Source organism: Jatrophihabitans sp. (genome assembly GCF_046262535.1).
GTDB lineage: Bacteria > Actinomycetota > Actinomycetes > Mycobacteriales > Jatrophihabitantaceae > Jatrophihabitans.
In genome coordinates this window covers 1-40,866 of record NZ_JBHEMO010000075.1, presented here as the reverse complement: position 1 = coordinate 40,866, position 40,866 = coordinate 1, and the positions used below count along the sequence as shown (strand labels likewise).

Genomic DNA, 40,866 nt, shown 5'->3' with positions numbered 1-40,866 from the left:
TGGGCGAGGACGGCGGCCGGGATCACGCGTTCGGTCAGGTCGTAGAACCGCTCGAAATTGACCCGCTTCGCCGTGGTCACGCGTCCCTCGTAGAACAGGTACTCCAGCGCGATCTTGCCGTCGTGCCAGTTCCACATGTGGCCGGGTCGCGGCGCCGGCCGTGGGATCCCCGTCTCGCCGGCGGTGATCGGGCCGTTTTCGGTGATCAGTGACAGCACGTCCTCGAGCAGCGCCGGGTTGTCCTTCGCGATCCGCCGGATGGCCGGCCAGGGCTCGAGGTGGGCGCGCTGCATGCGCCAGCGGAGCAGCGGTTGCATCTCGACCGGGATCAGCGAAGCGGCGTGGGCCCAGTACTCGAACATCTCCGGCCGCTTCGGGTGCGGCGTGTAGGCGGTGATCCGGTCGAGGATCTCGTGCCGGTAGGGGCCGAGCCGGGCGAAGACCGGCAGGTAGTGCGCCCGCGAGACGACGTTGACCGAGTCGATCTGCAGGATCGCGATCCGGTCGAGAACCCGGCGGATGTGGCGGGCGTCGACGCGACCAGCGGGTCGGGGCTCGGCGAAACCCTGGGCCGCGAGCGCGATTCGGCGGGCCTGGGCCAGGGTCAGCCGGGGCAGCTCGGTCATCGGTGCACCACTGGCCAACCGTATGGTGCGACACCGACACCGATACCGGTCGGCGTGACACCATGTGGCGATGTTCGAGCACGTGATGAGGTCGATCGGCGAGACGGTCGGCCTGTGGCTGTACCTCGTCGCCGGAGGGCTTGCCTTCGCCGAGGCGGCGTTCCTCGTCGGAATGGTGCTGCCGGGCGAGACCGCGCTGCTGGTCGCCGGCGTGTTCTGCAACTCGAAGTACGGCAACCTGAATCTCGGGATCATGATCGCCATCGCCGTCGTCTGCGCGATCGGTGGTGACTCGGTCGGTTACGAGTTCGGCAGGAAGTTCGGCCCGTCGCTGCGCCGGTCCCGCCTCGGCCGCTGGATCGGCGAGCACCGCTGGGCCGCGGTGGACGGATTCATCCACCGCCATGGCGGGAAGGCCGTGCTGCTCGGCCGGCTCACCGCTCTGATGCGCGCGCTGATGCCGTCCATGGCCGGCATGAGTGGCATGCGGTACCGGACCTTCCTGCTCTGGAACGCCGTGGGTGGCATCGTCTGGGCGCCGGGTTGCGTGCTGCTGGGCTATGCCTTCGCCTCCGCGTTGGGCGTCGTGGGCGAGACGTTGACGTGGGCCCCGCTGGCCATCCTCGCGCTCTTGATCGCGGTGTACGTGCTGCTCCATTTCCGCAAGCGCAGCCGGGAACGCGCCGAAGCCGAGGCGTTCGCCGAGGCCAGCGCCGGACCGGACATGCCTGGCGCGTGATCCACAGCCTGCGCGCGATCGGCATGTGGCCGCGTTAGGTTCGGCCTCATGACTGAACCGCCGCAGCCGCCAGACGCCGGAAACGGGCCCGGCGAGCCGCAGTACCCCCCGCCGGGCGAGTGGCAGGCGCCGAGCCCCCCGTCATCGGGATCGCCGCACGCGCGGCCGACCCCGGGCGGCGGAGGACCACCGCAGGATGTCCCGCCGCAGTATCAGCCGCCGCAGTATCAGCCGCCGCAGTACGCGCCGCAGCCGCAGTACCAACCCGGTGGCTACCCCCAGAGCGGCTACCTGGCAACCGGCGACCCCGCGCCCGCCGGCACCTCCGTCGCCGATCGGCTCGGCGCGCGGCTCGAACGCCGCCCCGAACCGCGCTTCGGCATCTCGCTGGCCGGAGCGGGGGCGGCGCTCGTCCTGATCGGCCTGCTGATCTGGACGGTCGGTTACCTCGCCGACGGCTTCGACATCAACTTCTCCGACAACGGCGATGTGTCCTCGAACGGCAGCAGCCGACGCTTCCTCGGAGCGGTGTTGTTCCTCGTCCTGGCCGCCGTCGGGTACACGTTGGTCGTCATCCGGCGGCGTGGTCCCCTTGCCACCGCGGGCATCGTCAGCGGGGCCGTGGCCGTTCCTCTCGTGCTCATGTTCCTGACCTTCGACCTCGGCAACACCGTGACCGGCGGCCTGCCGTTCAACCTCGATGCCGTGTACATCGTCTCGATCATCGTGTGGCTGGGCAGCTACCTGTTCGTCCCCGGTGCGCGCGGGCGGTCGTTCCTGCTCGGCGCCGCTGCTGTCGCCCTGCCCGCCTACATCGGCATCAAGGTGGCCAGTCACTCACTGGGCCGCACGGCATTCTCGGCGACCTCCGGCCACGGCTTCAACACGAGCGGCACCGACTCGTTGGCCGCGATCGGCTTGACCTTCGGCTTGGCGTACTACGCCATCGCCGCCTTCCTGGACAAGGAGGGCCGCAGCGGGGCCGGAGTGGCGATGGCCTATGCCGCCTTCGGGACGACCGCGGGCGGGGTGGTCGCGGCCGCACCCAGCTTCAAGCAGGTGGGTACCGGGATCATGCTGATCGTCCTGGGCCTTTCGCTGAGCTGGTACGGCGGTCGCTACGGGCGCCGCTTCACGTCCTGGGCGTGGGCGGTCGGCCTGGTGATCGGCATCGGATTGCTCGTGGAGAAGGCCGCGCCGAACAGCTACACCGGCGCCGGCGTCATGTTCATCGTCATCGGCGCAGTCGTCGCGGTCGTGGCTCACGTCGTCTCGGCAGCGACCAACGAGGAACCGGACATCGTCGACGCCCGGGCCGGTACACCCCTGACCTGACGCGTCGTTAGGGTCGGGGCATGGCCGATGTCAGTGTTCGACCTGCCCGTCCGGACGATGCGGCCGAGATCGGCCGGATCCAGGTCGAGACCTGGCGGAGCGCGTACGCGGAGATCCTCCCGTCGGCGGTCCTGGACGGCGTCACCGTGGACGACGCGGCGGCCACGTGGGGCGCAGCCATCTCCGAACCGCCGGACCGGCGCCACCACGTGCTCGTCGCGCAGGAGCAGGACTGGCGGGTCGGTTTCGCCGCGTTGGGGCCAGCCGACGATCTCGAAACCGACGACCCGGAGCCGGCCACGACAGTCGCGCTGGCCGTGATCCTGGTCGAGCCGAGGTGGGGCCGGCGCGGGCACGGCTCGCGGCTGTTGGCCGCGGTCGTCGACCACGCGCGCGGCGACGGCATGACGCGAGCAGTCGCCTGGATACCCGAGGGCGACGCGGTGTCGCGCGAGTTCCTGATCTCGGCCGGCTGGGCGCCAGACGGGCTCGTCCGCGCGTTGGACACCGGAGCCAGCGAACTGCGCGAGATCCGTCTGCACACGTCCCTTCAGGGCCTGGGATGAGTTTTCAGGGGATCCCGATCGCCGCCCTCGACTTCTACGAGGACCTCGACGCCGACAACACCAAGTCGTTCTGGACGGCGCACAAACACATCTACGACGAGTCGGTCCGCGCGCCGATCGAAGCGTTGGCCGCTGAGCTGGAGAAGCAGTTCGGACCGGCCAAACTCTTCCGCCCGTACCGCGACGTCCGCTTCGCCAAGGACAAGACGCCGTACAAGACCCACCAGGGGGCGTGGTTCAGCGAGTCGTCGCTGTACTTGCAGGTCTCGGCCGCGGGCTTGCGACTGGCCGGCGGCTACTGGGAGACGTCCACGACCCAGGTCGAGCGGCTGCGCCGGGCGGTCGCGGACGACGTCGCCGGACCCCAGCTCGAGCGCACGCTGGCAACGGCACGCCGGAAGAAGCTGACGATCGGCGGCGAGCAGCTGACCCGGGTGCCGTCGGGGTATCCGAAGAACCATCCGCGTGCGGAACTGCTGCGCTACAAGACCTTGACGGCGGCGGCCGACCTGGGTTGTCCCGACTGGCTGGGCACGCCGAAGGCCAAGGCGGAGATCGTGAAGGGCTGGCGCGGCATCGTCCCGCTCATCGCCTGGCTCGACACGCACGTCGGCAACGACTGAGCGACCGCGCTCAGAGCGAGTCGAGGAAGTCGACCAGATCGCGCCACAGCGCGATCCGCAGCGGCAGCGGCATGCCGTTGTTCGCGCCCGACGGGCCGGGCAGGACGAAGGCCGGGCAGTCGACAACCGACCAGGACAGTTCGCCGTACCCACGCGGTGCTCGCTCGCCCGCGGCCCGGGCGTAGGACGACGCGGCCGTCTTGCTGACGAACGCGAGCGCTTCGGGAGCGGCAGCAGCGATCTTGGCGTGAAAGCCGGCGACATCGAAGCGAGGCGGCTCGCCCCGCGGGGACGGTTCGGTGCGGATCAGGTCGGTGAGGCCGACCCGGTAGCTCGGCAGCAGCTGGTCCTCGTCCGGTGCGAGCAGCCGCGACGTCAACCCACTCTCGTGCAGCAGCAGCCAGAACGAATTGCCGGCGCCGGCGTAATAGTGCTCGAGCGCGTCGCGGTCCCACGCGGCGATGGTTCCGGCGATGACCACGCGAAGGCCAGGACCCAGGATGTCGGGCAAACTCATGCTGACTAGCTCACAGGTCGAGCAGCGCTTCCAGACCGACGGTGAGGCCCGGACGGGACGCGACGGAGCGGATGGCGAGCAACACACCGGGCATGAACGAAACCCGATCCAGGGAGTCGTGGCGGATGCTCAGCGTTTCGCCCTCGGCCCCGAAGAGGACCTCCTGGTGCGCGACCATGCCGGCTATGCGCAGCGAATGCACGTGCACGCCCTCGACGTCGGCACCCCGCGCGCCCTCGCGCGATTGGGTGGTGGCGTCGGGCGGCGGCGCCATGCCGGCCTCGTGCCGCGCGGCCGAGATCAGTTCCGCCGTCCGCAGGGCGGTGCCGCTGGGCGCGTCGGCCTTGTTCGGGTGGTGCAGTTCGATGACCTCGACCGACTCGTAGTAACGAGCGGCCAGCTGGGCGAACTTCATCGACAGGACGGCCCCGATGCCGAAGTTCGGTGCGACGAGGACGCCGGTCGCGGGCGAGTCGGCGAGCCAGGTGCGAATGGTGTCGAGGCGTTCGTCGGTGAAGCCCGTCGTGCCGACCACGGCATGGATGCCCTGGTCGATGGCGAACCGGATGTTGTCCATGACGACGTCGGGATGGGTGAAGTCGACGAGCACCTGGGAGTCGGCGTCGGCCACGCTGAAGAGCCAGTCCCCCGCGTCCACCATGGCGACGACCTCGAGGTCGGGGGCCGCGTCGACCGCCCGGCACACCTGCTGGCCCATCCGGCCGCGCGCACCGAGCACGCCGACTCTGATCGCCTCACTCATGTCCCACTCCCGGTTTCAGACTGCGCCGTCGAAGTCGTGGTCCCCGAAGGGTCCGACGATGGTGAGGCAGCGGGGCCGGCTGAGCAACTCGGCCGCGGCCGCGGCGACATCGCCGACCGTGACCGCATCGACGCGCCGCAGCACCTCGTCCAGCCCGATGATGTCGCCGTAGGCGACCTCGCTCTTGCCGATGCGGGTCATCCGGGAGCCGGCGTCCTCGAGGCCGAGCACCGTCGCACCGCGCATCTGTCCCTTCCCACGCTCGATCTCGGCCGCGCTCAGCTCACCGCGGGCGGCGGCGTCGAGCTCGGTCACGATGAGCGAGAGAACCTCATCGGTCTTGCCCGGCTGGCATCCGGCGTAGACGCCGAACATGCCGGCATCGGCGTACCCGCTCGAGAAGGAATACACCGAGTAGGCCAGCCCGCGTTCCTCACGCACCCGTTGGAACAACCGCGAGCTCATGCCGCCGCCGAGCGCCGATGACAGGACACCCACCGCGTACCGGCGCGGATCGTGGCGCGAGAGGCCGCGGCACCCCAGGACGAGGTTGGCCTGCTCGGTCTCGTCGGGGCGAACGACAACCCGCTGCGCCGGCCGGCCGGACTCCGAAGCGCCGTCGACCGACGGACGCGGCGGGCGCGGCCCCAGCGTCTCGTCGAGTCTGTCGGCAAAGGCGCGGCGCACCAAGCGGACGACGTCGGCGTGGTCGAGATTGCCGGCCACCGAGATCACCATTGAGTCAGCGGTGTACCGCCGCCGGTAGTAGCCGTTGATCTGGCGCCGGCTCAGCGTCCGGATCGAGTCCTCCGTGCCGAGGATCGGCCGGCCGAGCGGCACGTCGCCGAACAGGGCGGTGGCGAACTCGTCGTGCACCAGGTCGGACGGATCGTCGTCTCGCATGGAGATTTCCTCGAGGACGACACCGCGCTCGACGTCGACGTCCTGCGCTGTGATCGTCGCGTTGAGGACGACGTCGCCGATGATGTCGATCGCGAGCGGAAGGTCGCGGTCCAGAACCGTGGCGTAGAAGCAGGTGTGCTCCTTTTCGGTGAAGGCGTTGAACTCGCCGCCCACCGCGTCCATCTCGCTGGCGATGTCGAGCGCCGACCGAGTGGTCGTGCCCTTGAAGAGCAGATGCTCGAGGAAGTGACTGGACCCGGCGAGCGCCGGCGTCTCGTCGCGCGAACCGACGGGAACCCAGACTCCGACGCTCGCGCTGCGCACGCCCGGCATCGCCTCGGTGACCACCCGCAGCCCGCCGGGCAGGACAGTGCGGGTGATCCGACCGCCGCCCGTCGCCGCGTCGAGCCGTCGCGTGGTGGCTCGGGCGACGGCACGGGACGAGGTCATCCCGCGATCCTACGGATGGGCCGGGCGGGAGGCTCAGGCGCGCACGCCGCAGAACGCCCGCTCGCGCGCGGCGCGGACTACCGGGAAGTAGTGCGGGCGCAGGGCCAGCAGGTACCCGCCCACGGCCACGGCAATACCGCGCAGCAACGGAACGCGGAGCACCCAGCCGGTGATCCCGAATACCGGGGCCAGGAGCCACGCCAACACGCCCGCCATGACGAACGCGGCGGCGAAGTGGCCCGCGCCGTGGGTGCCCACCATCAGCCAGCCCGTCCCCGCGGCCACCGCCCCGGTGACCAACAGCCACGCCGTCCACAGTGCGGTACTCCCCTGCAGCATCTCGAACGGCAGCAGACCGAGGCCGAGAAGCGCCGCTATGCCCACCACGGCGGCGACCACCGGTCCGACCCGACGCGGCCGCGGGCGCTCGTAACAGTCGAGTTCGGTCAACGGGTGTTCGGCGAGCATCGCCCCGGCGTCGGCATACAGGCGCGCGGACGGGTAGCGGGTGGAGACGCGCGCGCGCAGCCAGGACGGCGCCGCAGGGCTCATCCAGAGCGCGTCGACGCGGGCGTGGGCGGCCCGCACCCCCTTCGTCCCGGCCACGACGTCGCCCCAGCACGAGACGACGGCCTGGACGTAGCGAGTCTGCCGGTTCTGCACGGCGGCGTCCACGCTGCCATAGGCGTAGAAGCCGCACTCGCAGTCGTCGGCCGGTACCCGGTGCGGGCCCCGGTGATGCGAACCGGTGGGCGGCGAGCAGACCGCGGTGTTGACCCCGTCGTACCAGGCACCGTCGGAGTACAGCGGCAGCAACGTCCCCGAGTCGTCGATGCGGAACGTCCGCAGGCCGAGGATCTCGCCGACCAGCGGCTCGGTGCCGCAGAACTCCCCCACCGGTGGCGCCTAGCGCCGACGCCGCTCGGAGCCGCGCTCGACCGACGGCACCGGCGCGGGGCCCGGCCCTGGTTGCGGCGGCGGGCCGGGCACCGGGCCCGGGCCGGGCACCGGTTCGGGGACCGGCTCTGGATGGGGCACGGGCATCGGTTCGGGTGACGGGACGGTCATCCGCTGCGGGACGGTCCACAGGTCGGCGTCGTCGAGTCCGTAGCCGGGCACCGGCAGGACCTCATAGCGCTGCCGGCGCGGACCGATATCGCCCATCTCTGACCTCGATCCCGATCAGCCGGTTCGTCCGTTTCAACCGGTGGCATTACCGTACGCCGAGGATCGCCCGGCCGGCATCCTCAGCGCGACAACCAGGCGTCCGGGGCGTCGTTGAGCCGCCGGACGTGCGCCGGCAGACTGCCGGTGAGCACCTGGGCCAGGGTCGTCTCGTCCAGCACCCGCCGCAGGCTCGCGCGCACCGCGACCCACACCTCGGGCAGATGTTCCGCGACTCCGGCGTATGTGGTCTCGTGCGGTCGGAGGCCGCGGACCTCGGCCAACGGCCCGTCGACCGCGCGCAGCACCGAACCGAGGGTTATCTCGCGGGCCGGGCGGGCCAGGGCGTAGCCGCCGTCGGCTCCGCGCTGGCTGCGGACGATCCCCGCCCGCCGCAGCTCGCCCAGAATTGCCTCGACGAACTTGCGCGGCATCCCCTGCTCGGTGATCACGACGTCGATTTTCACGAGTTCGGGCTCCCGGGCGGCGAGGCTCAGCAACGCCCGCACCGCATAGTCCGTCTTCGCCGAGATCTGCATCGTCGCATCCTCGCAGAGCGGTCCGGGCCCGACGCCTGCGCCGCGCCTAGGGCGAGAGGTTCGTGCTGTTGGGGACCGGCAGCAGCCACACCCTGGAACCATCGACGAGGTCGAGCGCCTCGCTCTGGCCGCGGGTCAGCTGCACCATCGTCGGCGTGGGAGCCGCGGTGGCCATCTCGGCCCGAACCTCGAAGCCCACGCGCTGGAGCCGGGTGACCTCGGCCGGGACGGCGTCGGCCACCGGTGAGGTGAAGACCTCGATGTCGTGCGGGCGGACCAGCCGGTCCGAGAGCGACGTGACCGGACCGAGGAAGGACATGACGAACTGGTTCACCGGCTTGTCGTAGAGCTCGTCCGGCGTTCCGATCTGCTCGACCCGTCCGTCGTTGATCACCACGATCTCGTCAGAGACCTCGAGGGCCTCTTCCTGGTCGTGGGTGACGAACAGCGTCGTTACATGCACCTCGTCATGCAGTCGACGCAGCCAGTCCCGCAGTTCCTTGCGCACCTTGGCGTCCAGCGCGCCGAACGGCTCGTCCAACAACAGGACCTTCGGTTCGACGGCGAGGGCCCGCGCGAGTGCCATGCGCTGTCGCTGGCCACCTGACAGCTGGGACGGCAGCCGGTCGGCGAACTGCTCGAGGTGGACGAGGTCGAGCAGCTCGTGCACCCGCCGGCGGATCTCGTCCTTCGGCCGCTTGCGGATCTCGAGGCCGAAGGCGACGTTGCGGTAGACCGACAGGTGGCTGAAGGCGGCGTAGTGCTGGAAGACGAAGCCGACGTCGCGGTGCCGGGGGGCGAGCCGGGTGGCGTCGGCGCCGTCGATCTCGACCGTGCCGGTGTCGGGCTTCTCGAGCCCGGCGATGATCCGCAACAGCGTCGACTTGCCCCCGCCGCTGGGCCCGAGCAGCGCGGTCAGCGCTCCGGAGCGGACGGTGAGGTCGACGTCCTGGAGCGCGACGAAGTCGCCGAAGCGCTTGCCGATGCCCTGTACTTCGATCCCCATCAGATTCCCTTCCGGCGGCGGATCCATGCCGACACGAGGATGGCGGCGAACGCGATCAGCATCAGCACCAGCGTGATGGCGTAAGCGGAGTTGTAGTCCTGCTCGCTCTCGATCAGATTGTTGATCCGCTGCGGCGCGGTCTCCGTGTCACCTTCGATGTTGTTGCTGACGACGAGCACCGCGCCGTACTCGCCGATGCACCGAGCGATGGTGAGCACGACGCCGTAGGTCAGGGCGACCCGGATCGCCGGGATCGTGATGCGACGGAACCGGGTGAACGCAGCGGCGCCGAGGGAGGCGGCTGCCTGTTCCTGGTCGAGGCCGGTCTGTTCCAGCACCGGCACGACCGCGCGAACGACCAGTGGCAGCGACACGAACGCCGTGGCCAGCACCATGCCGGGTTTGGCGGCGATCACTTGGACCCGGTTGCGCTCGAGAAACGGCCCGAACCAGCCCGTGGGGCCGAAGACGAGCACCAGAGCCAGCCCGACGACGATCGGCGACACCGCGACCGGGAGATCGACGAACGCGCTCAGCAGCCGCCGGCCGGGGAAGCGGTAGCGGGCCAGCAGCAGGGCGACGGCGACCCCGAAGACGGTGTTGATGATGACTGCGCTGCCGGCCACGATCGCCGTGACCTGGAAGGCGTGCTGGGCATCTGGTTCGCGCAGCGCGTCCACCACCTCGGCCAACCCGGGCTGGAACGACCGGTAGAAGATGACGATCACCGGCAGCAGCACGAGGATGCCGACGTAGAGCAACGCGACGGTGCGCAGTCCGAGCGATGCTGCGGTCGGCCGCGCGCGTGAGACCGCCTTGCGCGTCGTCGTGGCCGGTTCCGGCGCGAGCAGGACGTCAGCCACGGCGCGCCGCCCGGCGATGAATCAGGTCGAGGGCGACAAGAACGACCGCGCTGACGATGAGCAAGACGGTGGCGATGGCGGCCGCCTGCTGGGTGGCGCGCGCGGGGTGGTCGTTGTCCTGCAACTTGCCGTAGATGACCGCCGCGGCGATGTCGGTCTTGAACGGGAGGTTGCTGGAGATGAGGACGAGCGAGCCGTACTCGCCCAGCACCCGGGCGAAGGACAACATGCCACCGGACAGGATGGCCGGGAGCAGCTGGGGCAGCACGATGCGCCGGAAGACGACCCGCGAGCTCGCGCCCAGCGTCGTCGCGGCCTGCTCGGCGTCGCGATCGAGGTCGAGCAGGACCGGTTGGACGGTCCGCACCGTGAACGGCAGCGTTACGAAGAGCAGCGCGACGAACAGGCCGGTGCGGGTGCCCACGAGACTGGGCCCGATCGGATCCGGCCCGCCGTACATGGCCAGCATGACCAGGCCGGCGACAATGGTGGGCAGCGCGAACGGGATGTCGATCACCATCTCGAACAGGCCGGACCCGCGGAACCGCTCACGGACCAGCACCCAGGCCACCAGCGTCCCCATCACCGAATTGACGACCGCGACGCCGAAGGCCAGCGAGATGGTCAGCTTGAGCGCCGACGCGGTCGCAGGTTCGGTGACGGCGTCGGTGAACGCGCCCCACCCGCCGCCGAACGCCTTGCCGATCACGGCGGCCAGTGGCAGCAGGACGAGCACGCTCATCCAGATGACGACGACGCCGAGGGTGGTGCCGGACGCCGGGCGCAGGGGCAGGCCCTTGGGCAGGCGCGATCGCCGCCTGGGTACGGTCGCGGCGCCGGCGGCACCCGTAAGGGGTTCCGCCGGCGCCGCGTCCAGCTGCAGGGTCATCGTCAGGCGGACTTCTCGATCTTTGTCACGATGCCGTTATCACCGAAGAACTTGTCGTTCACGAGCTTCCAGCCGCCGAGCTGGGCGATCGTGGTCAGCTGCTTGACCGGCGGGAACGGGTTGCTCGGGTCGTTCGCGCCTGTGACCGTGCCGACCTTCGTGCCCGTCACGACCGGTCGGAAGCCCTTGCTCGCGAAGATCTCCTGACCCTTCGAGCTCTCGACGAACTCGAGGAACTTCTTGGCCACCTTGGCCGCTGTCTTGGTGACGGCGGCCGGGTTCTCGATCAGCACCGACTGCTCAGGAACGATGTAGTCGACCTTCTGGCCCTTGGCGCGGGCGCTGATCGCCTCGTTCTCGTAGGAGATCAGCACGTTGCCGGTGCCCGAAGTGAACTGGGTGGTGGCGACCGCTCCGCTGGATGCGCGGCTGACGACGTGGCCGAAGAAGTTCTTCAGGTAGGTCTCCGCCTGGGCGGGCGTACCGCCCTGGGAGATGACGTGGAGGTACGCGGCCAGGATGTTCCACTTCGCCGAGCCGGACGACGACGGCACCGGCGTCACGATCTTGACACCCGGCTTCACGAGATCGTCCCAGCCCGTGATGTGCAGCGGATTGCCCTTGCGGACCACGATGACCACGACGGAGTCGGAGACCAGGCCCTTCGTCGGACCGGTCTTCCAGTTCGCGTCCACCTTGCCGGGAACCAGCTTGGTCAGGTCGGGCTCGACCGAGAAGGCGACATAGTCGGCCTTCTGGCCGGCGATGACCGCCTTCGACTGGGCGCCGCTCGGGCCGTACGAGCCCTTGACGACGACGCCCTTGCCGGCCGGGGTGTTGGCGAACGCAGTGGCCAGAGCGTCGTATGCGGGCTTGGGCACCGAGTAGGCAACGAGGCGGACCGTGCCGCCACCGCCGGCCGCGCCGGAACAGGCGCTGACCCCGACCGCCGCTGCGATCGTCACGGCGGCCGCCGCGGCGTATCTGCGCGGACGCGAGAGGGACATCGTCATACCGGACCTACTTTCGTCTATGTCGATCGATTCTAGTATTCCGATCGGTTCTATAGAGATTAGCAACTGCGCAATGCTCCATCGGATTCCGATCCGGGCCGAGTCGGATGCATCACGCTCGGAACCCGGACATTCAGCTCAGGTGACGCCCGAGGCGGGGGCAGGCGGCTGAGTGGGCGCCGCGCGGCGGAGCGTCTCGGGGGCCGCCAGTACCGCCACGACCGGAGCCGCACACACGACGGCGCTGACGGCGAAGGTCGCCGCGTACCCCGCCCCGTCGGCGACCCAGCCGGCCACGACCGGACCGAGCACCGCGCCCAGATCCCCCGCCATCTGGAACACCGCGACGACCGTGCCGCCCCGGCCGGCGACGACGTCGCCCATCATCGCGCCCGGGGCCACGGAGTCCGCCGACGCGGCGACACCGAGCAGGACGGCCGCCACGATCAGGCCGATCCCGGCCGACACGCTGGGCAGCACGATGAAACCGGCGGCTCCGACGAGGGAGCCGGTCATGATGCCCGGGCGCCGACCGCCGGTGTCGGCGAACCGCCCAACCGGTAGCAGGAGAGCCCCGCTCACGATGCTGACCACCAAGAAGGCCGCGTAGACCCACCCGTTGCCCAGCCCGAGCCGGTCGGTGATGAACTGGGGCAGGATCGCCGACCGGGCGCCGACCAGGGCGAAGTCACCCGCGAAGGACGCAGCGAGCGCTGCGAGATAGGCGCGGTTGCGCAAGGCCACGGCCAGGCGGAGGGGGGCGGTGCGTTCGGCCTGAGGCGCGGCGAGCTCGCTGTGCCGCAGGGCGCCCAGGCCGATCAGGCCCGCGACGACGAGCGTCCCGGCGTACAGGAAGAACGGGGCGCGCAGCGAGAAATTCGCGATCGTGCCGACGGCCGGCCCGGCGATCATGCCGATCAGGAAGGATCCGGCCCATACGCCCTGCGCCCGGCCGCGCTGGTGCGCTGGTGTGACCCGGATCAGCAGGCTGGCGGCGCTGACGCTGAACATGATCGAGCCGAGGCCGCCGATGCCGCGCAGGACGAGCAGCTGCCAATAGCTCTGGGCCAGCCCGGCGAGGGCGCTGGAGAGCGCAACCACGCCGATGCCGGTTGCCAGCATGAGGCGTTCGCCGAAGGCGTTCACGAGGCGCCCGACGAAGGGCGCCATGACCAGCCGCATGAAGGCGAAGGCGCTGACGACCGCTCCCGCGGCCGCCTTGCCCACGCCGAACTGGCGGGCGAACAACGGCAGCGCGGGCGCGACGAGCCCGAAGCCGAGCGCCACCATGAAGGCGACGCCGACCAGAGCACGTACTTCGACCGGCAGTCCGCGCAGCGGCCGCACGCGGACCTCCTACTTCATTCGCATCGCCGAGAGCACTCTGTCGCCACCCTATGTCGCGCGGCGCCGAGGCGTTCAGCGGTACGGAATTTCAGAGCTGGCTGGGCACGCCGAACTGTTCCGCCAGTTCGGGGCCGAAGGTGGTGATCTCGGCGATGCGGCCGCCGACGATCCGCAGGACGTCGAACTTGAACAGTCGCGCCCGGCTCTCCCCCGGTTCGCACAGGTACGACGCCGCAGCTGGCATCCGGTTGGCCGCCGTGGGCCGAAGGATCCACATCTCCGGGCCGGCGGCACCGGTCCCGGTCCGGATCAGCTCACTGACCGCAGCCACGCCCTCGTACAGATAGGGGTAGGGCGGCATCGTCACGCGAATGTCATCACGCATGAGTGACACCGCCTCGTGCACGTCGCCGCTCTCGTGCGCGGCAATGAACCGCATCAGCAACGCGCGCTCGTCGGTCGACAGGTCGGACCGCCGCGGCGCGTCCCGGTCGGGCAACTGCTCTCGCAGCGTCGCTCGCGCCCGCTGCAGCGCGCTGTTGGCCGCCGCCACGGTGATCTCGAGCGCCGCGGCCGTCTCGCTCGCCGGCCACTGCAGGACGTCGCGCAGTAGCAGGACGGCGCGCTGCCGGGCCGGTAGCAGCTGGATGACGGCGATGTAGGCCAGTTCGACGGTCTCGCGCGCGACGAGCACCGCCTGCGGCTCGTCCTCCGGCGGCGCGACGAGGTCGAGCATCCGGTCCGGGTACGGCGAGAGCCACGGCACCTCGGCAAAGGAGCCGAGTTGGGTCGCGCGCCGCTTGTTCCGACGGATGGCGTCGAGGCAGGTGTTCGTCGCGATGCGGTACAGCCACGCCCGCACGTGAGGTCCGCCGTCGAACTCGGCGTGCGCTCGCCACGCGCGCACGAAGGTTTCCTGCACGGCGTCCTCGGCGTCGTCGAACGATCCGAGCATCCGGTAACAGTGCACGTGCAGTTCCCGGCGATGACGCTCCATCGCGGTGGTCAGCGCCGTCTCGTCACCGGCGCGGAAGGCGACGCCCATTGGGTCCATCGGAATTGTCATACCAGTAGAACGTTGCCGTCAGGCGGAACTCATCGCGGCAGTGGCGGGCGGAGCGGAGGACGGGGTCACCGCGGCGCCGCTCAAGGCCTGCATGACGACCGAGCGGCGGCCCCGGATGCCAATCCCCGCGCCGGTGACGATTTCCGGATTGCCGCCGTGGGGACGATGGTCTGCGTGTCCAAGCTGGCCAACGTCGCCTCGATCCTCGAGGACCAGATGCCCGCGACCTGGTCGAGGTGGTGCACGAGCTGCGCCAAATCGTCAACGTGAAGGGCGATTAACCGAGTTGTCCGCGCTTCCCCGGCCTATTTGCCGAGGAAGCGCGGACAGCTTCGGTGCGGTTGCGGCTAGCTGACGGCCGGAGCGTCCGCGGGCTCGTTGGCCGGAGCCGCCGAGCCGTTGGCCGCCTCGTCGTCGACAAGCACGAGGCTGATCTTGCCCCGCTGGTCGATCTCGGCGATCTCGACCTGGATCTTGTCGCCGACGTTGACGACGTCCTCGACCTTGGCGACCCGCTTGCCGCGGCCCAACTTGCTGATGTGCACGAGGCCGTCCTTACCGGGCAGCAGCGAGACGAACGCGCCGAACGCGGCCGTTTTCACCACGGTGCCGAGGAAGCGCTCCCCCACCTTGGGCATCTGCGGGTTGGCGATCGCGTTGATCTGGTCCACCGCGGCGGCCGCGGACGGGCCGTCGGCGGCACCGACGTAGATCGTGCCATCGTCTTCGATCGTGATCTGCGCGCCGGTCTCGTCCTGGATCGAGTTGATCATCGCGCCCTTGGGGCCGATGACCGCGCCGATCTTGTCGACCGGGATCTTCACCACGGTGACGCGAGGGGCGTACGGGCTCATCTCGTCCGGCTCGTCGATGGCCTCGGCCATGACGTCGAGAATGTGCAGCCGGGCGTCGCGGGCCTGCTTGAGCGCCGCACCAAGAACCTCGGACGGGATGCCGTCGAGCTTGGTGTCGAGCTGCAGGGCGGTCACGAACTCCTTCGTGCCGGCGACCTTGAAGTCCATGTCGCCGAACGCGTCCTCGGCACCCAGGATGTCGGTCAGCCCGACGTACTCGGTCTTGCCGTCGACGGTGTCGGAGATCAGGCCCATCGCGATGCCGGCGACCGGGGCCCGCAGCGGCACACCGGCGTTCAGCAGAGCCAGCGTCGAGGCGCAGACCGAACCCATCGACGTCGAGCCGTTGGAACCGAGCGCCTCGGAGACCTGCCGGATCGCGTACGGGAACTCGTCGCGCGAGGGCAGCACCGGCAACAACGCCCGCTCGGCCAGCGCGCCGTGACCGATCTCGCGGCGCTTCGGCGAACCCACGCGACCGGTCTCGCCGGTCGAGTACGGCGGGAAGTTGTAGTTGTGCATGTAGCGCTTGGTGCGGTTCGGGCTCAGCGTGTCGAGCTTCTGCTCGAGACCGAGCATGTTCAGCGTGGTGACGCCGAGGATCTGCGTCTCACCCCGCTGAAACAACGCCGAGCCGTGCACCCGCGGGATGACCTCGACCTCGGCCGAGAGCGTGCGGATGTCGGCCAGGCCGCGACCGTCGATGCGGACCTTCTCGCGCAGGATGCGCTGGCGGATCAGCTTCTTGGTCAGCGCCTTGTAGGCCCCGCTGATCTCGCTCTCGCGGCCTTCGAAACGCGGCCCGACGGTCTCCTTCGCCTGCGCCTTGATCTCGTCGAGCCGGTTCTCGCGGTCCTGCTTGTCGGCGATGGTGAGTGCCTGGGCGAGGGAATCGGAGACCTCGGCGGTGACGGCCTCGAGCACGTCGTCGTGGTAGTCGAGGAAGACCGGGAAGTCGCGGGTCGGCTTGGCCGCCGACTTGGCCAGCTCGGCCTGAGCCCGGCACAGCTCGGCGATGAACGGCTTGGCGGCCTCGAGCCCCTCGGCCACGACCTCTTCGGTCGGCTTGCTGGCGCCGCCGGCGATGAGCTCGATGGACTGCTCGGTGGCCTCGGCCTCGACCATCATGATGGCGACGTCACCGGAGTCGAGGACGCGTCCCGCGACGACCATGTCGAAGGTGGCCTGCTCGAGTTCGGTGTGCGTCGGGAAGCCGACCCACTGGCCGTCCATGAGCGCGACCCGCGTGCCGCCGACCGGGCCGGAGAACGGCAGGCCGGAGATCTGGGTGGACGCCGACGCGGCGTTGATCGCCAGGACGTCGTAGGCGTGGTCCGGGTTGAGCGCCATCACCGTGATGACGACCTGGACCTCGTTGCGCAGGCCCTTGATGAAGGTCGGGCGCAGCGGCCGGTCGATGAGCCGGCAGGTGAGGATGGCGTCCTCGCTCGGACGTCCTTCGCGGCGGAAGAACGACCCGGGGATGCGACCGGCGGCGTACATGCGCTCTTCGACGTCGACCGTCAGCGGGAAGAAGTCGAAGCCCTCGCGGGGGTGCTTGCCGGCCGTGGTGGCCGACAGGAGCATGGTGTCGTCGTCCAGGTAGGCGACGACCGACCCGGCGGCCTGCTTGGCCAACCGCCCGGTCTCGAAGCGGATGCTCCGGGTGCCGAACTTGCCGTTGTCGATGGTTGCGACGGTCTCGAAGACGCCGTCGTCGTTGGTGGCCTCTGTCATAGAGGTGTCCTCTCGTACGTGCCGGTTGCGCACATGCGACGTACGAGCTAACACCTCTGATGGGTGCCGGTCTTCGATCGAAGCGGACGGAGCGCGTCTTGTACTGGTGCCCCGGCCGCCACTACCGAGGACCGGCGTCCTCGAAGTCGCAATGGACGCGCGTGTGTGCGTCCGGCGGTGGATGTTCTGTTGTCTGGTGGAACGAAGAAGGGGAGCGACAGACGTCGCTCCCCTTGCGAACTATCGGCGCAGGCCGAGACGTTCGATGATCGACCGGTATCGGTTGATGTCGGTCTTGGCGAGGTAGTTGAGCAGCCGGCGGCGCTGGCCGACGAGAAGCAGCAGGCCGCGCCGGCTGTGGTGGTCGTGCTTGTGGTAGCGGAGGTGCTCGGTGAGGTCGCTGATGCGACGGCTCAACATCGCGACCTGGACCTCGGCCGAGCCGGTGTCGGACTCCGAGGAGCCGTACTCGGCGATGATCTGCTTCTTGACATCCTGAGCCAGGGGCACGGACGACTCCTTCGGTACTCGATGCAGGCGCGCTCCACCGGTCTAGGTCACGGTGGATGAGTAACACGCGATGCGGAGGGTTCACGCAGAGCGCGGACCTTCGGCCTCCAGGTTACCAGGGGACGGCCCCGGATCCGAACCGCCGCGGCCGACTCCCTCGCGACGATACCTAGACTCCGGGCGCATGGCCCCCTTCGTCGTCGTCCGCGACACGCCGCTCCCCGTCGAGGCCGCCTGGCGGCGGATCGTCGACTGGGCGGCCCACGGCCGGTACGTGCCACTCACCCGGATCGAGGTGCGCACTCCCCCGCCGAACGGGCTGGCGACGGTGTTCAGCGCGCGCACCGGCGTGGGCCGATTCGGCTTCGACGACCCGATGGAGGTCGTGGAATGGGAACCGCCCCACGACGGGTCGGCCGGACACTGCCGGCTCCTCAAGCGCGGTCGGGTCATGACCGGATGGGCGGAGCTGTCCGTCGAGCCGAACCGAACCGGCTCGCGGGTGATCTGGCGGGAGGTCGCCGTCCCGGCGTGGGCCCCGGCCTTCAGCGCGGGTTTGTTCGCCCTCGCCGGACGGCTGCTGTTCGGCCGGGTCCTGCGCGGTCTGCTGGCGACCTGACGCTCAGCCCATGAGTTCGCGCGTGCGGTCCACGTCGGCGTGCATCTGCTTCACCAAGGCGTCCACACTGTCGAACTTCTCCATGCCGCGCAGCCGTTCGACGAACTCGACGCCGACGGTTGCGCCGTACAGGTCGCCGCTGAAGTCCAGCACGTAGGCCTCGACCCGGCGTTGGCGTACCTCGAAGGTCGGGTTGGTGCCCACCGAGATCGCCGCCGTCCCCAGCGGCGCCACCGTCCGGCCCCACTCGTCGAGCCGCACGACACAGCCGGCGTAGACACCGTCGGCCGGTACCGCGGCCCAGGCGTCGGCCCGCAGGTTCGCGGTGGGGAAACCCAGTTCGCGACCGCGCTGGTCGCCCCGCTCGACGACGCCGTCGACCCGATGCGGACGGCCGAGCACCTGTGCCGCCGTGCGCATGTCCCCGGCGTTGACGCAGGACCGGACGTAAGTGGCGCTGAGCGGGGTGTCGCCCTCGGTCAGCAGCGGGACGCCGTGGGCGGTGAAGCCGAAGGTGCGGCCGAGCCGGCTGAGCAGGGCGACGTCACCGGCGGCCTTGTGACCGAACCGGAAGTTCTCGCCGACCACGACGGCCGACGCGTGGAGGCGGTCGACGAGTGCCTGATGGACGAACTCGTCCGGCGCCATCTTCGAGAACTCGAGGGTGAAGGGTAGGGCGCAGAACACGTCGACGCCCAGCTGCTCGACCAGTTCGGCCCGCCGGACGATGCTCGTCAGCACCGGCGGATGCGACCCGGGCCGGACAACCTCCGACGGATGCGGCACGAACGTGATGAGGACGCTCGGCACGCCGCGCTCGCCGGCCATCCGCACGGCTTCGGCGATGATCGACTGGTGGCCGCGATGGATCCCGTCGAACACCCCGATCGTGACGACGCAGTGCCCCCATCCTGTCGGGATCGAGTCGAAGCCATGCCAGCGTTGCACGCTCAAACCTTACTGAGCGGCGGTGAACGCCCGGGCGTAGGCGAGCGGAACATCACCCCAGCGGGTGTGCAGGGCGCCCGCCAAGCGACCGGCGAGTTCGGCCGCCGCCGGGACCTCACGCGAGCCGGCGACGCTCTCCAGGCGGTGCATGATCATCGCCCGGCGGGTCGGCGTCGGTTTCTCCGGGTTCGCCGGTGCATCGCTGCCGAGCGCGTTGTCGATGAACCAACTCGTGGACAGCAGCGCCCAACCAAGGACAGCGGCGTCGAGGTCGGCCGCGAAACCGGGCTCCGCGACCTGCGGAAAGGCCGCAGCGGCGACGCGCCGGTAGGCGTCCAGCGCCTGGTCGGCCACCGCGGCCGGCAGGCGCCAGGAGCACCAGCAGGTCGGCCAGGGCACCAGCAGGTAGGCGACGTCCCACGCGAGATGGCGCCACTCGGCGCCCTCGAAGTCGAGCAGGGCCAGGCCCGACGGGGCGGCCACGTTGTTGTCCGGGCAGGTGTCGGCCGGGGTGAGGGCGGCGGGACCGGACGCGCCAAGGCGCTTGCCGACACCGCGCAGCTCCTCGAACGCCCCTGCCGGGACCCGCACACCGAGCGCGCCGCACTCCCGGTCGAGGACGCGGATGGCGTCCTCGAGATCGATCGACATCCGCGACTCCGCGACCGGTAGGTCGCCCTGCCGTTCGTCCACTGCATCCCGGAAGGACTGTCGGGAGCCCGCAGTGGCGACGTGGAGTGTCGCGATCGCCCGAGCCCAACCGACCACCGCCGCGGTGGCCAGCGCCGGGTCGGTGCCGAGCAGGGCGTCGGCCACGCTGCCACCGCCGCCCAGATCGTCGGTGATGAGCACGGGTGGCTGGTCGCCGACCGCGACGACTCGAGGGGCGGGCACGGACGCAGGCAGGACCGAGAGGGCGGCCGATTCCCGAACCCATCCCTCCCCCGCCGCGAGGTAGCGCTTGACGACGAGGGTGGACCGGTTTCCGTCCGGATAGGTGGCGTGCACGCGCTGCACAGACGACCGCTCGCCGCCGCGCAGCTCTTCGAGCGGTTCCAGGCGGACGCTCGGCAGCAGCGCACGAGCCACCTCCAGGTCATCGGTCACGGCAGTTGTCCTACCCCGCCGCGGCGAACACCAGTACCGGCCGGGCCCGCCCGTCCTCCTCACGCAGCAGCGCGACAACCATGCCGTCCGGTCCGATGGCGCCGTGGACGCCGCCCTGGCCGATCGTGGCGAGCGAACGGCCGAAGGACAGCTCCCGTGCCTCGTCGGCGTCGACCGCGCGGACCGCCATCGCGGTCCGTACGGCGTCGGCCAGCGGCAGGGTGATCGGGTCGTCGAGCTGGGCCAGGTCCTCGAGGGTGCGCGCGGTGTCGAGGGTGAAGCAGCCGACGCGCGTCCGCCGCAGCGCAGTCAGGTGGCCGCCGACGCCGAGAGCCGCACCGAGGTCGCGGGCGAGCGCCCGCACGTAGGTGCCGGACGAGCAGTCCACCTCGACGTCGACATCGAGCAGGTCGGGGCTCGCCCGGCGGCAGGAGACGACGTCGAACCGAGCGACGGTGACGGGCCGGGCCGCCAGTTCCACCGTCTCGCCGTCGCGGACGCGCTGGTAGGCGCGCCGCCCGTCGACCTTGATCGCCGAGACCGCGCTCGGCACCTGCATGATCGCCCCGGTGAGCGGGCGCATCGCCTCCCGCACGGCCACGTCGTCCAGCGCCGCGGCTGACGCGCCGGAGATCACGTCCCCCTCGGCGTCGTCGGTCGCTGTCGACTGGCCCAGCCGGATCGTCGCGGCGTACGACTTGTCGACCAGCACCAGGTGGTGCAGCAGCTTGGTGCCCGGTCCGACGCCGAGCACGAGCACACCCGTGGCCATCGGATCGAGCGTGCCGGCGTGGCCGACCCGGCGCGTGTGCGCGAGGCGCCGCATCCTGGCGACGACGTCGTGCGAGGTGACGCCCTGCGGCTTGTCGACGACGACCAGGCCGCCCGGCGTCGGAGGCGGAGGGCTCGGCACCGACCCAGCGTAGAAGTCCCCCGTCCCGCAGCCGGGACCCGTCGTCGAACCGTTGCTACGGCAAGGCACGCCCGTCGGCGGCCCATGCGGTCGTGACCGAGATCGAGACGGCCACGACGGCATCGCGCGGCGGCTCCGTTCGGTACTGCGAGTACTTGGCGGCCAGGGCCGCGACGTAGACCGCGCGCCGCGCCTCGTCGGCGACCTCCGCGGCGATCCCGTCGACACGCACCCACCACAGCGCCGCCCAGTCCGCGGCATAGTGGTCGACGAGGATCGACACGGCCGGCTGCACGGCGATGTTGCGCAGCCGTTGCAGCTGCAGCGTGCGTTTGGGCTTGCCGTCGACGGCGAAGACGAGCGTGTGGTCCTCGACGATCGCGAAGACGATCGGGACGACGTGCGGACGGCCGTCCGGGCGCACGGTGGCCAGTCGGGCGACCGGTGCCGACCGTACCGATTCGAGGCCCGGGAATGGTGACATGTCTGCTAGTTTGCCGTCCAACATCGTCTGGGGACAGGAATCACGTGGACATCGGCATCGGAGCACCCAACACCGTTCGTGGCGTCACCGGGCGCGAGCTGCTCGAGTGGGCGCGCAAGGCCGACGCGGCGGGGTTCAGCACCCTCGCCACGATCGGCGCGGTCGACTACCCCAGCTACGAGGAACTGACCGTCTTCGCGGCGGCCGGCGCGGTCACCGAACGCATCCGTTTCCTCAGCAACGTCCTCATCGCGCCGGCGCGCAGCACCGCCGAACTGGCCAAGCAAGCGGCCACCACCGACCAGCTGACCGGAGGCCGGCTCACACTCGGCCTTGGCGTCGGGTGGCGTTCCGGTGACCTCACCCTCACCGGCCGCGACTTCTCACGGCGCGGCGCGATCTTCGATCAGCAGCTGGCCGACCTCGCCGCTGCCTGGGCCGGCCAGTCGGTGCTGCCGAACACCAGGGCAGTGGCCCCGACGCCGGTACAAATGCCGATCCCGCTGATCATCGGCGGCACAACCGACGCCGCCGTCCGCCGCGTGGTCGAGTACGGCGTGGGTTGGACGGCCGGGGGCATGGCGCCCGACGCGGTCGCCGAGTTCGCGGCCAAGGTCCGGGCCGCGTGGCAGCGAGCCGGCCGCGACGGCGCCCCGCGTGTCGTCGCCCTCGCGTACTTCTCGCTCGGGAACGGCACAGAGGAGCAGTCCCGCGCCAACATCCACGACTACTACTCGCCGATGGGCGACGAGGTCGCCACGATGATCGCCGGGAGTGCGCTGCGGTCCCCCGAGGCGATCAAGGGCGCGGTCGAGGCGTACGCCGCGGCGGGAGTGGATGAGTTGATTCTCGATCCCTCCATCGGCGACCCGGCTCAGGTCGATCTCCTCGCCGAGGTCGCCTTCGGGTGAGTCCGGTGCGTTACGCCGTCACCCCGGTGACGGCCCACTTGTCACCGCGCGTGCGGAGCACCATGCCGACGAGGCGCACCACGATGAACGCCGCCAACCCGGCCCACACGCCGCCGATACCCCACTTCCAGTGCAGTGCGGCCAGGTTGAGCGGGGCGAACGCGCCGACCGCGGCGACGATCGTGATCGTGCGGAGGAAGCCGACGTCGCCGGCGCCGATGAGCACCCCGTCGAGGGCGAACACGATGCCCGCGGCGGGCAGCATGGCGACGAACCACGGCCACAGGATGTGGGTCTGGGCCAGGACCTCGGGCGAGGACGTGAAGACGCGCGGAATCAGCACCCGGCCGGCGGCGAAGACGGCGCCGAAGGCAACGCCGGCGTAGAGCCCCCATCGCGACACCTGCCAGGCCATCACCCTGGCAGCGGCGGCGTCGGATGCGCCGAGCGCGGCACCGACCAGCGACTGGGCCGCGATCGCGAACGAGTCGAGCAGCAGTGCGGTGAACTCCCAGAGCTGCAGCCCGATCTGGTGAGCGGCGATCTGGGCCGTCCCCATCCGCGAGGCCACCGCGGCGGCCGTCAGGAAGGCGACCTGGAAGGCGGCCGACCGCAGGATGAGGTCGCGGCCGACCAGCACCTGCGCACGCATCACCGTGCGGTTGGGCCGGACGCCCGTCGCCGCCTTGCCCAGGGCCCGCAGGAACAGGGCGGCGGCGACGGCTTGCGCGCCGACGTTGGCGATCGCCGAACCCTGCAGACCCAGGCCGGCCGGGTAGACGAGCAGCGGCGAGCCGATGGCCGACAGGGCGTTGGCGGTCACCACGATCCAGACCGGCTCGCGGGTTCGCTGGACGCCGCGCATCCACCCGTTGCCGGCCAGCACGAGCAGGACGCCGGGCATCCCCAGTACGGCGATCCGGAACCAGGACTCGGCGGCCTGCTGTGTGGAGTGCGAGCCGGCGAGCAGGCTCGTGAGCGGGCCGGCGAACATCTCGCCCGCCGCCACCACGGCCAGGCCGATAACCGCGGCCAGCCACGAGGCCTGGACACCTTCCCCGATCGCTGCGTCGACCCGGCCGGCGCCGTACCAGCGGGCGGCCCGCGACGTCGTCCCGTACTCGACGAACGTGCCGACGATGGTCAGCAGCGCCATGAGCGCGGCACCGACACCCAGGCCGGCGAGTGCGTGCGGGCCGAGGTGTCCGACGACGGCGGTGTCGACCAGCAGGTACAGCGGCTCGGCCGCGAGGACGACGAACGCTGACGCCGACAGGGCAAGAAGCGCACGGGCCGGCGGGGCTGCCGGCACCGTCATCCGCCGTCGATGTTTCTGACCTGGCTGACCGCCCAACCGCTCTCGGTGCGCGTCACCGTCACCACGTAGCGCAACGACGAGACGCTCGGCGCGGCCGCGCCGTCCACCACCCGGTTCGACTGCGCTGCCACCAGCATCGCGATGGAGTCGCCCGAGGCACGCTCGACGGCGACCGCAGTCACCGAACCGTTGAGGTCGTAGTGCCCCTTGCGCATCGCCGCACCGGTTTGCGCCGCGTTGTTCGCGATCTGCTCCTTGAGCGGGCTGACCGCACCGGCCTCGGCCCGCTGGACGTCGGCGTCGAAGTCGGCGCGACGGTAGCTCAGCAGATTGACGACCTCGGACCGGCCGGCCTCCGCCGCCACTCGAAGCTCCGACCCACCCGGCGGCAGCCCGGCGTTCGCGTTCTCGACGAGAGCACTGATCAGGTAGCGGTTGCCTTGACGCACGACGGTCGCGCAGAGGGTGCTGGGCGTGATCCGCGTGCCGCCCTTCGTACTGTCGTCGGCGACCCGTTCGCGGCCGAAGATCAACAACTTCGCCTGCGTGCCGGCCGCGTTCATCTCGCCGACCCCGAGTTCCAGGGTCTCGAAGGTGTGCACGACGTGATTCCGAAGCGCGGTCGCCGCGAGATCACCGGTCAGGGCGGCCCGGTAGGCCTGCCGGTAGGCACCGACGGTGACCGCCGATCCGGCCTCCAACGCGTCGTCGAGAGTGCGGTAGTCGTAGGTCGTCACCGCCGCGATGTCCGAGGCCGCCCCGGCGATGAACGACGTGGCGACATCGGGTTGGGCGAGGCGGGCGCCAGTGACGGTCGGCGTCGGTGTCGGCTTCGGGCGGTGCGCGGACGGCGTGTTGTCCCCGCGGCGAAGGAGCAGTACGACGACGGTGGCCACTACCGCAATGACGAACAGGAGAGCGAGCGCCTGGCCCGCACGACGGCGCAGCCGACGGCGCCGGACGCGCCGACCCGCCCTCAGCTCGGCGCGGCGGTCTCCGCGAGACGCAATTCGCGAAATGGGTTGCGTCCGCTCCAGAGCCGGTTCCGGGTTTCGCCGAGGGACCGGGACCGGCGGCGCCGACGGGATCGGCGCAACGACCGGCAGCGGGGCATCCACCGGACGGCGTTCGGCCGGCGGCGCGGGCTCGGGCCGCAGATGCGGCGCGGGGCGCGGGCTCGGCCGGCTGCCCGGCGCCGACCGCGGCCGGGTCGGAGGCGGCTGGAACTCGGTCATGACAAGAAGGAGCCTTGCACGCGGATGCGACTTCTCGTCACTCAGCCTCGGCTTGATCGTCCTCGGCGACTCGGGGCTTGCGGTAGGGATCCGGGTCGCCGGCCGGGCGGGCGTCGCGGCGCGCCGCCTCGACCTCGGCATCGGCGGCGGCAGCCACAGCGAGAAGCTCGTCGATGTGCTTGGCGTTCTCCGGCAACGCGTCACGCGTGAACGTCAGCGTCGGTGTGTACCGGACGCCGGTCTGGCGGCCCACCTCGCTGCGCAGGACACCTTTCGCCGACTCGAGCGCGGCCGCCGAAGCGACCTGCTCCTGCTCGTCACCGAAGACCGTGTAGAAGATCGTGGCGTCGTGCAGGTCGCCGGTGACCCGGACGTCGGTGATCGTCACCATGCCGAGCCGTGGATCCTTGACCTGGGTCTCGATCTGCGTCGCGACGATCTGTTTGATGCGTCCGGCCATGCGCCGTGCCCGCCCCGCGTCGGTCATTGTCTGTCTCCTCTAACTCAGATCGTCGTCGTCGAGCACCCGGGTGCGGGTCGACAGCAGGTCGACCTCGGGGCGGCCGGCCAGCAGTCGCTCACAGGCCGCGAGCACCTCCGCCGCGTGCCCGTGGTCGGGCGCCACCAACGCGACCGACAGTTCGGCTCGCCGGTGCAGGTCCTGATCACCGGTCTCGGCCGCCGAGACGTCGAAGCGCCGCCGCAGTTCGGCGAGGATCGGCCGGACCACGCCGCGCTTCTCCTTCAACGAATGCACGTCCCCCAACAGCAGGTCCGCAACCAAGCACCCCACAACCAAAGCCTGCTACCCCTCTGATCGGGACGAGCGAGCGAAGCGGAAGCGAGGGTGGGCCGTCCGGCCGTGTAAAACTCTTCCCTACGGGCGGGCGGCCTACCCTCGCTTCTGCGGAACTACCCTCTCGGCTTCTCGCGCAACTCGAACGTCTCGATCACGTCATCAACCTTGATGTCGTTGAACGACCCGAGCCCGATACCGCACTCGAACCCTTCGCGGACCTCGGTCGCGTCGTCCTTGAACCGACGCAGCGACTCCACCGTGAGGTTGTCGGCCACCACGGTGCCGTCGCGCACGAGCCGCGCCTTGCTGTTACGGCGGATGATCCCGCTGCGCACCAGCGAACCGGCGACGTTGCCGATCCGCGGCACCCGGAACACCTCGCGCACCTCGGCCGTGCCGAGCTGCACCTCTTCGAACTCCGGCTTGAGCATGCCCTTGAGCGCAGCCTCGATCTCGTCGATGGCCTGGTAGATCACCGAGTAGTAGCGGACGTCGACGCCTTCGCGCTCAGCCGCCTCCCGCGCCTTGCCCTCGGGCCGGACGTTGAAGCCGATGACCACCGCGTCCGAAGCAACGGCGAGGTTGACGTCGTTCTCGGTGATGGCGCCGACGCCGCGGCCGATGACCCGCAGCGAGACCTCTTCCTTGTCCTCACCCAGGTCGATGTTGAGCAGCGCGTCTTCCAGCGCTTCCACCGAACCGGACACGTCACCCTTGATGATGAGGTTGAGCTGCTCGACCTCACCGGCCGCAATCGCCTTGTCGAGGTCGTCCAGCGAAACCCGACGACGGGACGACGCCAGCTGGGCGTTGCGTTCCCGGGCCTGGCGCCGGTCGGCGATCTGCCGGGCGGTGCGGTCCTCCTCGACCACGAGGAACGAGTCACCGGCGCTCGGCACCGACGTCAGGCCGAGCACCTGGACGGGCCGCGACGGCCCAGCCTCGTCAACGTTGTCGCCGTTCTCGTCCAGCATCGCCCGCACCCGACCGAAGGCATCGCTGGCCACGACCGAGTCGCCGATCTTGAGCGTGCCGCGCTGCACCAGCAGCGTGGCGACCGGTCCACGGCCGCGGTCGAGCCGGGCCTCGATGACGATGCCCTGCGCGTCCTGGTCCGGGTTGGCCCGCAGGTCGAGCGCGGCATCTGCCGTGAGCAGGATGCCCTCGAGCAGGTCGTCGATGTGCAGGTTCGACCGGGCCGAGACGTCGACGAACAGGGTGTCGCCGCCGTACTCCTCGGCGACCAGCCCGTACTCGGTGAGCTGCTGGCGCACCTTGGCCGGGTTGGCGTCCTCCTTGTCGATCTTGTTCACCGCGACCACGATCGGCGCACCTGCTGCCTGCGCGTGGTTGAGCGCCTCGATCGTCTGCGGCATGACGCCGTCGTCGGCCGCCACGACCAGCACGACGATGTCGGTCGTCGCTGCCCCGCGAGCACGCATGGCGGTGAACGCCTCGTGACCCGGGGTGTCGATGAACGTGATCGCCCGGTCCTCGCCCTCGTGCTGGACGTGGACCTGGTAGGCACCGATGTGCTGGGTGATGCCGCCGGCCTCGTCGCGCATGACGTTGGTCTTGCGGATCGCGTCGAGCAGTCGCGTCTTACCGTGGTCGACGTGACCCATGACGGTCACCACCGGCGGCCGGGCGACGATGTACTCGTCCTCGCCCTCGTCCTCACCGAACGTGAGATCGAAGGACTCGAGCAGCTCGCGGTCCTCGTCCTCCGGGCTGACGACCTGCACCTGGTAGTTCAGTTCGGCGCCGAGCAGCTGCAACGTCTCTTCGTTGACCGACTGGGTCGCCGTCACCATCTCGCCCAGGTGGAACATCACCTGGACCAGCGACGCCGGGTTGGCATCGATCTTGTCGGCGAAGTCGGACAGCGAGGCCCCGCGCGGCAGGCGCAGGATGTCACCGTTGCCCCGCGGTACCTGGACGCCGCCGATCGACGGCGCGGACATGTTGTCGAATTCGGCTCTGCGCTGCTTCTTGCTCTTCTTGCCGCGGGCCGCCGGACCACCGCGACGGCCGAACGCGCCGGCCGTGCTGGCGCCGCGACCGCCGCGACCGCCGCCACCGGGACGACCGCCACCGCGGTACGGGCCGCCGGCGCCAGCGGGACCACCCGGAGCGCCGCCGGGACCGCCGGGGCCGCCGCCCCCGGGACCGCCGCGGAAGCCGCCGCCACCGGGACGCCCACCCGGAGCGCCGGGTCGAGCGCCGGGGCCGCCAGGACCGCCAGGGCCGCCGGGACGCGCACCGGGCCCGCCGGCCGGACCGCCGCGCGTTCCGGGGCGGGTCGGCATCATGCCCGGGTTGGGTCGGGGCGGCATCATGCCCGGGTTCGGCGGACGGGGGCCGCCGGGGCGCGGCGGCATACCGGCCGCGCCGGGAGTACGGGGCGCGGCGGGCGGACGGGGTGCCGCGGCGCCGCCGCCGACCCCGAACGGGTTGTTGCCGACACGCGGGCCCGGGCGTACGCCGGGCGGAGCGGGCGCAGCCGCGGCCGGGGCGACGGGGGCCGGTTCTGCAGGTGCGGCCGGTGCGGGCGCAGCCGCCACCGGAGCGACCGGTTCCGGAGCCTGGACAACCGGGGGCTCGGGCACGGTGGTCGGCTGGCTCGGCGCTTGCGGGGCGGGAGCCGCCGCAGCGGCCGGGGCCACCCTCTTCGCCGGTGCCTTCTTGGCCGGCGCCGGCGCGGCGTCCGGGAATGCCTCGCGCAGTTTGCGGGCCACCGGGGCTTCCACGGTGGACGAGGCAGTCTTGACGTACTCACCCATTTCGGTGAGCTTCTCGATTGCGACCTTGCTGGTCAGCCCGAGCTCTTTGGCTAGGGCCGAAACGCGGATCTTGCCTGGCACGTGTCTCCTTCGGGGGGACCGTGCGGCAACCCGCGCGGTCCGTCTAGACGGTGGTCTTGCTCATCGCTGGTGCTTCATCGAGTACTCATTAGCTATCTCCTGCGGCGTTCCGCTGAGTGGATTCCCTGCTGCTGTCACCGTACTGGTCAACCTGCGCAACGTACTCGCTCACCGAAGCCGGGTCGACGGGACCGGACACGCGCAGTGCCCGGGCGAAGGCCCGGCGCCGCTCTGCGAGTTCGACGCACCTCAGGTCGGGATGCAACCACGCACCCCGGCCGGGGATGCGCCGACGGGTGTCGGGTACGACGGGCAAGGTGACAGGGCCGCCGCCGAGTTTGTCGCTCGGGCTTCGGGCCTCCGGGGGACGGAGTTCTGTCGAGACCTTGCCGATCGCATCCGGCGCCACGACGACGCGGAGCAACTCGGCAGCCGCTGCCCGCTGCCGACATCCGATGCACGTCCGGGTCGGGCGCTGGAAATTCACGCCGGTCCTTCGTGCCTCGGATGCCGTCGACGTTCGGCGGCCGGAGCCGAGTCTACCCCGCGGCCGCCGGATCCCCGGGCGGCGCCGACGTCTCGCCCTCGGAATCGCCTGACGTCGCGTCCTCGGAGTCGCTGTGGATGTCGATGCGGTGGCCGGTGAGCCGGGCGGCGAGGCGGGCGTTCTGCCCCTCGCGGCCGATCGCGAGCGAGAGCTGGAAGTCGGGGACGACGACGCGTACCTGCTGAGTGGCCGGGTCGACCACTTCGCTGGACACGACCTGGGCCGGCGAGAGTGCGTTTCCCACGTAGGTGGCCGGATCCTCGGCCCAGTCGATGATGTCGATCTTCTCTCCGTGCAGTTCGGCCACGACGTTGCGGACGCGCTGCCCCATGGGGCCGATGCACGCCCCCTTGGCGTTGAGGCCTTCGACAGCGGTGCGGACGGAGATCTTGGACCGGTGCCCCGCCTCGCGGGCCACGGCGACGATCTCGACGCTGCCGTCGGCGATCTCGGGGACCTCGAGGGCGAACAACTTCTTGACCAGGTTGGGGTGGGTGCGGCTCACGGTGACCTGGGGCCCGCGGGGGCCGCGGGCCACGCCGACGACGTAGGCCTTGATGCGCGTTCCGTGGCGGTACTCCTCGCCCGGCACCTGCTCGGACTGCGGGAGCAAGGCCTCGACCTTACCGATGTCGATGAGCACCAGACCCCGCTGAGACGCCTGGGCGTCGGCCTGGACGACGCCAGTGACGATGTCGCCCTCGCGGCCGGAGTACTCCCCGAAGGTCTGGTCGTGCTCGGCATCGCGCAGGCGCTGCAGGATGACCTGCCGGGCGGTCATCGCCGCGACGCGGCCGAAGTCGGTCGGCGTGTCGTCGTACTCCTCCTCGATCTCACCGTCCGGCCCGAGTTCCTGCGCCCAGACGATGACCTCGCCGGTCCGGCGGTCGATGGCGACGCGGGCGTGCGGCATCGAGTGCGGCGTGTGCCGGTAGGCGGTCAGCAATGCTGTCTCGAGCGCGCCGATCAGCGTCTCGAAGGAGATCTCCTTCTCCCGCTCGATGCTGCGGAGGGCGGCGAGGTCGACCGACACCATGGCTAGTTCTCCTCACCGTCGTCGGCGGCGCCGGGGCGGCTGAACTCGACCTGGACCTTGCCCCGGCCGAGCGCCGCCCACGGGATCGGCCGTGGTGTGTCGTTGATGTCGAGGGTGACAGCGGTGTCGTCGACCGCGAGGACGCGCCCGGTGATCGTCGACCCGTCCGTCTGGGCTGTCACCAACCGGCCGACGGCGCGGCGCCAGTGGCGCGGCTCGGTGAGCGGCCGGTCGACGCCCGGCGAGCTGACCTCGAGCACGTAGGCGCCGGCGAGCGCACGCGGGCTGTTCGGGTTCTCGGCGTCGGCGTCGAGGGCGTCGGAGACGATGCGGCTGACGACGGCCACGGCGTCCAGGTCGATGCCTCCGTCGGCGTCAACGGTCACCCGGACGAGGCTGCGGCGACCGGCCGAGGTGACCGTCACATCCTCGAGGTCGTACCCGGCGGCGCTGACGAGCGGACCGAGCAGGTCGAGCAGGTGCTCTCGGGCCTGGGCCGCGGACGCACCTGCAGTCGCGGGCGGCATGATCGGCTCCTCGGGGTCGCGCGTGCAGTTGTGACGTGAAAGCGTATCGGGCTCTGCCAAACTTGCTGTGACATGCAAAGTTCCAGCGACGAATCGAGACCGCGGCCGCGGCCCCAGCCGCATCAGCCGTCGACCCCGCCGCCCGCTGAGGCGCGGGCCCCAGTGACCCCACCACTGACCCCACCGCTGACCCCACCCTTGGAACCGCAGCCGGCGCCGCGGAGGTCTCGGCGCTGGTTCCTGGCCGGCAGCGCCGCGGTCGTCGTCGGCGCCGGCGCGGGAGTCGCGGCCGAATTCGCCCGTAACGACCACGCGCCCGCCCTGCCGCCGATCGCTCCTGGCGTCCTGCTCGCCGCAGCCGCGGCCGAACGCGCCCTGATCGCCGATCTCGACGCCACGACCGGCGGTTCGCCCGAGGTGCGGCGGGTGATCACCCAGGTCCGGGTCGACCACGTTGCCCATCTTGCGGCGCTCACCGACCTGCTCGCCCGCTACCGCACACAGCCGGCCCACTCGCCGGCGCCGGCAGCGGGCGCGCCGCGCACCCTCGCGCAGTTGAACGCCGCCGAACGGGCCGCTTCCAGGGCGGCGGCGGCCCATGCTGCGGCGGCCGACGCCGGCCTGGCTGCGATGCTGGCGAGCATCGCCGCCTGCGAGGCCACACACGCCGAGCTGCTGCGATGACCGCTCTGGACACCGCATGGCAGGCGGCGCTGGCGGTTGAGCAGCAAGCGGCGTTCGGTTACGCACTGCTCGGTCCGCACCTGAGCGGCACGGACAAGGATCTGGCGGTGCAGTGCTCCGACGACCACGAGTCGCGCCGCGACGCGACGGCGGCGGCCATCGCCGGCGCCGGTCTGCGGCCGGTCGCGCCGCAAGCCGACTACCCGGCGCTGTACCCGGTGGCCGGCCCGGGCGCGGCCCGGGCGTTGGCCGTCCGGCTCGAGGAGGGCTGTGCCGTGGCCTGGCGCTACCTGTACCTGAACGCGGCGTCGACGGCTGGGCAACGAGCCGACGGGCTGCGGCAGACCGCGCAGGAGGCGCTGACCGCGAGCGCGATCCGGGCCACCCGGTGGCGGGTGCTAACCACGCCGGCCAAGGCGACTACGCCCTTCCCCGGCATCGGCTGACCGGAACGCGCCGCCCCGTCAGACCAGCGTTGCGTCCGGCGCCTGGCTGAACTGGGCCCGATAGAGGCGTTCGTAGGCCCCGTGGCGGTCGAGCAGCTCCGTGTGGTCGCCCTGTTCGACGATCCGGCCGTCCTCCATGACGAGGATCAGATCGGCGTCGCGGATCGTCGACAGCCGGTGGGCGATCACGAAGCTGGTGCGGTTCTGGCGCAACGCCGCCATGGCGTGCTGGACCAGCAGCTCGGTCCGGGTGTCGACCGCGCTGGTCGCCTCGTCCAGGATCAGCAGCGACGGCTGGGCGATGAACGCCCGGGCGATGGTGATGAGTTGCTTCTGGCCGACCGACAGGTTGCTCGATTCCTCGTCCAGCACGGTGTCGTAGCCGTCGGGAAGCGACTGGACGAACCGGTCGACGTAGCTCGCCTGAGCTGCCTCGAGGATCTCGGCGTCGGACGCCCCCGGCCTGCCGTAGGCGATGTTGTCGCGGATGGTTCCGCCGAACAGCCACGTGTCCTGCAGCACCATGCCGATCTCGCCGCGCAACTCGTCGCGCCGCATGGTGGCGATGTCGACGCCGTCGAGCGTGATCCGGCCGCCGTCGAGTTCGTAGAAGCGCATCACGAGATTCACCAGGGTCGTCTTGCCCGCACCGGTCGGTCCGACGATGGCCACCGTGTGCCCCGGCTCGGCGACGAGCGACAGGTCTTCGATGAGCGGGGTGTCGGCCCGGTAGGAGAAGTTGATGTGCTCGAACTGCACCCGTCCGTGCCGCTCGGTCGGTCGGGCCGGTGTTCGGGGATCCGCCGTCTGCTCGGGGGCGTCGAGCAGATCGAAGACCCGCTCGGCCGAGGCCACCCCGGACTGGAGCAGATTGGCCATGGACGCGACCTGGGTCAGGGGCTGGGTGAACTGTCGCGAGTACTGGATGAAGGCCTGCACATCTCCCAGGCTCATCGAGCCCGACGCCACACGCAGGCCGCCGACGACGGCGACGGCGACGTAGTTGAGGTTTCCGATGAACATCATCGACGGCATGATCAGTCCGGACACGAACTGCGCGCCAAAGCTCGCCTCGAACAAGGCGTCGTTGTGTTCGGCGAAGGTCTGCTCGACCTCGCGCTGGCGGCCGAACACCTTGACCAGTTCGTGCCCGGTGAAGGACTCCTCGATGTGTCCGTTGAGCCGCCCGGTGTGCTTCCACTGCGCCACGAACTGCCCCTGCGACCGCTTGGCAATCGACTTCGTGACGAACATCGACACGGGAATGGTCACCAGCGCGATCAACGCCAGCAGCGGCGAGATGACGAACATCATGGTGACCACGCCGACCACCGTCAGCAGCGAGGTCAGCAGCTGGCTCATGGTCTGCTGCAGCGTGGTGGAGATGTTGTCGATGTCGTTGGTGACCCGGCTGAGAGTTTCCCCGCGCGGCTGGTCGTCGAAGTACGGGAGCGGCAGCCGATTGAGCTTGTCCTCCACGTCCGCCCGCAAGCGCAGCACCGTGCGCTGCACCACCCCGTTCAGCACGTAGCCCTGCAGCCAGGACAGCAGCCCGCCGGCCAGGTAGATCAGCGTCACGAGCAGCAGCACGTTGCCCAGCGCGTTCAGGTCGATTCCGCGGCCCGGCACGACGTGCATGCTCTGCAGCAGGGTCGCGAAGTCGCCATCGCCGCGGGCGCGCGCCGCGTTCGTCACCTCGTCCAGCGATTGCCCGGCCGGGAGCCGGTCGCCGAGGAACCCGCGGAAGATGATGTCGGTGGCCGAGCCGAGCAGGCGTGGCCCCAGCACCGCGAGAGTGACACTGGCGACGGCGAGGACGAGGACGCCGATGGACAGAAAGCGTTCGGGGTAGAGCCGGCGCATCAACCGTTTCGCCGACGGCCCGAAGTTCATCGACTTCTCGGCCGGCATCCCCGCGGTCATCCACGGCGGCCCGCCGCCGCGCCGCGCATCCTGGCCCGCGGGGGGAAGGCGCTTCGGCGTGACGCCGCGGCTCGGCGCCGTCACGCCGCGTCCTCGGCGCTCAGCTGGCTCTGGACGATCTCGGCATAGGGCGGGCAGGTCCGCACCAGCTCGTCATGGGTGCCGTCGCCGACGATCTTGCCCCCGTCGAGGACGATGATGCGGTCGGCGTCGAGGATGGTCGATACCCGCTGCGCGACCACGAGCACCGCCGAGTCCGCCGTGATCGTGCGCAACTTCGCCCGCAGCCGGGCGTCGGTGCCGGGGTCGAGGGCGGAGAAGGCGTCGTCGAAGAGGTAGATCTCGGGCCGGCGGACGACGGCCCGCGCGATGGCCAACCGTTGCCGCTGGCCACCGGACAGATTGGTCCCGCCCTGGGCGACCGGCGCGTCCAGCCCGCCGGACAGCTTCTCCACGAACTCACGTGCCTCGGCGACGTCCAGCGCCGCCCACAACTGGTCGTCGTCGGCGTCGGGGTTGCCGTGCCGGAGCGTGCTGGCCACGGTTCCGGAGAACAGGTAGGAGCGCTGGGGGACGTATCCGAGCCGGCTCCAGAGCAGGTCCGGGTCGAGCGAGCGGACGTCCACCCCGTCGACCAGAACCGCACCGGACGTGACGTCGACGAGGCGAGGGACGAGCGAGAGCAGTGTCGTCTTCCCGGCTCCGGTGCTGCCGATGATCGCCGTGGTGCGCCCGCGTTCCGCGGTGAAGGTGATGCCGTCGAGGACGGGCAACGCCGCGCCGGGATAGCGGAAGGAGACGTCGTCGAACACGACCTGGCCGGCCAAGGGCAGCTCGGTGACCGGCGCCTTGGGCGGTACCACCGAGGAGCGGGTGTCGAGGACCTCGACGATGCGCTCGGCGCACACGGCGGCGCGCGGGATCATCATCAACATGAACGTGGCCATCAGGACCGACATCAGGATCTGGGCCAGGTAGCTCAGGTAGGCGGTGAGCGAGCCGACCTGCATCTGCCCGGAGTCGACCCGGCTGGCCCCGAACCAGAGCACGGCCACGCTCGAGGCGTTGAGCACGAGCATGACCGTCGGGAAGATCATCGCCATCAGTCGGCCGGCCCGCAGGGCGGTGGCGGTCAGTTCCTCGTTGGCCGCCCCGAATCGGTCCCGCTCGACGGGCTCCCGGACGAAGGCGCGCACCACGCGCACGCCGGTGATCTGCTCGCGCAAGACGCGGTTGACGTGGTCGATCCGGTCCTGCATCAGCCGGAACTGCGGGACCATGCGGCGGACGATGAGGCCGATCAGCACCGCCAACAGCGGCACGCTGACGCCCAGCAACCAGGACAGGCCGAGGTCCTGCCGCAGCGCCATGATGACGCCGCCCGTGGCCATGATGGGCGCCGCGACCATCATGGTGGAACTCATGACAACCAGCATCTGCACCTGCTGAACGTCGTTCGTGGTCCGGGTGATGAGCGACGGGGCGCCGAACTGCGCGACCTCGCGAGCGGAGAAGCTGTTGACCCGGGCGAACAGCGCCGCTCGAACGTCGCGTCCGAAACTCATCGCCGTGCGGGCGCCGAAGAAGACGGCGACGACCGAGCAGCCGATCTGCGCCAGGCTGACGGCCAGCATCCAGCCGCCGACCCGCATGATGTAGCCGGTATCGCCCTTCGAGACACCGTTGTCGATGATGTCGGCGTTGAGGCTCGGCAAGTAGAGCGCCGCCATCGTTCCCAGCAGTTGCAGCACGACGATCGTCGTCAGCCAGTGACGGTAGGGCCGGAGCCGGTCACGCAGCAGCCGGACGAGCATGCCCCTCCTCGGTTGTTCTCACGATGATCGACGTCGAGTCCATCAGAAGCATGCAAATCGCTACTTGCATACGGCGTACGGGCAGCTGTCAGGCGGCCCGCCACTCGTCCACGATCGCCAGCAGATCGGCGAGCCGGTCGACCACCGCGTCCGGCTTGCCCGCCACCGGACCTTTCTGGGCCTCCGGGATGTCGCTGTGCGGAATGAGCACCGCTCGCAGGCCGGCCGACTGGGCTCCGTGGATGTCGTCGAATGGCCGGTCGCCGACGAAGACCGCCTCCTCGGGACGGTCGACGCCGACGGCGTCCAGGGCGGCCCGGAAGGCCATCGGGTGCGGCTTGGTCCACTCGATCTCGGAGGTGTAGACCGCGCCGTCGATGAGGTCGAGCAACCCGTCGCGGGCGAAGATCCGCTCGTGCTCCTCGCGGCTCCAGATCGTGTTGGACAGCACGCCGATCCGGAGCTCTCTCGCCCTCAGCGCCTCGAACAGTGGCAGCACGTCGGGATCGGTGTACGTGTGCGGGTCCCACCAGGCGCTGATCGCGGCCCGCATGTCGGGCGTCGGCTCGAGCCCGACGGCGGCGAAGACGTCGTCGAGCGTGCCGCTGCGATGGTGGTCACGCGCCCGTCGCCAGATCTCGTCCTCGGCCAGCGCGAGTCGGTGGGCAAGCTCATCGTCGGTCACCACCGCGCGCCACGGGCCGCCGGCATCGATCGAATGCCAGGGCGTGAGCGTCCCGCCCCAATCGAAGATGACCGCAGCAACGCTCATGTGGGCTTCGTCAGAACAGCACGGTCGACAGGACGGCGGCCTCACGCAGGCCGAGCCGGGCGTAGACCCGGCGGGCAGCAGTGTTGAAGTCGTTGACGTACAGGCTCACGGTCGGGGCGAGGGTGAGGCCGTGCCGCAGGACGACGGGCAGGGCCGCCGTGCCGATGCCCCGGCCCCGCAGATCCGGGCGTACCCAGACGCCCTGCACCTGACAGGTGTGCGGGGACACCACGCCCAGGTCCGCTTTGAAGATCACCTCGCCGTTCTCGACGATGCCGAATGCCCGGCGCGCCTTGATCAGGCCGGCGGTGCGGCGGCGGTAGTCCCCCGCCCCCGATGAGAGGTACGGCGACACGCCGAGTTCTTCGGTGAACATGGCCGCCGCCGCGGGGAGGTAGCCTTCCAGCTCGTCGGGCTGGATGGCGCGCACGCGCGGATCGGTTCGCCACCCGGTCGCGACCTGCTCGGACATCAGCAGCGGCTGCTGCGCCCGGACCGCCCGGGCCGGTCCCCATACCGGCGCGAGCACCTGCCACATGACGCCCACCGCCGCCGCCCGTCCGACGATGGAGGTGCAGTCGCGGGGCGTCCGGGCGAGGTGCTCGGCGAGCGCCACCCAATCGTCCGGGCCGCCGCCGATGGGTAGCAGGTTGCCGCCGGAGAACGCCGCGGCCCGCAACCGTCCGTCGCGGTCACGGACGCCGAGAAGAGTGCCGCCGAAGCGGCGGCCGTCGATCGTGGCCAACGCCCGCAGGCGCGCACTGACGACGACGTTGACGAGTGGGTCGGCGTCGACCAAGGCGACGAGCTCGGCCCGGTCGTGCAACACCTCGGCCCTCAGGGCCGGACGGCGCAGCGTCGAACTCACCCGGTCGACGGTAGCCGAGGACCCGGCCGGGGCGCCGCTCCGATCCGTCAGGAAGGGCTGTGCGTCGCAACCGGTCAGACGCCGCGACCGGTGACCTGCTGCAGGCGCTCGATCTCTTCGCTCGCCTGCGCTTTCGTCAGCTCGGACTTCGGGTCCTCGCCGGCCTCGCGGGCAAGTGTCTGCAGGTACGACTGCTGCGGGCCGGTCATCGGCTCGTCACCGGTGACCCACTCGTCGGTCGGGCGTTCGGGCTGAGGCGTGACCTCGTTGGTAGTGGACACAACTGCTCCTGAGGATCGAATGTACGTTCGATCCGTACGTACCCGCCGCGGGGCGATCGGTAACTCAGGTGACCGAGACGGTGGGAGTTCCGGTCTCGCCCATCTGCTCGGCCATTCGCAGCGCCTCTTCGATCAGCGTCTCGACGATCTGCGATTCCGGAACGGTCTTGATGACCTCGCCGCGGACGAAGATCTGGCCCTTGCCGTTGCCGGATGCGACGCCGAGGTCGGCCTCGCGGGCCTCACCCGGACCGTTCACCACACAGCCCATCACCGCCACCCGCAGCGGCACCTCGATGCCCTCCAGCCCGGCAGTGACCTTCTCGGCGAGGGTGTACACGTCGACCTGGGCGCGGCCGCACGAAGGGCAGGAGACGATCTCGAGCCGGCGCTGCCGCAGGTTGAGCGACTCCAGGATCTGCAGGCCGACCTTCACCTCTTCGACGGGCGGCGCGGACAGCGAAACGCGGATGGTGTCGCCGATCCCGCGCGACAGGAGTGCGCCGAAGGCCACCGATGACTTGATCGTGCCCTGGAACGCCGGGCCGGCCTCCGTCACACCGAGGTGGAGGGGATAGTCACATGCCTCCGACAGCTGCTCGTACGCGCGGACCATGACGATCGGGTCGTTGTGCTTCACCGAGATCTTGAAGTCGCGGAAACCGTGCTCCTCGAACAGCGACGCCTCCCAGAGCGCGGACTCGACGAGCGCCTCCGGCGTCGCCTTGCCGTACTTGGCGAGCAGCCGCTTGTCGAGCGAGCCGGCATTGACGCCGATACGGATCGAGACCCCGGCGTCGGCCGCGGCCCTGGCGATGTCCCCGACCTTGTCGTCGAAGGCCTTGATGTTGCCGGGGTTGACCCGCACGGCCGCACAACCGGCGTCTATCGCGGCGAAAACGTACTTCGGCTGGAAGTGGATGTCGGCGATGACCGGGATCTGGCTGTGCTTGGCGATCTCGGGCAGCGCGTCAGCGTCGTCCTGCGACGGGACGGCGACGCGGACGATGTCGCACCCGGTGGCCGTCAGCTCGGCGATCTGCTGCAGCGTCGCGTTGACGTCCGAGGTGAGCGTCGTCGTCATCGACTGGACGGAGATGGGTGCGTCACCGCCGACGGACACCGAACCGACCTTGATCTGGCGGGTCTTGCGCCGCGGGCTCAACACCTGTGGGGGCGGAGCCGGCATTCCGAGATTGACAGGACTCACAGCCATGACGTCGATTATCCGCCTAGCGGGTTGATGGGCTTGACGATGTCGGCGTAGAGCGTGAGCAACGTCAACACGATGAGGATCGAGGCGACGCCGTACATCACCGGAAGCATCGCCGCGGTGTCGACGAAGATCTGCCGGTGCGGTGGCGGCGCGGGCTCTCCGTCCGGGCCGAGAACGGGTGGTCGGCCGCGCTCGCGCAGCCGGGCCCGACCGCGCTTGATCGACTCGACGATCGCGCCGGCCACGTGCCCGCCGTCCAGCGGAAGCAGCGGCAACAGGTTGAACAGGAAGAGCAGCAGGTTGACCCCGGCCAGGAGGTTGATCAGGACGAAGACCTTGTCCTGCAGGCTGAGCAGGTCACTGCGGGCGTAGTCGCCGGAGATCCGGCCGATGCCGACGACGCCGACAGCGCCGTTCGGGTCACGCTTCTTGCCCTCGAACACGGTGCCGTAGAGGTTCTTGATCTTGGCCGGGTACTTGCCGAGCGCGCTCAGTCCGAGCTTCAGCTGGCTGCCGATCTGACCCGGGATGGCGGTGATCGGCTCGGCTCGGTAGTAGTCGTGGCGGGTCGGAGCGAAGCCGATGAAGCCGACGGTTTCGATCTTGGTGTGCGCGTCGTCGACGTAGTTGCGGTTGGCGACCGGCGTGATGTGCAGCGTGACGTCCTTGCCGCCCCGCTTGACGACGACGGTGAGGGTCTGGCCGGCGGCAGGCCGGATCAAGGCGCTCAGCTGGTTCCAGTCGGAGACTTTCGTGCCGTTGATCGACTCGAAGGTGTCCCCCAGCTTGAGGGCCGTGAGGGCCGGGGTGGCCGGGGCGTCGGCCGGGCACGTGGTGGTGTCGGCCAGCTTGGAGTCCGCCGGCACCACGCACTTGAGCACGGTCCCGACGGTCGTCGTCGCGTCCTGGTGCGGCTTGCCGAGCGTGGTGAGCAGGATGGTGAAGAGGACCAGGAAGATCAGCAGGTTCATGCTCGGGCCGCCGAGCATGATGATCATCTTCTTGCCCGGGGTCAGCCGGTAGAACTGGCGATCCTCGTCGGCCGGGTCGACCTCGGCGCGGCTCATGCGGCGGAAGTCCTCGACGGCGCTCGCCAGCCGGCGGGGCCAGCGCGACACCTTGCCGTCGGGACGCGGGGGCACCATGCCGATCATCCGGATGTAGCCCCCGACCGGAATGCTCTTGAGCCCGTACTCGGTGTCGCCCCGCTTGCGCGACCAGATCGTCGGCCCGAACCCGACCATGTACTGCGTGACCTTCACGCCGAACTTCTTGGCCGGCACCATGTGCCCGATTTCGTGCAGCGCGATCGACAGCAGCAACCCGAACGCGAAGATGAGCACACCCAGCGTGTAGAGCAGCCAGGAAGGCACGGTCGGTTGCTCCTCTCGGTCGGGTCAGGACGGTCCGGTAGGTGTCGTCGGTCGTGATGCGAGCTCGCGGGCTCGTTCCCGGGCCCACTCCTCCGCTTGTTCGACGTCCACGACGGTACCTGGGTTCACCATGCCGTGATGGCGTTCGCTCAGCCATTCGGACAGCACGTCCCCGATCGTGTCGACGATCTGCAGGAACCCGATGGCGCCCTCGTGGAACGCGGTGACCAAGGCCTCGTTCGCGGCGTTGTAGACCGCGGGCGCGCACCCGCCCGCGAGACCGGCCCGCCGGGCCAGGTCGACGGCCGGGAACGCGTCGGCGTCGAGCGGTTCGAACGTCCAGGTCTGGGCCGACGTCCAGTCGACCGGGGCGGCGGCGCCGGGGACCCGGGCGGGCCAACCGAGCGCCAGCGCGATCGGCAACCGCATGTCGGGTGGCGACGCCTGGGCAATGGTCGACCCGTCGGTGAACTCGACCATCGAGTGAATGACCGACTGGGGGTGCACCACCACGTCGATCCGGTCATAAGGAACGTTGAACAGGAGGTGGGCCTCGATCACCTCTAGGCCCTTGTTCACCAGCGTCGCCGAGTTCGTCGTGACCAACCTGCCCATGTCCCAGGTGGGATGGGCCAGCGCAGCGGCGGGTGTGGCGTCGGCCAGCTCGACAC

Annotated in this window: 42 protein-coding genes and 1 pseudogene; 8 read left to right on the top strand and 35 right to left on the bottom strand. The window is 70.3% G+C overall.

Annotation, left to right across the window (positions count from 1 at the left end; all coding sequences use genetic code 11):
* On the bottom strand, positions 1–626 hold a 626-nt coding region (locus ABR571_RS10660; protein ID WP_409453176.1), incomplete at its 3' end, for a DNA glycosylase AlkZ-like family protein.
* 70 nt (positions 627–696) lie between these two features.
* Here ABR571_RS10660 and ABR571_RS10655 point away from each other — a divergent pair.
* Genes ABR571_RS10655 through ABR571_RS10640 form a run of 4 tightly spaced genes read left to right on the top strand, consistent with a single transcriptional unit; the run spans position 697 to position 3,889 of the window.
* Positions 697–1,365: a DedA family protein gene (locus ABR571_RS10655; protein ID WP_409453175.1), complete on the top strand. Its 669-nt coding sequence runs from the start codon at positions 697–699 to the stop codon at positions 1,363–1,365.
* Positions 1,366–1,413: 48 nt separating this feature from the next.
* Positions 1,414–2,700: a hypothetical protein gene (locus ABR571_RS10650; protein ID WP_409453174.1), complete on the top strand. Its 1,287-nt coding sequence runs from the start codon at positions 1,414–1,416 to the stop codon at positions 2,698–2,700.
* Between the two features lie 20 nt (positions 2,701–2,720).
* Complete coding sequence (locus tag ABR571_RS10645) at positions 2,721–3,266, top strand: N-acetyltransferase family protein (RefSeq protein ID WP_409453173.1); 546 nt, start codon at positions 2,721–2,723, stop codon at positions 3,264–3,266.
* Complete coding sequence (locus ABR571_RS10640) at positions 3,263–3,889, top strand: DUF2461 domain-containing protein (protein WP_409453172.1); 627 nt, start codon at positions 3,263–3,265, stop codon at positions 3,887–3,889. Before ABR571_RS10645 ends, ABR571_RS10640 begins: the two co-directional genes overlap by 4 nt.
* 10 nt (positions 3,890–3,899) lie before the next feature.
* Here ABR571_RS10640 and ABR571_RS10635 read toward each other — a convergent pair whose 3' ends face one another.
* The 14 genes from ABR571_RS10635 to rpsO form a co-directional block, all read right to left on the bottom strand.
* Positions 3,900–4,406: a mismatch-specific DNA-glycosylase gene (locus ABR571_RS10635; RefSeq protein WP_409453171.1), complete on the bottom strand. Its 507-nt coding sequence runs from the start codon at positions 4,404–4,406 to the stop codon at positions 3,900–3,902.
* Between the two features lie 10 nt (positions 4,407–4,416).
* Complete coding sequence (gene dapB, locus ABR571_RS10630) at positions 4,417–5,169, bottom strand: 4-hydroxy-tetrahydrodipicolinate reductase (protein ID WP_409453170.1); 753 nt, start codon at positions 5,167–5,169, stop codon at positions 4,417–4,419.
* A 15-nt stretch (positions 5,170–5,184) separates the two neighbouring features.
* Positions 5,185–6,522, bottom strand: coding sequence for a M16 family metallopeptidase (locus ABR571_RS10625; protein ID WP_409453169.1), 1,338 nt, complete (start codon positions 6,520–6,522; stop codon positions 5,185–5,187).
* A 33-nt stretch (positions 6,523–6,555) separates the two neighbouring features.
* Entirely contained in the window at positions 6,556–7,419 is an 864-nt protein-coding gene (locus ABR571_RS10620) for a hypothetical protein (RefSeq protein WP_409453168.1), read from the bottom strand.
* 9 nt (positions 7,420–7,428) lie between these two features.
* On the bottom strand, positions 7,429–7,686 hold the full coding sequence (locus ABR571_RS10615; RefSeq protein WP_409453167.1) for a hypothetical protein: 258 nt from the start codon (positions 7,684–7,686) through the stop codon (positions 7,429–7,431).
* Between the two features lie 83 nt (positions 7,687–7,769).
* Positions 7,770–8,225, bottom strand: coding sequence for an RrF2 family transcriptional regulator (locus ABR571_RS10610; RefSeq protein WP_409453166.1), 456 nt, complete (start codon positions 8,223–8,225; stop codon positions 7,770–7,772).
* Between the two features lie 46 nt (positions 8,226–8,271).
* Positions 8,272–9,231 carry a sulfate/molybdate ABC transporter ATP-binding protein gene (locus ABR571_RS10605; RefSeq protein ID WP_409453165.1) on the bottom strand — a complete coding sequence of 320 codons (960 nt, stop codon included), beginning with the start codon at positions 9,229–9,231 and terminating at the stop codon, positions 8,272–8,274.
* Positions 9,231–10,094 (bottom strand): sulfate ABC transporter permease subunit, encoded by an 864-nt coding sequence (locus ABR571_RS10600; protein ID WP_409453164.1) that lies wholly within the window; start codon positions 10,092–10,094, stop codon positions 9,231–9,233. The genes ABR571_RS10605 and ABR571_RS10600 overlap by 1 nt, the downstream gene beginning before the upstream one ends.
* Complete coding sequence (gene cysT, locus ABR571_RS10595; RefSeq protein WP_409453163.1) at positions 10,087–10,983, bottom strand: sulfate ABC transporter permease subunit CysT; 897 nt, start codon at positions 10,981–10,983, stop codon at positions 10,087–10,089. Before cysT ends, ABR571_RS10600 begins: the two co-directional genes overlap by 8 nt.
* A 2-nt stretch (positions 10,984–10,985) precedes the next feature.
* Entirely contained in the window at positions 10,986–11,996 is a 1,011-nt protein-coding gene (locus tag ABR571_RS10590; RefSeq protein WP_409453162.1) for an extracellular solute-binding protein, read from the bottom strand.
* 138 nt (positions 11,997–12,134) lie between these two features.
* Positions 12,135–13,343, bottom strand: coding sequence for an MFS transporter (locus tag ABR571_RS10585; protein WP_409453161.1), 1,209 nt, complete (start codon positions 13,341–13,343; stop codon positions 12,135–12,137).
* Positions 13,344–13,431: 88 nt separating this feature from the next.
* Entirely contained in the window at positions 13,432–14,409 is a 978-nt protein-coding gene (locus tag ABR571_RS10580; protein ID WP_409453160.1) for an RNA polymerase subunit sigma-70, read from the bottom strand.
* Between the two features lie 347 nt (positions 14,410–14,756).
* On the bottom strand, positions 14,757–17,000 hold the full coding sequence (locus ABR571_RS10575; RefSeq protein WP_409453159.1) for a polyribonucleotide nucleotidyltransferase: 2,244 nt from the start codon (positions 16,998–17,000) through the stop codon (positions 14,757–14,759).
* Positions 17,001–17,240: 240 nt separating this feature from the next.
* Positions 17,241–17,510 (bottom strand): 30S ribosomal protein S15, encoded by a 270-nt coding sequence (gene rpsO / locus ABR571_RS10570; protein ID WP_409453158.1) that lies wholly within the window; start codon positions 17,508–17,510, stop codon positions 17,241–17,243.
* A gap of 184 nt (positions 17,511–17,694) precedes the next feature.
* Here rpsO and ABR571_RS10565 point away from each other — a divergent pair, with 184 nt between their 5' ends.
* Complete coding sequence (locus ABR571_RS10565; protein WP_409453157.1) at positions 17,695–18,129, top strand: SRPBCC family protein; 435 nt, start codon at positions 17,695–17,697, stop codon at positions 18,127–18,129.
* A 3-nt stretch (positions 18,130–18,132) separates the two neighbouring features.
* Here ABR571_RS10565 and ABR571_RS10560 read toward each other — a convergent pair whose 3' ends face one another.
* The 4 genes from ABR571_RS10560 to ABR571_RS10545 are packed head-to-tail and all read right to left on the bottom strand — an operon-like array spanning position 18,133 to position 21,581.
* Positions 18,133–19,077, bottom strand: a complete 945-nt coding sequence (locus tag ABR571_RS10560) for a bifunctional riboflavin kinase/FAD synthetase (protein WP_409453156.1) — start codon at positions 19,075–19,077, stop codon at positions 18,133–18,135.
* A 9-nt stretch (positions 19,078–19,086) separates the two neighbouring features.
* Positions 19,087–20,184, bottom strand: coding sequence for a phosphotransferase (locus ABR571_RS10555; protein ID WP_409453155.1), 1,098 nt, complete (start codon positions 20,182–20,184; stop codon positions 19,087–19,089).
* A gap of 10 nt (positions 20,185–20,194) precedes the next feature.
* Positions 20,195–21,097: a tRNA pseudouridine(55) synthase TruB gene (gene truB / locus ABR571_RS10550; protein WP_409453154.1), complete on the bottom strand. Its 903-nt coding sequence runs from the start codon at positions 21,095–21,097 to the stop codon at positions 20,195–20,197.
* Positions 21,098–21,152: 55 nt separating this feature from the next.
* Positions 21,153–21,581 carry a TIGR03668 family PPOX class F420-dependent oxidoreductase gene (locus ABR571_RS10545; RefSeq protein WP_409453153.1) on the bottom strand — a complete coding sequence of 143 codons (429 nt, stop codon included), beginning with the start codon at positions 21,579–21,581 and terminating at the stop codon, positions 21,153–21,155.
* A 44-nt stretch (positions 21,582–21,625) separates the two neighbouring features.
* Here ABR571_RS10545 and ABR571_RS10540 point away from each other — a divergent pair, with 44 nt between their 5' ends.
* Positions 21,626–22,492, top strand: coding sequence for an LLM class flavin-dependent oxidoreductase (locus tag ABR571_RS10540; protein WP_409453152.1), 867 nt, complete (start codon positions 21,626–21,628; stop codon positions 22,490–22,492).
* A 10-nt stretch (positions 22,493–22,502) separates the two neighbouring features.
* On the opposite strand, the gene ABR571_RS10535 is transcribed toward ABR571_RS10540, so the two are convergent.
* The 8 genes from ABR571_RS10535 to rimP all read right to left on the bottom strand — a co-directional run bounded on the left by ABR571_RS10535 (position 22,503) and on the right by rimP (position 30,818).
* A complete protein-coding gene (locus ABR571_RS10535) occupies positions 22,503–23,810 on the bottom strand; it encodes an MATE family efflux transporter (RefSeq protein WP_409453151.1) in 1,308 nt (435 codons plus the stop codon).
* The gene (locus ABR571_RS10530) at positions 23,807–24,706 is read right to left on the bottom strand and encodes a hypothetical protein (protein WP_409453150.1); all 900 of its coding nucleotides are present in this window, start codon (positions 24,704–24,706) and stop codon (positions 23,807–23,809) included. The genes ABR571_RS10535 and ABR571_RS10530 overlap by 4 nt, the downstream gene beginning before the upstream one ends.
* A 376-nt stretch (positions 24,707–25,082) precedes the next feature.
* Positions 25,083–25,532 (bottom strand): 30S ribosome-binding factor RbfA, encoded by a 450-nt coding sequence (rbfA, locus tag ABR571_RS10525; RefSeq protein ID WP_409453149.1) that lies wholly within the window; start codon positions 25,530–25,532, stop codon positions 25,083–25,085.
* Between the two features lie 12 nt (positions 25,533–25,544).
* Positions 25,545–25,844 (bottom strand): DUF503 domain-containing protein, encoded by a 300-nt coding sequence (locus ABR571_RS10520; RefSeq protein ID WP_409453148.1) that lies wholly within the window; start codon positions 25,842–25,844, stop codon positions 25,545–25,547.
* 113 nt (positions 25,845–25,957) lie between these two features.
* A complete protein-coding gene (infB, locus tag ABR571_RS10515; RefSeq protein ID WP_409453147.1) occupies positions 25,958–28,708 on the bottom strand; it encodes a translation initiation factor IF-2 in 2,751 nt (916 codons plus the stop codon).
* Between the two features lie 88 nt (positions 28,709–28,796).
* The gene (locus tag ABR571_RS10510; protein WP_409453146.1) at positions 28,797–29,195 is read right to left on the bottom strand and encodes a YlxR family protein; all 399 of its coding nucleotides are present in this window, start codon (positions 29,193–29,195) and stop codon (positions 28,797–28,799) included.
* A 52-nt stretch (positions 29,196–29,247) separates the two neighbouring features.
* Positions 29,248–30,288 (bottom strand): transcription termination factor NusA, encoded by a 1,041-nt coding sequence (gene nusA / locus ABR571_RS10505; RefSeq protein WP_409453177.1) that lies wholly within the window; start codon positions 30,286–30,288, stop codon positions 29,248–29,250.
* 5 nt (positions 30,289–30,293) lie between these two features.
* On the bottom strand, positions 30,294–30,818 hold the full coding sequence (rimP, locus tag ABR571_RS10500) for a ribosome maturation factor RimP (protein ID WP_409453145.1): 525 nt from the start codon (positions 30,816–30,818) through the stop codon (positions 30,294–30,296).
* A 162-nt stretch (positions 30,819–30,980) separates the two neighbouring features.
* Between rimP and ABR571_RS10495 the strand changes: the two genes are divergently transcribed.
* A complete protein-coding gene (locus tag ABR571_RS10495) occupies positions 30,981–31,502 on the top strand; it encodes a hypothetical protein (protein ID WP_409453144.1) in 522 nt (173 codons plus the stop codon).
* Entirely contained in the window at positions 31,499–31,948 is a 450-nt protein-coding gene (locus ABR571_RS10490; RefSeq protein ID WP_409453143.1) for a DUF4439 domain-containing protein, read from the top strand. The genes ABR571_RS10495 and ABR571_RS10490 overlap by 4 nt, the downstream gene beginning before the upstream one ends.
* 18 nt (positions 31,949–31,966) lie before the next feature.
* Here ABR571_RS10490 and ABR571_RS10485 read toward each other — a convergent pair whose 3' ends face one another.
* The 8 genes and pseudogenes from ABR571_RS10485 to ABR571_RS10450 form a co-directional block, all read right to left on the bottom strand.
* Entirely contained in the window at positions 31,967–33,955 is a 1,989-nt protein-coding gene (locus ABR571_RS10485) for an ABC transporter ATP-binding protein (RefSeq protein WP_409453142.1), read from the bottom strand.
* A complete protein-coding gene (locus ABR571_RS10480) occupies positions 33,952–35,685 on the bottom strand; it encodes an ABC transporter ATP-binding protein (RefSeq protein WP_409453141.1) in 1,734 nt (577 codons plus the stop codon). The genes ABR571_RS10485 and ABR571_RS10480 overlap by 4 nt, the downstream gene beginning before the upstream one ends.
* Positions 35,686–35,773: 88 nt before the next feature.
* Positions 35,774–36,457, bottom strand: a complete 684-nt coding sequence (locus ABR571_RS10475) for an HAD family hydrolase (protein ID WP_409453140.1) — start codon at positions 36,455–36,457, stop codon at positions 35,774–35,776.
* A 10-nt stretch (positions 36,458–36,467) separates the two neighbouring features.
* On the bottom strand, positions 36,468–37,325 hold the full coding sequence (locus tag ABR571_RS10470; protein WP_409453139.1) for a GNAT family N-acetyltransferase: 858 nt from the start codon (positions 37,323–37,325) through the stop codon (positions 36,468–36,470).
* A gap of 74 nt (positions 37,326–37,399) precedes the next feature.
* Positions 37,400–37,606: a DUF3072 domain-containing protein gene (locus ABR571_RS10465; protein ID WP_409453138.1), complete on the bottom strand. Its 207-nt coding sequence runs from the start codon at positions 37,604–37,606 to the stop codon at positions 37,400–37,402.
* 64 nt (positions 37,607–37,670) lie between these two features.
* On the bottom strand, positions 37,671–38,822 hold the full coding sequence (gene ispG / locus ABR571_RS10460) for a flavodoxin-dependent (E)-4-hydroxy-3-methylbut-2-enyl-diphosphate synthase (protein WP_409453137.1): 1,152 nt from the start codon (positions 38,820–38,822) through the stop codon (positions 37,671–37,673).
* 8 nt (positions 38,823–38,830) lie between these two features.
* A complete protein-coding gene (locus ABR571_RS10455) occupies positions 38,831–40,195 on the bottom strand; it encodes a M50 family metallopeptidase (RefSeq protein WP_409453136.1) in 1,365 nt (454 codons plus the stop codon).
* Between the two features lie 24 nt (positions 40,196–40,219).
* Positions 40,220–40,866 (bottom strand): annotated as a pseudogene (locus ABR571_RS10450) (1-deoxy-D-xylulose-5-phosphate reductoisomerase); the annotation flags it as partial.

What these genes read in the sequence shown, in the direction of transcription:
- ABR571_RS10655 (WP_409453175.1), top strand. Translation starts at nt 697, where the DNA reads ATGTTCGAGCACGTGATGAGGTCGATCGGCGAGACGGTCGGCCTGTGG.
- ABR571_RS10650 (WP_409453174.1), top strand. Translation starts at nt 1,414, where the DNA reads ATGACTGAACCGCCGCAGCCGCCAGACGCCGGAAACGGGCCCGGCGAG.
- ABR571_RS10645 (WP_409453173.1), top strand. Translation starts at nt 2,721, where the DNA reads ATGGCCGATGTCAGTGTTCGACCTGCCCGTCCGGACGATGCGGCCGAG.
- ABR571_RS10640 (WP_409453172.1), top strand. Translation starts at nt 3,263, where the DNA reads ATGAGTTTTCAGGGGATCCCGATCGCCGCCCTCGACTTCTACGAGGAC.
- ABR571_RS10635 (WP_409453171.1), bottom strand. Translation starts at nt 4,406, where the DNA reads ATGAGTTTGCCCGACATCCTGGGTCCTGGCCTTCGCGTGGTCATCGCC.
- dapB (WP_409453170.1), bottom strand. Translation starts at nt 5,169, where the DNA reads ATGAGTGAGGCGATCAGAGTCGGCGTGCTCGGTGCGCGCGGCCGGATG.
- ABR571_RS10625 (WP_409453169.1), bottom strand. Translation starts at nt 6,522, where the DNA reads ATGACCTCGTCCCGTGCCGTCGCCCGAGCCACCACGCGACGGCTCGAC.
- ABR571_RS10615 (WP_409453167.1), bottom strand. Translation starts at nt 7,686, where the DNA reads ATGGGCGATATCGGTCCGCGCCGGCAGCGCTATGAGGTCCTGCCGGTG.
- ABR571_RS10610 (WP_409453166.1), bottom strand. Translation starts at nt 8,225, where the DNA reads ATGCAGATCTCGGCGAAGACGGACTATGCGGTGCGGGCGTTGCTGAGC.
- ABR571_RS10605 (WP_409453165.1), bottom strand. Translation starts at nt 9,231, where the DNA reads ATGGGGATCGAAGTACAGGGCATCGGCAAGCGCTTCGGCGACTTCGTC.
- cysT (WP_409453163.1), bottom strand. Translation starts at nt 10,983, where the DNA reads ATGACCCTGCAGCTGGACGCGGCGCCGGCGGAACCCCTTACGGGTGCC.
- ABR571_RS10590 (WP_409453162.1), bottom strand. Translation starts at nt 11,996, where the DNA reads ATGACGATGTCCCTCTCGCGTCCGCGCAGATACGCCGCGGCGGCCGCC.
- ABR571_RS10580 (WP_409453160.1), bottom strand. Translation starts at nt 14,409, where the DNA reads ATGACAATTCCGATGGACCCAATGGGCGTCGCCTTCCGCGCCGGTGAC.
- ABR571_RS10575 (WP_409453159.1), bottom strand. Translation starts at nt 17,000, where the DNA reads ATGACAGAGGCCACCAACGACGACGGCGTCTTCGAGACCGTCGCAACC.
- ABR571_RS10565 (WP_409453157.1), top strand. Translation starts at nt 17,695, where the DNA reads ATGGCCCCCTTCGTCGTCGTCCGCGACACGCCGCTCCCCGTCGAGGCC.
- ABR571_RS10545 (WP_409453153.1), bottom strand. Translation starts at nt 21,581, where the DNA reads ATGTCACCATTCCCGGGCCTCGAATCGGTACGGTCGGCACCGGTCGCC.
- ABR571_RS10535 (WP_409453151.1), bottom strand. Translation starts at nt 23,810, where the DNA reads ATGACGGTGCCGGCAGCCCCGCCGGCCCGTGCGCTTCTTGCCCTGTCG.
- rbfA (WP_409453149.1), bottom strand. Translation starts at nt 25,532, where the DNA reads ATGACCGACGCGGGGCGGGCACGGCGCATGGCCGGACGCATCAAACAG.
- rimP (WP_409453145.1), bottom strand. Translation starts at nt 30,818, where the DNA reads ATGCCGCCCGCGACTGCAGGTGCGTCCGCGGCCCAGGCCCGAGAGCAC.
- ABR571_RS10490 (WP_409453143.1), top strand. Translation starts at nt 31,499, where the DNA reads ATGACCGCTCTGGACACCGCATGGCAGGCGGCGCTGGCGGTTGAGCAG.
- ABR571_RS10480 (WP_409453141.1), bottom strand. Translation starts at nt 35,685, where the DNA reads ATGCTCGTCCGGCTGCTGCGTGACCGGCTCCGGCCCTACCGTCACTGG.
- ABR571_RS10475 (WP_409453140.1), bottom strand. Translation starts at nt 36,457, where the DNA reads ATGAGCGTTGCTGCGGTCATCTTCGATTGGGGCGGGACGCTCACGCCC.
- ispG (WP_409453137.1), bottom strand. Translation starts at nt 38,822, where the DNA reads ATGGCTGTGAGTCCTGTCAATCTCGGAATGCCGGCTCCGCCCCCACAG.